Source organism: Paraburkholderia sp. BR13439 (assembly GCF_040948805.1).
GTDB lineage: Bacteria > Pseudomonadota > Gammaproteobacteria > Burkholderiales > Burkholderiaceae > Paraburkholderia > Paraburkholderia youngii.
The window spans coordinates 1-57671 of record NZ_JBFPKN010000005.1; the positions used below are offsets into that span (position 1 = coordinate 1).

A 57671-nucleotide genomic window follows, 5' to 3' on the forward strand; every position below is an offset into this window, starting at 1 on the left:
GCAGTGAGCAATCATTGAGACACACCCGTTATAGGGTCAAGCGAACAAGTGCATGTGGTGGATGCCTTGGCGATCACAGGCGATGAAGGACGCGGTAGCCTGCGAAAAGCTCCGGGGAGCTGGCAAACGAGCTTTGATCCGGAGATGTCCGAATGGGGAAACCCACTCCTAATGGAGTATCCATGACTGAATCCATAGGTCATGAGAAGCGAACGCGGTGAACTGAAACATCTAAGTAACCGCAGGAAAAGAAATCAACCGAGATTCCCAAAGTAGTGGCGAGCGAAATGGGATCAGCCTGTACTCTTTATTCTCATTGTTAGTCGAACGCTCTGGAAAGTGCGGCCATAGCAGGTGATAGCCCTGTAGACGAAAACAGCGGGAAAGAACTGGGTGTACGAGAAGTAGGGCGGGACACGTGAAATCCTGTCTGAAGATGGGGGGACCATCCTCCAAGGCTAAATACTCGTGATCGACCGATAGTGAACCAGTACCGTGAGGGAAAGGCGAAAAGAACCCCGGGAGGGGAGTGAAACAGATCCTGAAACCGCATGCATACAAACAGTCGGAGCCTCGTAAGGGGTGACGGCGTACCTTTTGTATAATGGGTCAGCGACTTACATTCAGTGGCGAGCTTAACCGATTAGGGCAGGCGTAGCGAAAGCGAGTCCGAACAGGGCGTCCAGTCGCTGGGTGTAGACCCGAAACCAGGTGATCTATCCATGGCCAGGTTGAAGGCACGGTAACACGTGCTGGAGGACCGAACCCACTAACGTTGAAAAGTTAGGGGATGAGCTGTGGATAGGGGTGAAAGGCTAAACAAACCTGGAAATAGCTGGTTCTCTCCGAAAACTATTTAGGTAGTGCCTCGTGTATCACCTTCGGGGGTAGAGCACTGTCATGGTTGTGGGGTCCATTGCGGATTACTACGCCATAGCAAACTCCGAATACCGAAGAGTGCAATCACGGGAGACAGACATCGGGTGCTAACGTCCGGTGTCAAGAGGGAAACAACCCAGACCGCCAGCTAAGGTCCCCAAATATGGCTAAGTGGGAAACGAAGTGGGAAGGCTAAAACAGTCAGGAGGTTGGCTTAGAAGCAGCCACCCTTTAAAGAAAGCGTAATAGCTCACTGATCGAGTCGTCCTGCGCGGAAGATGTAACGGGGCTAAGCCATATACCGAAGCTGCGGATGCACAGTAATGTGCATGGTAGGAGAGCGTTCCGTAAGCCTGCGAAGGTGCACTGGAAAGTGTGCTGGAGGTATCGGAAGTGCGAATGCTGACATGAGTAGCGATAAAGGGGGTGAAAGGCCCCCTCGCCGTAAGCCCAAGGTTTCCTACGCAACGTTCATCGGCGTAGGGTGAGTCGGCCCCTAAGGCGAGGCAGAAATGCGTAGCTGATGGGAAGCAGATTAATATTTCTGCACCATTGTGAAATGCGATGGGGGGACGGATCGCGGAAGGTTGTCCGGGTGTTGGAAGTCCCGGTCGCTGCATTGGAGAGGGTGCTTTGGCAAATCCGGGCACAGGACTCAAGGGTGTGGCGCGAGCTTCTTCGGAAGCGAAGCAACTGGAAGGGGTTCCAGGAAAAGCCTCTAAGCTTCAGTTTCACAGTGACCGTACCGCAAACCGACACAGGTGGGCGAGATGAGTATTCTAAGGCGCTTGAGAGAACTCGGGAGAAGGAACTCGGCAAATTGGTACCGTAACTTCGGGATAAGGTACGCCCTGGTAGCTTGACTGGCCTGCGCCAGGAGGGTGAAGGGGTTGCAATAAACTGGTGGCTGCGACTGTTTAATAAAAACACAGCACTCTGCAAACACGAAAGTGGACGTATAGGGTGTGACGCCTGCCCGGTGCCGGAAGATTAAATGATGGGGTGCAAGCTCCTGATTGAAGTCCCGGTAAACGGCGGCCGTAACTATAACGGTCCTAAGGTAGCGAAATTCCTTGTCGGGTAAGTTCCGACCTGCACGAATGGCGTAACGATGGCCACACTGTCTCCTCCCGAGACTCAGCGAAGTTGAAGTGTTTGTGATGATGCAATCTCCCCGCGGCTAGACGGAAAGACCCCATGAACCTTTACTGTAGCTTTGCATTGGACTTTGAACCGGTCTGTGTAGGATAGGTGGGAGGCTATGAAGCGTGGACGCCAGTCTGCGTGGAGCCGTCCTTGAAATACCACCCTGATCTGTTTGAGGTTCTAACCTTGGTCCGTGATCCGGATCGGGGACAGTGCATGGTAGGCAGTTTGACTGGGGCGGTCTCCTCCCAAAGTGTAACGGAGGAGTACGAAGGTACGCTAGGTACGGTCGGAAATCGTGCTGATAGTGCAATGGCATAAGCGTGCTTGACTGTGAGACTGACAAGTCGAACAGGTGCGAAAGCAGGTCATAGTGATCCGGTGGTTCTGTATGGAAGGGCCATCGCTCAACGGATAAAAGGTACTCTGGGGATAACAGGCTGATACCGCCCAAGAGTTCATATCGACGGCGGTGTTTGGCACCTCGATGTCGGCTCATCTCATCCTGGGGCTGTAGCCGGTCCCAAGGGTATGGCTGTTCGCCATTTAAAGAGGTACGTGAGCTGGGTTTAAAACGTCGTGAGACAGTTTGGTCCCTATCTGCCGTGGGCGCTGGATATTTGAAGGGGGCTGCTCCTAGTACGAGAGGACCGGAGTGGACGAACCTCTGGTGTACCGGTTGTCACGCCAGTGGCATCGCCGGGTAGCTATGTTCGGAAGAGATAACCGCTGAAAGCATCTAAGCGGGAAACTCGCCTTAAGATGAGATATCCCCGGGGCTTCGAGCCCCTTGAAGGGTCGTTCAAGACCAGGACGTTGATAGGTCAGATGTGCACGTACAGTAATGTACTGAGCTAACTGATACTAATTGCCCGTAAGGCTTGATCCTATAACAGGTGTGCCTTGCCCCCGCAAGGGGAGCGACTCGCACACGGTTGAGATCAGTGCTGTGCCAGACACAACACAACCCCAAAAACACGAATCCTTTACGCTTCTTCCCGATTGGCTGTGGCGCCGGGTTGACCCCAACCCGACCGCGACGCAGCAACCCGTCATGCCTGATGACCATAGCGAGTCGGTCCCACCCCTTCCCATCCCGAACAGGACCGTGAAACGACTCCACGCCGATGATAGTGCGGATTGCCCGTGTGAAAGTAGGTAATCGTCAGGCTCCCCCAAAGCCAGAAACCCCACCGCCCAGCGGTGGGGTTTTTGCGTTTACGCGGCCAATTCCGCGCGCTTCACTACTTTCCGATCCGCAGCGCATCCGCGTAACCCGTCAGTTCCAGATAGGCCCGCCCTACATCGGCATTCTGTTGGCTCACTCGCACCGCGCCTTCCCAATACACCGCGCCGGTCGACTGTCGTGAATCGAGTTCCTGATCGTCCATCAGCGGATCGAGTTGCCATGTCAGAGTTCCGGCTCTAACCGTCATCGATACCGGGTACAAAGTATTTGTGTGCGGCGACCGCCACATGCGATGCGGGGTGAACGAAACTTCGCCGGGGCCGAAGTTCCTTACCTGTCCATCGGGTCTGCGAAGCGTCGCGTGGGCCCATGTTGCATGTCCATCGCGGCTACGGATCTTGAATGCCATGAGCGCCGAGCCGTCCGTCAAATTGGCGCCGAGCCAGTCCCATCCGACCGCATTGGCGTCGAGCAACGTGCTCGACCATTCGTGATCGAGCCATGCGGTACCCGTCACGGCAGCATTGCGCGTCGAGTCGTTTGCACCCGCGGCCGGGCGCACCACAGTGCCCGTCACGCGGAGTTGCGGTTCGCTGTAGTAATAGCTTGCCTGTTCGGGACGCGGTCCTTTGCGCGAGTAACCGCGCTCGCCCTGAATCAGCGGTGGCTGCGTTGGCGTGAGTTGGAGGTGTAGCGAGAATCCGCTTGCGTCGGCGGTGACGTCGTAGTGACCGTCCGCGGCGCGCATCATTTTCCATGCGTCGAGTTTGACGTTGGTGTTGTCGGGCTTCGCGTCGGCAAGCCCGAGACCTTGCCGGGCGATGCGTTGATCGTGAACGAGATGGCCGATGGCCGGATCGCTCAGCGCAGCGTGCGCAATGATCAGTTGCGAGGGGGCGAAGGCGCTGGGGTCGGCGGCATCGTGACCAGTCGCCGAACGGAAGAACGTGATCTGGAATCCGAGCGGTTGGTGGTCGGGTGTCGTGAGCCAGCCCGTCGCGTACCACCATTCGGTGCGGAATTCCGGATGGGCACCGGTGTCCCGCGGAAACGAGATCAGATGTTCTGGCGTGACTACCGCGAAGGCGGCCGGCGTGGATGCAGAGGAGTCGCTGCTAGCGGCAAAAGAGGGCGACGCAGCGGCTATGCCAACGCAAAGTAGGCTCCGAAAAATTCGATGAGGGGATGGGAGTGAAGATTTGCTGGTACTCCAAAGCAATCGCATCCCCCACGCACGCCGCACAACTCGCATCACCAGTCCTCCTTCACCGCGCGCACGGCATCCACCGACACCGCACCCCGTCCCGCTACCACCGCCGTCGTGCACGACAGCACTAGCATCACCAACGCGACCGTGCCCAGCACGAACCACGGCACATGCAGCGACATGCTCCAGTGAAACGACTGCGGATTGACGACGAACACGAGAATCAGGCTGATCGCGAAACCAAGCGCGAAACCCAGCGCAATGCCGGATGCGGTGAGCAGGCCGCCCTCCGATGCGAGGATCGCAAAAATCTGCGCGCGCGTCACGCCGACGTGGCGCAACATCCCGAACTCGCGGGCGCGCGCGAGCGTCTGCGCGGAAAACGTCGCGGCGACACCGAACAAGCCGATCACGATGGCCACCGCCTCGAGCAGATACGTGACCGCGAAACTGCGATCGAAGATGACCAGCGTGCGCGCACGGATCTCCCCCGGTTGCGACAAATCGAGCGAAGCGCCGAACGGCAACACCTTCAAACTTGCGACGACGCGTTCGACACTCACGCCCGGCTCGACAGTCACCGCGACATCGGTTGCGGTGGAGTCGCCGGTGAGCCGCCGATAATCGCCAAGCCGTATCTGAATCGCGCCGCTCTGCCGCGCGTAGTCGCGCCAGACACCGGCGACGACGAACGTCTGGCCCTGCTCGCCGAGCGGCAACCGCACGCGTTGACCTGACTGATACCCATACAGGTCGACCATTGCTTCGGAAACCCAAATAGGCATGTCTCCGGTGCGAAGCGCGGACGGGGACAGCACCGCGCCGGTCATCTGCAGGGTCGCACCCGGATCGGCCGCATCGATCTCGCGGGCGAGCAGCGCGACGTCCGGGCGGGCGGGATCGAGCGTCAGATGCGTGATGCGCGAAAACGCAGCGTGGCGGATGCCGGGGACCGTCGCGATGCGCGTCTGTTGGTCGGGCCGCAAGCCGCCACTGTCACCGCTATTGCCGCCGGAGGTTAGGCGCACATAGAGATCCGCGGACAGCAGATGCGTGATCCAGTCGTCGACGGATACGCGGAAACTGGCCACCATGATCGCCATCGCGACGATCAGCGCGAAGCTAGACAGCACGCCGCCCATCGCGATCGAGGCCTGCCCCGGCGCATTCGCGAGACGCGCAATCGCGAGCGTACTCGTCGCGCCCGCGCGGCGTCGCGCGCCGCGCACACGGCTCGCCGCACCAAAAATCAGCGCGGTCACGCGCGGCATCAGTGCGATGCCGCCGACGAGCAGCAACGCGACCGCCAGATAACCAGCAATCGGCGCATCGAACCACGGCGGCACGCGCGTCAGCGCGGCGGCCGCCAGCAAACAGCCGAACGCCGGCCACGGCGTCGCGAGCCGCGCCAGCGCGGTTTCCTCGGCGCCGGCCTTGAGTGCCGCGGCAGGCCGTGCGCGTGCCGCGTCGATGGCGGGCGCGACGCTGCCCAACACCGACACCGCGACCCCGAGCGCGAGAAACACCGCGCTCGCGAGCGGCTCGAAACCGACTCGCGGTTGCACACCCGGAAAATAGCCGCCGCCAAGATCGCTGCCGAAAAAGCGCAGCGCACCGCTTGCCATCGTGTAGCCGAGCGCAAGTCCAAACAACGAACCGAGTAGCCCCAGCAGCGCGCCTTCGAGCAGGATCTGCCGCAATAGCTGAACTCGCGTGAGGCCGAGCACGCGTAGCATTGCGAACTGCGAGCGGCGTCGCACGACACCGAGCGCCTGCGTCGAAAACACGAGGAACGCGCCTGTGAACAGCGCGACCAGCGCGAGCACGTTCATGTTGATCCGGTAAGCACGCGACAGACGATCGGTGCGGCTCTCAGTGTCGCGCGTCTCGGCGACTACCCACGCGCCGCCGAGCCGCTGTTGCAGATCGCGTCTGAAGCGTTGGCGATCGACGCCGCGCTCGAGTTGCACGTCGACGCGCGACAGCTTGCCCACCTTGCCGAACCGCCATTGCGCGGCGGCGATGTCCATCACCGCGAGCCGTTGACCCGGCCGCGTGCGCACGAGCCCGCCCGCGACGCGCAACTGCAGATCCGAGGTGCCGACGCGCAGCGTCACGTCGTCGCCGGTCTTGACGTTCAGCCATTGCTGCGCGGCCGTCGACAGAAATATCGCATCGGAAGCGAGCGTGTCGAACGGGCGCTCAGGCGAGGGTACGCCGATCAGATCGGGCGTGATCCGGCTCGCCTTGAATACGTCGATGCCGAGAACGGGCAGTGCACCGTTGCGGCCGGGCACCGCGACGTCGAGCGCGAGCACGGGACTCGCTAGCGCCACGCCCGGCTCGTTGGCCAGCTGCGGATAAAGGGACTCGTCGACGAAAGGCTGCGCGCCGCGCACTTGCAGATCCGCTTCCCCAGACAGACTGCGCGCGGCCGCGGAGAATTCATTGAAGGCCGCGCTGTTGATCAATTGCACCGCGTAGCCGAGCGCGACGCCGAGCGCGATCGTCGCGATTGCGACGAGTGCGCGTCCGCGATGGCTGCGCCATTCCGCGGCCAGTAGCCAGCGCGCGAGAACGCGATAGCCGGGCGCGCGCGGCAGTGGCTGAAGGTCAGCGGCCATCGTCGGTCGAGCGGGCCGCGGCATGCGCCACCTTCGCGGCTTTATCGCGCGCGGCATGCAAGCCGCCGTCGCTCAGGATCAACACCCGGTCGGCCACGGCTGCCGCGGCTTCCGAATGCGTGACCATGATCGTCGCCGCGCCCGTCGCCTTGCTTTGCGCGCGGAACAGGCCGAGTACGTCGTGCGCGGTCGCGGGATCGAGGTTGCCGGTCGGTTCGTCGGCGAGAAGCAGCGTTGGACGATGCACGAGTGCGCGTGCAATGGCTACGCGCTGCAATTCGCCACCGGAGAGATCGCGCGGAAAGTCGTCGCCGCGTCCGCCGAGCCCGACCGCCGCGAGCATGTCGAGTGCGGCGGCCGTCGGTAGATCGTTGAGCAGCAGTGGCAGCGCGACGTTTTGCGCGAGCGTCAGATGCGGCAGCACATGAAACGCCTGGAATACGAAGCCGAGCTTCTGGCGGCGCAGACGCGTCGCGGCGTTATCGTCGAGTTGCTCGACCGGGCGTCCGTCGATCAGCACACTGCCGCTATCGGCGCGGTCCAGTCCGGCGATCAGGTTGAGCAACGTGGACTTGCCAACGCCCGAGTCGCCCATGATCGCGACGAACTCTCCCGCAGCGAGCGTGAAGTCGAGCTGGGCGAGCACGATGCGGCCGGTGCCGTACCGCTTGCTGAGGCCGCGGCATTCGAGTGCGGGTACGACGTCGTCGTCACGAAGCGCCATGCGAGGAGGTCCGGAAAAGGGGCCGGGCAAGGGGAGCCGGCCAGGCGAAATGAGTGTGCCTCGCCGCGCGAATTTCCGCAGCAGCTACCAGGCGAAACGCTGTTTTTCGTAAGGCAAATGGAAGATTGGCGCGCCTCGGTGGCACAGTTTTAGCGCATCTTGATCCGAGGCGCTCGGCATCGTTGCCCCTGTTCTCGGTCGATTCCGACCGCCCGGACAAAAAAATTTTTTTCGTCGACAAGGCAAATTCTTGTTCAAATGCGGGTCCTCGCCGCCGGCCGAAAAGCACTGTGCAGCACGATCCGTTCCAGCCGAACCGTCCCCACAAACAGGCAATGCCTAAAAGCGGCCAACCTTCAGGTAATTGCCAGCTTTTGCTGCCAAATTATCAAGACCGTGCGGGGCCTTTGTAACAAAGTGAAAACGCACATTTTGATGCGTTTTGCAAGCGTCCATGTCGCAACAATCTAATCCGAAGGGATTTATTGGCTGCTGCGATGCAAAATTATTCTTATCTTGGTAATCTCCCACCCTCGGTCGGGCGGCTGCGGGTAAACGTGTAGCGGGAAACCCCCTCCGCGCGTCGATTTCAGCGCACTCCAACTTACATTTCAATTTCAATGCCTGCTGTTTTGGCGGCATTGACGCAGCGTTTTGTACTTCAAGTTTTGACAGAGCACATGCCATTGCCTCTCCTAAGTCTTCTCATCTGGATCCCCATCGTCGCCGGCTTCGTGGTTCTGCGTGCCGGGTCCGACACGGCGCGTAATCGCACGCGCTGGCTCGCGCTGATCGGCGCGGTGGCGGGTTTCTTGCCGGTGATTCCGGTCGTGGCGAATTTCCGCAACGACGTGACCTCGATGCAGTTCGTCGAGAACGTCCGCTGGTCGCCGACGTTCGATATCGCATGGCATGTGGGAATCGACGGGATTTCGCTGTGGCTCGTCGCGCTGACCGCGCTGACGACGATCATCATCGTGATCGCGTCGTGGGAGTCGATCACCCAGCGTACCGCGCAGTACTACGGCGCGTTCCTGATGCTGTCGGGTTTCATGCAGGGCGTGTTCACGTCGCTCGACGGCATGATGTTCTTCATTGCATTCGAGGCGACGCTGATCCCGCTGTATCTGCTGATCGGCACGTACGGTCACAAGAACCGCACGTATGCAGCGGTGAAGTTCTTCTTCGTGTCGTTCCTCGGCTCGCTGATGATGCTGATGTCGCTGCTCTATCTGTATAGCCAGACGCACAGCTTCGATCTCGCCGTGTGGCGCGAAGCGCATCTCGACATGGTGCCGCAGACGCTGATCTTCCTCGGCTTCCTCGCCGCGTTCGGCGTGAAGGTGCCGATGTGGCCGCTGCACACGTGGCTGCCCGACGTGCACCTCGACGGTCCCACCGGCGCCGCGGTGATGATCGGCATGCTGAAGATCGGCGGCTACGGTCTGCTGCGTTTCGCGCTGCCGATCGCGCCGCAAGCGAGCCACTTCTTTGCGCCGATGATGATCACGCTGTCGCTCGTCGCGGTGATCTATTCGAGCCTGCTCGCGCTCGTGCAAACCGACATGCGCCGCCTGCTCGCGTATTCGACGGTCGCGCATATGGGCCTCGTCACGCTCGGTCTGTTCGTCTTCAACCGCTTCGGCCAGGCCGGCGCAATCGTGCAGATGATCTCGTACGGCGTGGTGTCCGGCGCGATGCTGTTGTGCACCGGCATGCTCTACGACCGCACGAAAAGCGCATCGATCGCCGAATACGGTGGCGTCGCCAACACGATGCCGCGCTTTGCCGGCTTCGTGATGCTGTTCTCGATGGCCAACATCGGTCTGCCGGGCACGTCGGGTTTCGTCGGCGAATTCATGGTGCTGATGGGCGCGATCCGCTTCAACTTCTGGATCGGCGCGATCGCCGCGACCACGCTGATCTTGAGCGCGGCCTACACGCTGTGGATGTATAAGCGCGTGATCTTCGGCGCGATCGCCAATGCGCGCGTCGCGAATCTGAAGGACCTCGGCAAGCGCGAGTTCGCGCTGCTCGGTGCGTTGGCGCTGCTGGTGCTCGCGATCGGTCTCAATCCGAAGCCGTTTACCGATGCGATCGATCCGTCGGTCGGCACGCTGCTCGCGCAATCCGAACGCTCGGCGCTTCCTTCTGACAACGTGCCGGCCGAAGCTAGCGAGCATCTGCAGGCGGCGGCGCCCGGACCGGCACCCGTCGCCACGCACAATCCGGGTTAAAAGAACAGAGCGCAAGAACCGTTGTCGCATCCGCGCGTCAGGATGCGGCGACGTTTTTGCGCTTTTGCGCGTCGCTACGAATCCCTTTGTGAATGCATGCTCGACGAAGTACTGCGAAACCGCTGCGCGTCCGGCGGTTTTCCAGTGCTTATTTGAAGGGGACCTTGCGATGCGTCAACTTTTCGATGCTTCGTTTTGAAGCGTCGCAAACGACGCTGGTGAATAGGGTGTGCGGGGAAATGCGGCAACGTGTCGCACTGCGGCGCGATGCAATAGATCGTTGCAAATTCGAGTGTTTATTAGCATTCGATGCCCCCCTATTATGCGAGCGCTTATTACTGGAGAGCCGTCGAATGACGTTCGTTGAAGTCAAAAAAACGAGGCAGTGGATATGAAAGGACGGGCGCTGGGAAGGCCGGCAAGTTTCATTTCCGCCAGCCTCATGTTGCTGCTTTCGGGTTGCAGCAACCTCGATATTCTGAATCCGAAGGGGAGTGTGGGACTCGCGGAGCGTGATCTGATCGCGACTTCGGTGTGGGCCATGCTGATTGTCGTGGTGCCGGTCATTCTGATGACACTGTTTTTCGCGTGGCGTTATCGCGCGTCGAACAGAAACGCTGAATACAAACCGGGGTGGACGCATTCCACCGCGATCGAAGTCGTCGTCTGGACGATTCCGGCGCTGATCATTTTGTTCCTCGCCGTGTTGACGTGGAAGAGCACGCATGAGCTCGACCCGTATCGTCCGCTCGAGTCGCAGGTCAAGCCGATCAACGTCGAAGTCGTCGCGCTCGACTGGAAGTGGCTGTTCATCTATCCGGACCTCGGTATCGCATCGGTGAACCAGCTCGCGATCCCGGTCGGCACGCCGGTGAACTTCCGGATTACGTCGGACACGGTGATGAACTCATTCTTCATCCCGCAGTTGGGCGGCCAGATCTACGCGATGGCAGGCATGCAGACTCGCCTGCACCTGATCGCCGATCACAGCGGCGACTACGCGGGCCTCGCGGCGAACTTCAGCGGGAAGGGCTTCTCGGACATGAAGTTCCGTACGCTCGCCTCGTCGCCTGAAGAATTCAACGCCTGGGTTGAGAAGGTGCGCGCTTCGTCGGACCGCCTCGACATGGACCGCTATCACGCGGTGTCGGAGCCAAGCGAAAAGGACCCTGTGCGGTACTTCTCGACCGTCGATCCGAAGCTCTTCAACAACATCATTGCCAAATACAACAACGGCAACGTCATCGACAACATGAAAGACGCCAACTGTGCGCCTAAGGGGTAACTCATGTTCGGAAAACTAACTCTCGATGCGATTCCGTATCACGAGCCCATCATCGTCACGGCGGGCGCCGGCATGGCACTCGCCGCACTGGCGGTGCTCGGCGGAATCACGTATTTCGGCAAATGGCGCTACCTGTGGAGCGAATGGCTGACGTCCGTCGACCATAAGAAGATCGGTGTCATGTACATCGTCGTTGCGTTCATCATGCTGTTGCGCGGCTTTGCCGACGCAATCATGATGCGTATGCAACTGGCGCTGTCGTACCTGAGCCCAGGCTATCTGCCGCCGCATCACTACGACCAGATCTTCACCGCGCACGGCGTCATCATGATCTTCTTCATGGCGATGACGTTCATGATCGGTTTGATGAACATCATCGTGCCGCTGCAGATCGGCGCGCGCGACGTCGCTTTCCCGTTCATCAACTCGCTGAGCTTCTGGCTGACGGCAGTCAGCGCGATCCTGATCAACATTTCGCTGGTGGTTGGTGAATTTGCACAGACGGGCTGGCTCGCTTATCCGCCGTTGTCGGAATTGCAGTTCAGTCCAGGTGTCGGCGTCGATTACTACCTGTGGAGTCTGCAGATCTCCGGTGTCGGCACGTTGCTGACTGGTGTGAACTTCTTCGTGACGATCGTGAAGATGCGCGCTCCGGGCATGTCGTGGATGAAGATGCCGGTGTTCACGTGGACCTCGTTGTGCGCGAACGTGCTGATCATGGCGTCGTTCCCGATCCTGACCGTCACGCTCGCGCTGCTCGGTCTCGACCGTTACCTCGGCATGCACTTTTTCACGAACGAAGCCGGCGGCAACGCGATGCTGTACCTGAACCTGATCTGGGCATGGGGTCACCCCGAGGTGTACATCCTGGTCCTGCCGGCGTTCGGTATTTTCTCGGAAGTCGTCGCGACCTTCGCGAAGAAGCCGCTGTTCGGCTACAAGACGATGGTCTGGGCGACCTGCGCGATCATGGTGCTGTCGTTCCTCGTGTGGCTGCATCACTTCTTCACGATGGGTTCGGGCGCGGACGTGAACGCGTTCTTCGGCATCGCGACGATGGTGATCTCGATTCCGACCGGCGTTAAGGTGTTCAACTGGCTGTTCACGATCTACAAGGGCCGTCTGCAATTCACGACGCCGGTACTGTGGACGATCGGCTTCATCATCACGTTCACGATCGGCGGTATGACCGGTGTGATGCTGGCGATCCCGGGCGCGGACTTCATGCTGCACAACAGCCTGTTCCTGATCGCTCACTTCCACAACGTGATTATCGGTGGCGTGCTGTTCGGCTATCTAGCCGGCTTCAACTACTGGTTCCCGAAGGCGTTCGGCTTCAAGCTGAACGAGAAGCTCGGCAAGGCCGCGTTCTGGTTCTGGCAGATTGGTTTTTGGGTCGCATTCACGCCGCTGTACGTGCTCGGCTTCATGGGCGCGACTCGTCGTCTGAACCACTACGACAACCCGGACTGGCATCCGTGGATGATCATCGCCGCGTTCGGCGCGGTGCTGATCGCAATCGGTATCGCTTGCCAGCTGCTGCAACTGGTCGTCAGCATCCGCGATCGCAACAAGATGGAAAACCGCGACCTCACGGGCGATCCGTGGGACGGTCATACGCTGGAATGGGCGACGAGCTCGCCGCCGCCGGTTTATAACTTCGCGCACATCCCGGACGTCCGCTCGCTCGACGCGTTCAGCGAAATGAAGTCGCGCAAGGGCGGCGTCAAAGTGCCGGCGTATCGCGACATTCACATGCCGTCGAATACGTCCGCGGGTCTGCTAGTGGGGCTGTTCTCGCTGGTGCTCGGATTTGCAGCCGTGTGGCACATCTGGTGGCTTGCGATCGTTGGCGTGGTTGGCACGATGCTCACCGTGATCGTCTACAGCTTCATGGATAACGACGGCTATTACATTCCGGCGGACACTGTCGCGCTGATTGAAGAGAAACGCAACGGCGGTGCTGGCGCCGTGGCCGGTGTCGGCGCAAGCGTCGGCAAGCAGGTCGCGTTGGAGGTGGACTGATGTTACAGAAGACTATTGCGGTTGAGCCGCATCTCGCGCCGGACCACGTGCCGTCGCACTCGGTGTTCGGCTTTTGGGTGTACCTGATGACCGACTGCATCATCTTCGCGGCACTGTTCGCAGTGTTCGCGGTGATGAGCCAGCAGTTCGCGGGCGGTCCGAGCGGTAAGGACCTGTTCGAGATCCCCGGCGTCGCGCTCGAAACGACGATGCTGCTGCTCTCGAGTATCACCTACGGCTTCGCGATGCTCGGCGCGCACAAGAACCGCAAGGGCGCGCTGCTCGGCTGGCTCGGCGTGACGTTCCTGCTGGGCCTCGCGTTCCTCGCGCTGGAAATGCGTGAGTTTGCGCACATGATTGCCGAAGGCGCGGGTCCGAGCCGCAGCGCGTTCCTGTCGTCGTTCTTCACGCTGGTCGGCACGCACGGTCTGCATGTGACGTTCGGCCTGATCTGGATGGTGGTGCTGGCGCTGCAGGTGATGCGTCATCGCGACCTGACCGAACGCGACATGATCCGTCTGACGTGTCTGAGCCTTTTCTGGCACTTCCTCGACGTCGTGTGGATCGGCGTTTTCACCTTTGTCTATCTTGCGAGCGTGATCTAAATGGACCATAGCCATAGCGCCCATGGCGCACACTCGGAAGGCGGTCACGGCAGCTTCGGCAGCTATATGGCGGGCTTCGTGCTCTCCGTCATTCTGACCGTCGCGGCATTCGCGATCGTGATGACCGGTACGTTGACCGGCCATAGTGCGTTGTTCGCGATCGCGGGCCTCGCGCTTGTGCAGATCCTCGTGCACTTGGTGTTCTTCCTGCATATGAACACGTCGTCGTCGCAGCGCTGGAACGTGACGGCGTTTGTGTTCACCGCGCTGACCGCGGTTATCGTGGTCGGCGGCACGTTGTGGGTGATGCATAACGTCAGTATGAACATGATGTCGCGCTAAGCGGATAACGCTTTAGCGTTAGCCTCGATAAAAAAGCCCCGCAAGATCGAAATCTTGCGGGGCTTTTGCTTTGTCTGGACGGTTTGTTTTTTACTGTGCTCGTGGCGCGCGGAATGCGAAAACGTCATCGATATGCAGGAGCGTTGCGAATCGCCAAAGGCCGTCGTAATAGAAGAAGCCTACTGCTTCGACGAAAAGCTACATGCGTATCTGCAACACTGTCAGGGCACTGCTTTTTCCGTCGTTCGTCGAAGGTTGCGGGATGCCGCTCGCCGAAGCGCTCGAGTTCAAAGTACCGATACTCGAGAGTGAGTGCGATTTCGATCCGTCGCGTCGATGCCGGGGCGCCGGCGGACTGAGCCCCTGTCAGGTTCAAGCACAGCGTCTACGCGCGTAGAGCGCATCGGAACGTTGCGTATCTGTTTGCAGTAGAAGGTATTAGGAACTTCCGGTCAAACCATGGTACCCCTGGAGGCATGACAAGAGAGAACCCAAAGACCTTATACGACCGACGTATCAGACGAGGAATGGAGCTTCGTGGCAGCTCATCTGACGTTAGTGGAGTAGAGTGCGCCACAGCGTGATATGAGTTGTGCGAGATGTTCAAGGGTCGCGTTGGACAGCTAGTGCTGCGGCTGCGTGGCCGATGATGCCGACCAACCTTCCGCTGCGGCGACTAACACCGTCTGGCCGCCTTCGGCAATCGCGTCCCACGTTCGCCGTACTTGCCCCGAGACGCATACTTGGAGCAGCCCCCTGAATCTCCGGACACCGCCTCACGCTTGAGTTGATGAATCGGTCGTGCGCTTGAGCTCGCGTGGCGAGCGGTACTTCCGCACGCTACGAGGATGATGTTCGTTGTAGTGCTGAAACGCGAGCGAGCACGACCGGACCCGGACGGCGTCTCACGCCACATGCCAACCCCGCTGCCACGTCCCCGCAGATCGTATCGTTTGCGCAGATCCCGCAATCTTGACTCTGAATCCCTCCTGCGCCTCCTCCGGTAACCGAACAGCAAAGCCACAACGCTCGGACGCATAGCCGGCAGCAGCCACATCCGGCCGCGGGTTGCCAGTCAGCGTCGTCGCAACCAGCTTTTCCCGTACCCATATTTCAATCGGTACGAATTTGTCCGGTACGCTCAGATTCACCGCCCAGCCGTGCACCATGTCGTCATTCACTGCGTCCACGAAACCATCGAACAGGTCGCCGCATTCGCGGCGACGCGATTGCGCCAGCTCGATATATGCATCGATCGGAGAGAGATCAGTCGAAGTAGCGACCTCGCGCACCATACGGAGATGATTTTCGTCGAACCCGAACATGTTCGACTTGCCGGTATAGATATAGGGATTGTCGAGAGCATCGATCCGCCGCTGAATCTGGCGAACAGCTTCTATGGCCCGGGTATAGATAGCGCCGTACGACTCCCTTTCCCGTGCGATCTCATCGCACACATACCGGTACAACTCGTAGTCCAGGTGATTGTCTTCGACAAATTTTTCACGGGCTCGCTCGGATAGCGGCGAGCGCTCTTTGGGCACGCCTTCCGTCACATTCGTACGGATGAAGAACGGTAAACGCATTCCGGTTCTACCGCAAAGACGAAGCAGAAAATCGCTCATGTCTTCGCAGAGACCGACTGTCGGGATATGTTGCCGGACGTTCTCAATCGCGATTTCGAGGCTTTCACGGTTCACGCGGCCATGACCGCTCAGCATATGCACGAACAGATTCTTGCCGCTGCACGATTCGCCCACCCAATCGTCCAGAGACAATTCACCGCCTTGCGCCAGCGCTTCAGCCTCGGAAACCGAAACTCCGCGCGCGACGCCCCCGTTTTTTCCATTACGCGCGAACCAGTAATGCGAGGTCTGCCGACTGAGCGGCTCGCGCAAAATACTGCAATCTTCCAACGGCATTTTGAGGTCTCGATGAATGCCGATAGGATCATGACCGCCACCGATTCCGCTTGCCAAAAATCGCTCTCGCGTTTTTTCCTGAGATACGCCACCCCATACGAAATTGATGAACTTATCGCGATCGAGATTAAGGTCAAAAAAGGAAATAACAGTGGAACCGCCACATTTCGGCGGATGTATGAAGAACAGAGGTTTGCTCACGTAGGTTATTGCTATGTGTTGGGTAGCCTCGATTCTAAATCCAACGGCGGGCCCGAGGTGTAACAACCAGTTGTGATATAAAGCCGCGCAGCCCCCGAAAAGGCTCGATGTACTGGTGAACAACAAGCCCGCATACGCGCTGTACCGGCGTCTCGGCTTCGTCGAATGGGTGGGGCAAGAACAACGGGCGCCGTAACAAAGACGGCCTGCAAGATGCGACGCAATCACGAGGCAGATGCCCGATGCAGTCGATTCATAAGACACAAACGAGGACCTGAAAACATGCACATCCATCCCGTAGTTCTTTGCGGCGGCAGCGGCACGCGACTGTGGCCGATGTCGCGCGGCGGCTATCCGAAGCAGTACCTCGCACTGACAGGCGAACACACGCTGGTCCAGCAAACCGCGTTGCGCTTGCGCGGCATCGATGGTGTCACCGCGCCGATCGTTGTCACGAACAACGAGCAGCGTTTTCTTGTCGCAGAACAACTGCGCCAGGTCGACGTGGGGTCCGCAAACATCGTGCTGGAACCGGCAAGCCGCAACACCGCGCCGGCCATCGCCGTGGCCGCGTTGCTCGCACTGCGCGACACGTCGGACGCTTTGCTGCTCGTACTGCCGTCCGATCATGTGATCGCGGGCGAGGCCGCATTCGTCAAGGCGGTCGAAGCGGCCGCGCAGATCGCGAAGGATGGACGTCTGGTCACGTTCGGCATCACGCCGACCGAGCCGCATACCGGCTACGGCTACATTCGCGCGGGTGCGCCGCTGATCGACGGCACGCAGACGTTCGCGGTCGACTCGTTCGTCGAGAAGCCCGATGCCGCGACCGCCCAGCGCTTCATCGATGAGGGCCGCTACTACTGGAATAGCGGTATGTTCATGCTAAAAGCGTCGACGTATATGGACGAGTTGCGCCGCTACGAGCCGGAGATCGCGCGTCAGGCCGAGTTGTCGCTGCAGAACGCGCAGCAGGATTACGATTTCGTGCGTCTCGATGCCGAGTCGTTTGCCGCCTGCCCGAACATTTCCGTCGACAACGCGGTGATGGAGAAGACCCAGCGCGCGGCCGTCGTCGCGGTCGTCGACCTCGGCTGGAACGACATCGGTTCGTGGACTGCGCTCGCCGACATCGCCGAGCGCGATGCGCAGAACAACGCATTGATCGGCGACGTGCTGACCGACGCGGTCAGCAACTCGTATATTCGCGCCGAGCATCGGCTCGTGGCCGCCATTGGGCTCGAGAACGTCGTGATCGTCGAGACCGCGGACGCGGTGCTGGTCGCGAATCGGGACCAGGCGCAGAACGTGAAGAAGATCGTCGCGCAGCTCAATGCGATGGGGCGGCACGAGTCGGTCACGCATCGTCGCGTGGTGCGGCCTTGGGGTTCGTATGAGGGCATCGATAGCGGCGAGCGCTTCCAGGTCAAGCGCATCGTCGTCAATCCGGGCGCGCAGCTGAGTCTGCAGATGCATCATCATCGCGCCGAGCACTGGATCGTCGTGAAGGGCACCGCGCTCGTGACGAACGGCGACAAGGAAATCATGCTGACTGAGAACCAGTCGACCTATATTCCGCTCGGCGTTACTCACCGGCTGCTGAACCCCGGCAGGATTCCGCTCGAGTTGATCGAGGTGCAGTCGGGCGCGTATCTCGGTGAGGACGATATCGTGCGGTTCGAGGATACGTACGGGCGCGTGGCGAAGGTTTAAAACCTCGGGGTTTAGCCCCGGCGTCGCGCCTCAAAGGCCATCGGTCGAAAGACCGGTGGCCTTTTTCTATTCATGCGAGCGGATCTGGACACTGACGGCGCGTGCGAAGGGTGAACGTCGAGCAGATGGTCGACGGGCCGTCGATATAAAGCCTGTGCGGACGTCGGACTTATCTGTCGTTGAACAGCGCTCATCATCAGAATCGTAAATAGTTGTCAAAAAGGGCTTATCCCGAATTAATGCGGTTGACCGTGGTCTGTTTCGATGGTTAATTCGCGAGGTATCGCCTGAAAGTGTAATGGAGCAACTTAAACAGCAAAGCAGTGGAACGAATTGGACAGTCGAGGAAGAATGCGACCTTTGCCGTATTACCTATTCGATCTACTCAAACTTCCCGCCGATGCCGCACGCTCAGGCCCTAAACGCCGAAACCGGCGTCAGCGACGGATAACAGAGGCGCGGGTTTTTGCGGAGGGAATATATGATGCAACCCACCAGGTCTTTGGCCACATTGACTGCCGCGTGTACTATCGCTGCGTTTGCTTTTAGTTCGATGGTACACGGTAGAACCATTTATTCTGAGTCGTTTGACTATAAGAAATTCCCTGCGCTGTCGATCTACTTTGAAGGAAAATCACTGAAGGAAATCGACCAGTTCTGTAAATCCGGTCAAAATGCTTCCGCTGATGATGCGGCCGCGTGCGGGCAATGGGATTTCGAACATTTGAATTCGACGCTAAACGCCACTTATGCCAAGGTTCTGAATTCAATAAAAAAGTCGGACAAGGAATTGGCGGAGTATCACGCTCCTTTAGCCGCTCCCGATTTTGTCGGAGCGCAAGAAAGTTGGTTCAAATATCGCGATCGTTACTGCTACTCCTATGTCTACGCGCTCGGTGAAGCATCCGGACGCTACATATATTTCTGGGATTGCATGAAGGAAATCACTGAGGACCGCATCAAGCAGCGGGAAAGATTTTCGCAATGAATATGTCCCGCTTTGAGGGGCTTTCGGGCCCGATAGGCATCTCTGATCGAGACGTGTCACAAAGTCAAGCGGCACACTTCGCCTGATCATAGGTCGTCAAGTTCAGTAAGTCAGGAATTGTCCACTTGCTCCCAACCTCGCTCCGGTGGCGGTCAGCGTGACGAACAACTGCGGCTATTGCGTCGCGAGCCACACGGCGGCGGCGCGTCGCGCCGGCACGACCGACGAGATGTTCGGTGAACTGCAGGCGATCGTCGGAATGGCTAACGAAACGAACCGGCTTGCGGTCGGCTATCGCGTGCCAATCGATCCTGCTTTCGAGTAAAGCGCACGAAACGCACGCTGCGGCCCGGTCATACCGACCTGGGCCGCAACACATACAGGCTTGCGCCGTCGTACGCAACGGCGCGAGGCCTCGTGCTTATAGCGGCACAATCTTGCCCGGTTCCGGATGGCAGATCGGGGTGTAGACCGGTCCACACCCAAAGTGCACCGGCGGGCATGGGTTGTAGTGCGGCGGTTCGTAGTGAGGCGGGCTGCACACCGGCGGCTTGTAACACGAAGGCGGGTACTCGCGCGAGTACCCGCCGCGCACGGACTGAGCAACTGCGTGGTCGAGGTCGTCGCAGCGCGACAGATCGGCAAGGGTCAAGTTGGACATGATGAATCTCCGGCAACGTTGGATGGGTATCGAGCGCGCAAATGCCTTGCGCTCGGGCGTTCCAGTTGCACGCAACATGCCATGCGGCGGGATTCAACGTCGGTACTGGCGCAAGCGCTGATCGACCGCACCTGCGCAGCCGAAAACTGATCGTGGTTGGCCAACTCGCGTCAGGCCGGTGTCGTTCAACTGCCAACACGTCGGCCGAATCAGCGCGTACTCCATCCCGCGAGTAACGCCGGTAGCTCGGCCATTTCCCTGAACACGTGCACCGCGCCCGCGCCATGCAACGCGGTCGCGCTGCTATGGCCGAGGTGCGTCGGGCAATAGCCGAATACCGTCGCACCCGCCGCAACGCCCGCGGTCGCTCCCGTCACCGTATCCTCGATCACCGCGCAGCGTGCCGGCTCGACGCCGAGTGCCGCGGCCGCGGCGAGGTAGACGTCGGGAAACGGCTTGCTTCGTGGCATTTCGTGGCCGCTGAAGATGCGCCCGTCGAAGCAGTCGAGGAGGCCGGCCTTCACGAGCTGCAATTCGATCTTGATGCGATCCGCGCCCGACGCCACCGCAATGCGTCCGTTCAACGTTTGGTGCAGCGCGCGTACCGCGAAAGAGGCGCCGTCGATCGCGCGCAACTCCTTGTCGAGCGCCACGTTGCGACGCGCGCGGAACTGCGCCAGCCACTCGGCCGTGATGGCAAAGCCAGTGTGCGCCTCGATCAGTTCCGCTTCGTCCTTGACCATCTTGCCGACGAAAATGCGCATCGTCTCTTCGACGCTCATATGCCAGCCGAGCTCGCCGAGCATCTCGGTGAGCACGCGGTTCGTGATGGGTTCGGAATCGACGAGCACGCCGTCGCAGTCGAAGAGCACGGCATCGAAAGGAAAATCGGCCATCGGGGGAGGGTACGGATAAGGTTCGCTAAAGCGGCAAGGATACCCCACCGGTTCGCGGGCCGCAGCGCGATGGCCACCCGACAGTGAAACGCTTCCTTCCCGCCGCACTTTTTTTTGCAAACAGAGCGACGGATTTCGCCCCGCTGACCCGTTGAAGCAGAAACGGAGCCACTCTGGCTCCGGCTCTTTTCGGTCCTATGGGAGAAAACGACATGATCTCGAACCGCATGAGTCGCCTGCTCGGTTCCACGCTCGGCGCCGCGCTGTGCTGCGCGGCCACGCTGACGGCCGCACCCGCCTTCGCACAAGTGGTGATCGCGCCGATGGCGCCGCCGCCGCCGCGCGTCGAACTCGTGCCCGCGCCTCGGGACGGCTATGTGTGGGATCAGGGCCGCTGGCGCTGGGAGCACGGCCGCTATGTGTGGGCGCCGGGCCACTGGCAGCCGGTGCGGGTCGGCTATCACTGGGTGCCCGGGCATTGGGCGCAACGTGGGCCGCACTGGCGCTGGGTCGAAGGACATTGGGCTTGAGCGAGGCTTGCGATGAAAACACTCGTGATGATTCTGCTGGCGGCCTTGCTCGCCGGCTGTGTGGTCTATCCGGCACGTCCGGCCTATTACCGGCCGGCGGTCGTCGTATATTGACCGCATACGTGATACCCGGCCGGCTAGCGCCGTAGCGCACGAAAACCATAACAACACGATAGTCGAAGGAGCAGCGGCAAGTGAACGACGTTGATCCCGTGATGCGGCCCGCACGCGAACGCGCGCGCGTGATGTCGCGACGGAGCCGCACGCCTTGAGCGACGCGCCGCCCGATCCGGACGCCGAGCTGATCGCGCGGGTGGGCCGCGAGGAGCCCGGCGCGGTCCGCTCGCTGGTCGCGCGCAAACTGCCGCGGCTGCTCGCGCTTGCCACACGCATGCTCGGCGATCGCATGGAAGCGGAGGACGTCGCGCAGGAGGTCTTCGTGCGGATCTGGAAACAGGCGGCTCGCTGGCGTGAAGGCGAAGCGAAGTTCGACACGTGGATGCATCGGGTCGCGCTCAATCTTTGCTATGACCGTTTGCGCGGCCAGCGCGAAGACCCGAGCGACGAACTGCCCGACGCGGCCGATCCCGCCGCGCCACCCGACGCGTGGCTCGAAGCACGGGCGGACCACGCGCGCGTGCGCGCGGCGCTCGCCGCGCTGCCGGCGCGACAGCGCGAAGCGCTCGTGCTGAGCTATTACCAGGAGATGTCGAACGTCGACGCTGCCGCCTTGATGGGAATCAGCGTCGACGCGCTGGAAAGTCTGCTGAGCCGCGCGCGCCGCGGTTTGCGCGCCCAACTGGCCGGCAGCGGCCTTAGCAAGGACAAGTCATGACGCCCGAAAGATTCCATCAGATCGTCGCAGCGTACGGCGCCGACGCGCGTCGCTGGCCGGAGCGCGAACGCGAGGCCGCGCAGGAGTGGGCGCGCGCGCATCGCGACGAAGCCGACGCGGTGTTGAGCGATGCGGCCGGCCTCGATGCATGGCTCGCCGCGGACCGGATCGAGCCGCCGAGTCTCGAACTGCAACGGCGCATCATCGATGGCGCGCCGTCGCGACGCCCGGCCGCGCGCTGGCGTTTGTGGTGGTCGGGCGCGGCGGTGGCAGGCGTCGGGCTGCTCGGTGGCCTGGCTGGCGCGCTCGCGGTGTCGTTCTTCGTGCTGACCGAGAACGCGCCGGTCTTGCATGAATCCTCGTATCTGACTTCGAGCTTCGGCGGCAGCTCCGCCGATTGGAGCGGCGAATGAACGGGCGCTCGTGGAAATTTGCGCTGCTGGGCTCCACGGTGCTCAACGTGTTCCTGCTCGGCGCGATCGCCGGCGGCGCGTATCAGTGGTTCGCCGCGCACGGTGCGAATCAGCCGGTGACGCAGGACCAGCGCGCGTTGCGGTTCGCCGCCGAGCCGCTGTCGGCGCAGCAGCGGCAGGCGTTTAACGACGGCCTGAAAAACGCGCGGCGCGACGGGCGCCAGTATGCGCGTGACGCTCGCGAAGGGCGTCGTGAGGTATTGCGTTTGCTGGCCGCGCCGCAGTTCGATCGCGCCGCGCTCGATGCCGCGCTCGCGCGCACCCGCGCGGCCGACAGCAGCCTTCGCGCGATGGTCGAAGCGAGCGTCGCCGATTTCGCGGCGACGCTGACGCCCGAGGAGCGTGTCAAATTCGCCGAGAGCCTGAAGCTGCGCGGGCAATGGCGCGAAGCGCAGCCGGCGCCGAACGCAAGGAAACCGGCGGCGAATGCTGCATCGGGCGAATAAAAAAATGCGTGCGGTGGCGACGGATTCCGGCGCGTCGGCCGTTTAACGAACATGCAGGCGTCTTACCTGCCGACGAGGATCGCATGGCCCACTCACCGAACCTGAATGCCGCGGCGGTCGCACTGAACCGCTTCGGCCTCGGCGCACGCGCCGACGATACGCCGCCAGCCGATCCGAAGGGATGGCTGCTCGCCCAGTTCGAGCAGTACCAGCCGAGGCCGGACGCGTGGGCGAATCAGCCCGATTCGATCGCGTTGTCGACGCAGCTCGCGCAGCAGCGCATGCAGATCGAGCAGCAGGCGAAACAGAAGGCGGGCGAGGAATCCAACTCGAACCGGAACGCGAACAACATCGCAACCAACATCGCCAGCAACGCGGCAGCAGCCAGCCAGACCGACGCGCAAGCTGCGAAGCTATCCGAACGAAAGGCGTTTCGCGTCGAAATCCTCGACCTGTACCGCTCGTCGGTCAATGCGCGCGTCGCAAGCGCGCTGAGTACGCAGACGCCATTTGTCGAACGCCTCGTGCATTTCTGGGCGAACCACTTTGCGGTGTCGGCCGAAAAACCCGGCGTCGCGGCGCTTGCCGGGTCGTTCGAAGCGGAAGCGATTCGCCCACACGTGCTCGGCCGTTTCGAGGACATGCTGGTGGCCGTCGAGCGTCATCCGGCCATGCAGCTGTTCCTCGACCAGACCCGCTCGGTCGGTCCCGACAGCATGGCGGCGCTGCGCGCCGCGCAGCGCAATCCGGACAACAGACGCGGACTCAACGAGAACCTCGCGCGCGAGATCATGGAACTGCACACGCTCGGCGTGCGCAGCGGCTATAGCCAGGACGACGTGACCGAGTTCGCGCGTGCGCTGACCGGCTGGAGTCTCGTCGGCAATCCGGGGAACGTCGGCGCCAATGCAAACCGGCGCACGATGGAGCCAAGCGGCGAACCCGGCAGCTTCGTGTTTCGCCAGGCGCTGCACGAACCGGGCTCGCGCACGATCATGGGACGCCGCTACGCCGAAGCCGGCGAACAGCAGGCGCTCGCGATCCTGCACGACCTCGCGCACGCGCCGGCCACCGCGCAGCATATCGGCGCGAAGCTCGCGCGCCATTTCGTCGCCGACAATCCGCCGGCTGGCGTGAGCGTTCGTCTGGCCGATGCGTTCACCCGCAGCGACGGCGATCTGCCGACCGTCTATCGCGCGTTGATCGATATGCCGCAAGCGTGGTCGCCGGGCGCGGTGAAGTTCAAGACGCCGTGGGAGTGGACCATTTCGTCGATGCGCGGACTCGGCTGGCACGACCTCGGTAATCTGCAGAGCGCGCCGATCCTGACGCAGCTGGGCCAGCCGGTGTGGCGACCCGGTTCGCCCGCCGGCTACGACGATATCGCCGCGAGCTGGGCCGCACCGGATGCGCTCGTGCGCCGCGTCGAAGTCGCGCAACGCTTCGCTTCGCGCGTGGGCGACCGGCTCGATGCGCGCTCGCTCGGGCAGACCTTGCTGGCTGGCTCGCTCAGCGAGCCGACGGCCACGGCGGTGTCGCGCGCGGAAAGCGCGGCGACGGCGATCGCGCTGCTGCTCGTATCGCCCGATTTTCAACGGAGGTGAACGCCATGCTGTCACGCCGCCAGTTTCTGAGCGTCGCCGCCGCCGGTGCCGGCGCACTGCTCGTGTCGCCGCGAATTGCGTTCGCGCATGTCGCGACCGACCGCCGCTTCGTGTTCGTGATCCAGCGCGGCGCGGCCGATGGCCTGAACATCGTCGTGCCTTACGCGGACCCCGCGTATGCGAGTTTGCGCGGACCACTCGCGATCGATGCGTCGAACGCGCCGCATCTGGACGGCACGTTCGCGCTGCATCCGGCGCTCGCGCAAATGGCGAAGCTGTACGCGCAGCGCGAGGCGCTATTCGTGCACGCGGTCGCTTCGCCGTACCGCGACCGCTCGCATTTCGACGGACAGAACGTGCTGGAAACGGGTGGCACATCGCCGTATCGGACGAAGGATGGTTGGCTCAACCGGCTCGCCGCGCAATTGCCCGCGACCCGCGAAAACGCGATCGCGTTCGCGCCGACCGTGCCGATGGCGCTGCGCGGTCCCGTTTCCGTGACGTCGTATGCGCCGTCGGGGTTGCCGCAGGCGTCCGACGATCTGCTCGCGCGCGTGTCGCAACTCTACGAGCAGGACGCGCAGTTGCGTCCGCTGTGGGAATCGGCGATGGCGGCGCGCAGCGTCGCCGGCGATGCCGGCGCACGTCAGGACCCGGCGAGCCTCGGCAAGCTCGCGGCGAGTTTTCTGGCGCGCGACGACGGTCCGCGCATCGCGATGATCGAGACCGGCGGGTGGGACACGCACAGCGCGCAGAACGCGCGGCTCGCGAATCAGCTGAAGGCGCTCGATACAATGCTCGCGGCGTTGCGCGACGGCATGGGACCATCGTGGAACAAGACCACGGTGCTGGTCGCGACGGAGTTCGGCCGCACCGCGGCCGCGAATGGCACGGGCGGCACCGATCACGGCACCGGCTCGGTCGCGATGGTGCTGGGCGGCTCGGTGCAGGGCGGTCGTGTGATAGCGGATTGGCCGGGGCTCGCGCCGTATCAGCTGTATCAGTCGCGTGACCTGAAGCCGACCACCTCGCTCGATGCGTTGATCGCAGGCGCCGCGAGTGAAAGTCTCGGGCTCGACCCGGAACGGACGGCAGCAGCGCTGTTTGGCCGGACCGTGGTGGGCGGACCGATGACGGGCGTCGTACGGGCGTGACGCGTCGATGGTCGGCGCGGCGAGCGAAAGTATTGCGCTCGATCCGGTCCGCGCCGCAAACGCTATTCGGCCGGACGATCGCGGCGGTCCGCCGATCTCAACGAGCCGTGCGAACTCAACCGGCGCAGGCGGACGCTTCGCATTGATTCGCCGCGAGCTGATGCGTCGCGTACACCGAGCGCTCGCCGACGCGATGATAGCGGCGTCCGTAGTAGATCAGCGCATCGCCCGCGCCCCGCGTGCGCGTGGCCTTCACCGCGCAGAAGAACACCGTGTGCGTGCCGACTTCAGTCACCGACCCGATCTCGCAATCGAGCGACGCGAGCGCGTCCTGCAACACCGGCGCGCCGGTCTCGAGCTTGTCCCATTGCGCGGCCGCGAAGCGCTCTTCGATCGCGAGCGCGCTCGTGGCGAAGTGCGCGGCAAGCGCCTGCTGCTCGGCGCTCAGCACGTTCACGCAGAGCTTGCCGTTGCTGCGAAACGCGGCGTTATTGCGGCTGCCGCGATTGATGCAGACGAGCAGCGTCGGCGGCTCGTCGGTGACGCCGCAGACCGCCGACGCGGTGCAGCCCGCAAGGCCGGCTTCGCCGTCGCTGGTGATGATGTTGACGGCCGCGCCAAGACCGGCCATCGCGTCGCGGAACGTGCTCTTGTCAAGCATGAAGGCCTCTGCTGGAAGTCGGGGTTCGCTAAGACGACGGTGATCGCGTCAGCCGCGAGCCTCGTGGGCCGGTGCCGACGCGCAAGCCGGCGATCGGAAGCGCGCCGCGGTGTGAGTCTCGGGCAGCCGCGCATGGCCGAACAGTTTTTCGCGCAGCGTGCCGTCGCGGTACGCGCGCTTGTACGCGCCACGTTCCTGCAGCAGCGGCACGACCAGTTCGATGAAATCGTCGAAGCACTCGGGCACGACGGTGCGCGACAGATTGAAGCCATCGACGCCGGATTCCTCGGTCCATGCGATCAGCTCGCTGGCGATTTTCTCGGCCGAACCGACGAGCGGCTGCTGGCGGCTGCCGAGCACCATCTGTTCGAGCAGCTTGCGCCTCGTCCATTGCGGACCGGCCGCGCGAGTCATCGCTTCGACGTTCGACACGATCGCCTGGCTATTGCCGGTTTCGATCGGCTCGTCGAGGTTGTAACGCGCGAAGTCGATGCCGAGCGATGCGGCCGCGTGCACCAGCGCCGCCTCCGAGCTCACATAGCGGCGGTACTCGTCGAATTTCTCCTGCGCTTCCTGATCGGTGCGACCCGTGATTACGGTCTGGCCGAGCAGCACCTTGATGTCGTCGGCGCGGCGGCCGCCGGCGACCGCGTGCGCGCGAATGTCTTCGACGATCGACTTGACCGCCCGCTTCGCCTGGCCGTTGACGAACACGCACTCCGCGTGTGCTGCCGCGAACTGTTTGCCGCGCGCGGACGAGCCGGCCTGATACAGCACGGGGGTGCGCTGCGGCGACGGCTCGGCGAGATGCATCGCATCGACGCGGTATTGCTTGCCGTGGTGGTGGATCACGTGGACCTTCGACGGGTCTGCGTAGACGCCGTGCGCCTTGTCGCGCAGCATCGCGTCGTCCTCCCAGCTGCATTCCCACAGCTTGTAGACGAGCTCCATGTACTCGTCGGCGAGATCGTAGCGGTCGTCGTGCGCCATCTGACCGGTCAAGCCAATCGCGCGCGACGCGCTGTCCAGATAGCCGGTCACGATATTCCAGCCGACCCGGCCGCGCGTCAGATGATCGAGCGTGGACATGCGGCGCGCGAACAGAAACGGCTGCTCGACCGACAGATTCGACGTGACGCCGAACGACAGATGCCGCGTGACCGCGGCCATCGCTGGAATCAGCAGCGTCGGATCGTTGACCGGCACTTGCACGGCGCCGCGGATCGCGGCATCGGGGTTGCCGCCGTAGACATCGTAGACGCCGACCACGTCCGCGAAAAAGATGCCGTCGAACAGGCCCGCTTCGAGCTTCTGCGCATAGTCGGTCCAGTACTGCAGGTCCGTGTAGCGCGTGGACTGATCGCGCGGATGGGTCCACAGCCCTTGCTGGATGTGGCCTATGCAGTTCATGTCGAACGCGTTGAGAACGATTTGCTTCGGCATCGTGTGTTCCGGCTGGTGAGCAGTTCGGACGAGGGCGTTTCGTTTAATATAGTGGACGAAAAATCACTATGCAAGACATTGTTCGGCGGCTCGGGAGGGTGCGCGTTGAACGCCGTTTGTACGCCCGCGGCGGCATCGCATCGATATAATTTCGCGGTACTCACCTCCGCACCGACGCCCCCGCCATGTCCGAAACTTCCGCGATCGATCTGACCCAGGCGATCTCCGCGCGCGTAAAGACCGAGCGCGAGGCGCGCAACTGGTCGCTCGCCGAACTGGCCGAGCGCTCGGGTGTGTCGAAGGCGATGATCAGCAAGATCGAGCGTGGCGAGGCGAGTCCGACCGCGACGGTGCTCGGGCGACTGTCGGGCGCGTTCGGGCTCACGCTGTCGACGTTGCTCGCGCTCGCCGAGCAGACCGGCGAGCGGCTCGTGCGTCATGCGGACCAGTCGCTGTGGGAAGACCCCGAAACCGGCTATACGCGGCGGCGTATTTCACCGCCCACCGGCGGCGTGCTGGAGCTGCTCGAAATCGAATTGCCGATCGGGGTGAGGGTGCCTTATCCGTCGGATGCGTTCGTGTTTCAGCATCAGCAGATCTGGGTCACGCAAGGGGTGCTGACGTTTCGCGAGGGCTCGCTGACGTACCGGCTCGAAGCGGGGGACTGCCTGCAACTCGGTGCGCCGGTCGAATGCGAGTTCTTCAATGCTGGCACTCAGGTGTGCAGATATGTGGTGGGCTTGGTGCGGCGCTGAGCTGTGCCGGATGGTGCCCAGAAGTCCAGATAGCAGGACGACGACCGGGGATTAGCGGGAGACACCGCATGCATCGCAGGTTCGCGGCGCTCCCGTTTGCGAGTCGAATGCCGACGCTCAGCTTCAACCACCTCCGCGGGACGGGAAATTCAGCGTGAGCTTGTTGGTCACCGAGGTCACGCCTGGCACGCCTTTCGCCACGTCGGCAGCCTGCTGGATCATGCCGCTCTCAGGCACCGAGCCGGTCAACGTCACTGCGCCGCCGCGCGCCCGCACGAACACATTCGACACGTTGAAGCCCTGCGCTCTCGAGAGCGCGCGCCGCACGTCGCGGCCGAGCTTGCGATCCGCCGCACGCGTCGATTGGGTGGTCGTGGCCGGCGCGGCTGCCGTGGCGGCAGGCGCCTGCGCGTCGCTTGCCTGCGCGTAGGCGCTGGATGCCGTTGCCACGCACAATGCAATTCCGAGCACCTTCAAAAGATTGAGTGTTTTCACGGTTTCACCATCCTCGATAAGTTGATGTCGCTTCGTTGCATGTTAGAAACGTCGCGCTTTTGTCGAGCTGGTCTGGGCTCTGGGAAGTGCCTGTCTTGTACAGGAGTGGTGGTTTCGGCGCTTCCGGCGCGGTTAAACGATACTCCTGGCGGGGCGGTCTTGCCAAAAGACCGCATCACGAATGAATGTCTGATCGCCCAATGCCGGAGATCACTGTGATGGATCGGGTAGCAGAGCGGTTCGTGACGAAGCGACGAACGCGCCCGCCGATCGTTACAGCGCGCATCCCGCCATTTGCCTGTAAGCTTCCCTGACGGGTTCGCGTCCGGGCTGCGCGACCCGCTGTGGTGCTTCACGATTTGCAGACGCACTCGTACGTTATTACCAATCAACCAAGGGATCTCGGTTATGAAGAGCTTCGCCATCAAACGAATCATGCTTGGGGTTTCGGCCGTCGCACTGATGGCCGGCACCATTCCGCTCGCGCTCGCTCAGGGCTCGACGGATGCCGCGGCCCAGGAAGGCGCGACGACAACCACCCCGAAGCCAACGAAGGCCGAGCGCAAGGCAGCGCGCAAAGAGGCTCGCGCGAAAAAGAACGCCGAGCTGAAGAAACTCGAAGACGCGGGCTACCAGCCGGCGCAGAACGATCCGAACTATCCGGACAAGCTGCAGGCGGCGCAGAAAAAGGCCGGCGTCGGTGCGCCGGCCAGCCAGTAACGGACAAGTCCACGCCCGGCGCGGTATTCAGCGCCGACGAGACGCCGGGCGGCTTCGGTCAGGCTTTGCCGTCAGCAACGCGATCCGCGGGGAACGTGATCATGGCAACGAAGCATGAAGTGAAACGCTACAAGGCGAACCTCTCCGACGAACTGCACAGCGCCGCCCTGTATGAGACGCTCGCGCGCGTCGAGAAAGACGAGACCCGCAAGCAGATCTATCAGGAGCTCGCGCAATCCGAACACAGTCACGCGCAAGTGTGGGCCGACAAGCTCCGAGCCAACGGCATCGAACCGAAAGGCCGCGGTCATGCGATCAAAACGCGTTTGATGAAGGGGCTCGTGCACGTGTGCGGCGCGGACTTCGTGCTGCCTACTCTTGCCGCCGCCGAATACGCGGACCGCAACAAATATCGAGGCCAACGCGACGCAGGCCACATGTCGGCCGATGAGCATCACCACGCGGCGGTCGTGCAGACGCTCGCCAGCACCAGCAACCCCGACCTGTCGCCCGGCGCGCGCATCGCCGCGGCCGAGTCGTGGCACAAGGGCGCCGCGTCGGGCAACGATCTGCGCGCGGCCGTGCTCGGCGCGAACGATGGCCTCGTGTCGAACTTCTGCCTGATCATGGGCGTCGCCGGCGCGGGCACCGGCAACCAGGCGATCCTGTTGACCGGCCTCGCCGGGCTGATCGCCGGTGCCTGTTCGATGGCGCTCGGCGAATGGCTGTCGGTCACCAATGCGCGCGAACTCGCGAGCACGCAGATCGCCAAGGAAGCCGAGGAGATCGAAGAGCAACCCGACGCGGAGGAGCACGAGCTCGCGCTGATCTACCGCGCGAAAGGGCTCGACGCGAACGAGGCGAAACGCGTGGCCGCGCAGATGATGCGCGACAAGGACAAGGCGCTCGACACCCTCACGCGCGAGGAACTCGGTCTCGATCCGGCGGAACTGGGCGGCAACCCGTGGTCGGCGGCGGGCGTGTCGTTCTGTCTGTTCTCGCTGGGCGCGATTTTTCCGGTGATGCCTTTTCTGTGGTCGCACGGCGTCAGCGCGATCGTGCAGTGTGTCGTGCTGAGCATGCTGGCGCTCGCGTCGATCGGCGTGTTCACGTCGCTGTTCAACGGCCGCAGCGCGGGATTTTCCGCGTTGCGCCAGATCATCATCGGACTGATCGCGGCGGGATTTACGTTCGGCGTCGGACGTTTGCTGGGCGTGTCGATCTCCTGAGCGGTTCACCCCGCGGGCACCGTGTCGCGCTTGCTGCCGTCCGGGAGCACCGCTTGCTCTGTCGCGACATCCTCCGCGCGCGGGCCAACCGGCGCCAATCCCTTCTGCCACAAGGCTTTCGTCGCCGCGTCGAGCGCTTGCGGCGCGGCCGGGTGTCGCATTTCCGCATGTGCTTGTCGGAAATAGTCGGCTGGCCGCACTTTTTTCTAGCAACTATGTAGGCACAGCGCGGGCGACGTCCGCAAGCGAGGAGAGCATTCGATGAATTCCCCCAAGGTCGTGGTCGAAGGGCTGTGCAAGGTGTTCGGCACCAACCCGAAACAGGCGCTCGCAATGCTGGCCAGCGGCGCCACCAAAGAGGAGGTGTTTGCCCGCACTGGTCAGATCGTCGGCGTGCACAACGCGTCGTTCGAGGTTCGCGAGGGCGAAATCTTCGTGCTGATGGGCCTGTCAGGCTCCGGCAAGTCGACGCTGATTCGCCTGATCAATCGGCTCGTCGGCCCCAGCGCCGGCAAGGTGCTGATCGACGGCCGCGATGTCGCGAGCGTGCCGCGCGCCGAGCTGACGGCGCTGCGCCGCAAGGACATGAGCATGGTGTTCCAGTCCTTCGCGCTGATGCCGCAGCGCACCGTGCTGGCCAACGCGGCGTTCGGCCTCGAGGTCGCGGGCGTCGGCCGCAAGCAGCGCGAGGCGCGGGCGCTGGCGGTGCTCGAACAGGTCGGCCTCGCGCCGTTCGCGCAGAAGCTGCCCGCCGAGCTGTCGGGCGGCATGCAGCAGCGCGTCGGGCTCGCGCGGGCGCTCACGGTCAACCCGTCGCTGATGATCATGGACGAGGCGTTCTCCGCGCTCGATCCGCTCAAGCGCAAGGAAATGCAGAACGTGCTGCTCGATCTGCAGCGCGAGCAGCAGCGCACGATCCTGTTCGTATCGCACGATCTGGAGGAGGCGATGCGCATCGGCACGCGCATCGCGATCATGGAGGGCGGGCGCGTCGTGCAGATCGGCACGCCGCAGGAAATCATCAAGAACCCGGCCGACGACTACGTGCGCGCATTCTTCGAAGGCATCGACACGAGCCGCTATCTGACGGCCGGCGATCTGATGCAAACCGACGACGTGCCGCTGATGCACGCGCCGCAGATCGACGCGTCGAGCGTCGCCGCGACGCTGAACGGCAGCGCCGACTACGCGTTCGTGCTCGACAGCGAGCGCAGGATACGCGGCTTCGTATGCCGCGACGCGACGGGCAGCGTGTCGCCGCAGCTCAACCAGATCGAATGCATCCATCGCAGCACGCCGCTCAACGACGTGGTCGAGCGCGTGGTGGCGAGCCGCGCGCCGCTGCCGGTCGTCGAAGCGGACGGCTCCTACTGCGGCTCGGTCAACAAGACGAACGTGCTGAGCGTTCTCACGCATCATCGAGGTTCCCATGTCTGAAATCATTCCGCTTGGCGCCTGGGTCGATCACGGCGTTCACTACCTGCTCGATCATGATGCGAAGACCTTCGACACGATCGGCAAGGTCATCGAGAGTTTCGCCGCGGCCGTCGAGCACGGTTTGCAGGCCGTGCCGATGTGGGCGCTGATGGCGTTCTTCGTCGGCATCGGCTTGTGGCGCGTCGGCTGGCGCTTCGCGTTGTTCACGCTGGCCGCGCTGCTGTTGATCTACGGCACCGGCTTCTGGGATCAGATGGTGATCACGCTCGGCCTCACGCTGTCGTCGACGGTGATCAGTCTCGTGCTCGGCGTACCGCTCGGCATCTGGATGGCGAAGAGCCGCACCGTCGAAATGATCGTGCGCCCCGTCCTCGATCTGATGCAGACGATGCCCGCGTTCGTCTACCTGATTCCGGCTGCGATGCTGTTCGGCCTCGGCCGCGTGCCCGGCATCCTGTCGACGGTGATCTTCGCGATGCCGCCCGCGGTGCGTCTGACCGCGCTCGGCATCAAGCACGTCAATCATGAAATCGTCGAAGCGGGGCAGGCGTTCGGCTGCACGCCGTGGCAGTTGCTCTACAAGGTGCAATTTCCGAACGCGTTGCCGTCGATCATGACCGGCGTGAACCAGACCATCATGATGGCGCTGTCGATGGTGATCATCGCGTCGATGGTCGGCGCGGGCGGTCTCGGCAACGACGTGCTCGCGAGCATCCAGCGGCTCGATATCGGGCTCGGCTTCGAAAGCGGCATGTCGGTCGTGATGCTGGCGATCATTCTGGACCGCATCACCGAGAGCTTCGGCCGGGCGCCGGGCAAGGCACGCGCACCGCTGTTCGCCGGATTGCGCCAGGCGATGAAAGTGCGCCGCGAGCCGGCGGCGCAACACGGCTGATGGCCTGATCCGATACGTCCATGAAGCGCGACGCAATCGCCACCGCCGAACAAGCCGATGCGCGGCTGTCAGCCGTCGCGCACGTCGGCTTCCTGACGCTGCCGAACTTCTCGATGATCGCGTTCACCAGCGCGGTCGAGGTGCTGCGCATGGCGAACTACGTGGGCCGCGCGCAGCACTACCGGTGGTCGGTAGTCACACCGGATGGCGAGCCGGCGCGCGCGAGCAACGGCATCACGGTGAAGCCGACCACCACGCTCGCCGAGGCCGGCATGCCGGACCTGCTGTTCGTATGCGCGGGCTGGCACGTGCGCGAGTATGTGAACGACGCGGTGATCACGCAACTGCGCGAGGCCGCCGCGCACCGCGTGCCGCTCGGCGGCATCTGCACGGGCCCGTATGCGCTGCTCGCGGCGGGGCTGCTCGACGGCTATCGGGCGACCGTGCATTGGGAGGACATGTCGCCGTTGCACCAGCGCTATCCGCACGTGCATTTCGACGACGAGCTGTTCGTGATCGACCGCGACCGGCTCACCTGCACCGGCGGCACCGCGCCGCTCGATCTGATGCTGCATCTGGTGGGCATGCGGCTCGGGCCCGCGGTGGCCGCGCAGGTGTCCGAGCAGTTCATCGTCGAGCGGATTCGCGGTTCGACCGATTACCAGCACATTCCGGTCGATGCGCGGGTCGGCCTGTCGCGCGCCGAACTGATCGAAGTGGTGCGGCTGATGGAAGCGAACATCGAGGAGCCGCTATCGCTCGATGAACTCGCGCGGCTCGTGAACCTGTCGCAGCGCCATTTGCAGCGGATGTTCAAGCTGTTCCTGAACGTATCGCCGACGCATTACTACCTGAGCCTGCGGCTGCGCCGCGCGCGCGATCTGCTGCGCAATACCGATGCATCGATCGCGCGCGTGACCGCGGTGTGCGGTTTTCATTCGCCGTGTCATTTCAGCAAGGCGTACCGCGCGCAGTTCGGGCATGCGCCGAGCGTAGAGCGGCGCATGCCGGAGTAGCGCACGCCGCGTCAATTCAGATCGCCTGCGCGCGGCCCGGAAAGGTTTCGTCGTAGCACGAGCCGTCGTCGACCTGTTCAGCCGTGCCGCGCTGCTCGCGATACATCATCGGCGGCACGCCGAACTGTTTGCGAAATTCCCGTCCCAGGTGCGACGCGTCCGAGAAGCCGCAGCTCGACGCGATATCGGCGACGGTCTTGTCCGAACTCGTCAGCAGCCACGCGGCGGTGCGCAGACGCACCTGCTTCGCGTAGGCCTGCGGCGCCTTGCCTGTCTGCGCCTTGAATAGCCGTTCCAATTGACGCGGCGACAGATCGAGCTTGCCCGCCAGTTCGTCGAGCGACAGCGCGCGGCCCACGTGCTGCTCCATCAGCAGGATCGCGCGCTTGACCTTCGGATGCGAGGCCGGCGCAAGTCCGGGCGGATGCGGCTGCGGCGCGTTGCCTTTCTGCAGGTCGTCGACGAGCAGGATGCGCAGCGCCTTCTGCACCGTCGCGGTTTCGAAGTGCCGCAGCAGGATCGCGGCGGCGACGTCGATCGACGCGCGCCCGCCCGAACACGTGATGCGCCGCCGGTCGATCACGAACAGCCGGTCGGCGACCAGCATCTGTTCGTCGACCGACGGAAAGCGCTCGATGAAATCCCAGTAGTGAAACCAGCTCACGCAGATCCGGTGGCCGTCGAGCACGCCCGCTCGCATCAGCGAGAACACGCCGGTGCACATGCCGACCAGCGTCGCGTCGCGCGCGGCGGCGCGGCGGATGAACGCGAGCGTCGCCTCGCTCGCGGCGGGCCCCGAGTGCAGCAGTCCGCCGACCACCACCACATAGTCGAACTTTTCGGCCGTTTCGAAGGTTTCCCACGGCGTGATCTGGATGCCGCAACTCGCGCGCACCGGAGCAAGGGTTTCCCCGATCACGCTCCACGAGCAGCGCACCGGCTTGCTGAAGTCGCCTTCGTCGGCGGACAGGCGCAGCAGATCGACGAAACCCGAGAACGCGGTCAGCGTGAAGTTCGGCAGCAGGATGATGCCGAAGCGGATGCGCTGCTTCGCGGCGGTGTCGAGTGAGGAAGGGGCAAGCGTTTCAGCGGAATTCATGCGCGCGGCGGGTCGGTGATAAGAGCGGCGAAAGTGGAACGAACGTTGACCGAAAAGGCTGTAGGCAAGCATAGCACCACGGACCTTCAGCATTGCCTGCCGGCGTCGGGCCGCCTTTCGCGAATGCGTCGCAAGTCATCGCAAATCCGCCGGGAGGCCCGCGTGGCGGGTCATTTGACGACGCCATCCCATTGCGATGCCGTTTTTATTCTATCGATCGGGCCTGCCGTGCGGTGCAATAGACGCACTTTCCATCCGGGCGCATCAGTCGAGTCGAAGCGCTTCAGGCCATCGCAACTCGCAAGACTCAACGCACAAGGCAAGCCATGAACGTCAGCGTCTTCGATCTGTTCAAGATCGGCATCGGTCCATCGAGCTCACACACGGTCGGGCCGATGATCGCCGCATGCCGCTTCGCATCGCATGTCGAGGACGCGAATCTGCTCGGCTTCGTGCGGCGCGTCAGAGCCGAGCTGTTCGGCTCGCTCGGCGCGACCGGCAAGGGCCACGGCACCGATAAGGCCGTGCTGCTCGGCCTCGAAGGCAATCTGCCCGACCAGATCGACCCCGACCTGATCGAGCCGAGGCTGCGGACGATCCGCGAGACCAAGCAGCTCGTGCTGCTCGGCAAGCATCCAGTCGCGTTCGACGAGCGCGAGCATGTCGGCTTCTACCGCAAGCTGATGCCGGGCGCACCGGGCTCGGGCGTCGTGCATCCGAATGGCATGCGCTTTCAGGCCTTCGACGAGAACGGTCAGTTGCTGGTCGAGAAAGAGTATTTCTCGATCGGCGGCGGCTTCGTCGTCAATCGCGACGGCGATCGCGTGAATGGACGCCGCGCGACCGCCGAGGTGCCGTATCCGTTTCGCACCGGCGACGATCTGATGCGCGTGTGCCGCGAAAGCGGCTTGTCGATCGCCGAAGTGACGTTGCGCAACGAATGCGCGACCCGGCCCGAACACGAAGTGCGCGAGGGCCTGCTGGCAATCTGGCGCACGATGGCCGCGTGTGTCGAACGCGGCTGCAAGGTGCGCGGCGAACTGCCCGGCCCGATGCACGTGAAGCGCCGCGCGGCCGAACTGTGCGAGCGCTTGCGCGCACGCTCGGAGGAATCGCTGCGCGATCCGCTGTCGATGCTCGACTGGGTCAACCTGTACGCGATGGCCGTCAACGAGGAAAACGCCGCGGGCGGCCGGGTCGTCACCGCGCCAACCAATGGCGCGGCCGGCGTGATCCCGGCGGTGCTGCACTACTACGTGAAGTTCATGCATGCGGCGAACGACGCAGGCATCGTCGACTTCCTGCTGACCGCCGCGGCGATCGGCATCATCTACAAGGAAACCGCGTCGATCTCCGGCGCCGAAGTGGGCTGCCAGGGCGAAGTGGGCGTGGCCTGCTCGATGGCTGCCGCGGCGCTCGCGGCAGTGATGGGCGGCACGCCCGCGCAGGTCGAGAACGCCGCCGAAATCGGCATGGAACACAACCTCGGCATGACGTGCGACCCGGTCGGCGGGCTCGTGCAGATTCCGTGCATCGAGCGCAACGCGATGGGCGCGATCAAGGCGATCAACGCGGCGCGCCTCGCGATGAAGGGCGACGGCAAGCACGTGGTGTCGCTCGATAGCGTGATCCGCACGATGCGCGAAACCGGCGCCGACATGAAGACGAAATACAAGGAGACGTCGCGCGGCGGGCTGGCCGTGAACGTCATCGAGTGTTGAACCCGCTACACCGTATCTGCAAAACCGCAAAGGACCCACGATGAGCCGCTATTCGATATTCAGCCTGCTGCGCAACGGGATGTCGTATCACGAGAACTGGGAGCGGCAATGGCGCAGCCCCGAGCCTAAACGTGAGTACGACGTCGTGATCGTCGGCGGTGGCGGGCATGGTCTCGCGACCGCGTACTACCTCGCGAAGGAACACGGCGTGCGCAACGTCGCGGTGCTCGAGAAGGGCTGGATCGGCGGCGGCAATACCGCGCGCAATACGACGATCGTGCGCTCGAACTATCTGTGGGACGAATCCGCCGGGCTCTACGAGAAGGCGATGAAACTGTGGGAAGGGCTCTCGCAGGACCTGAACTACAACGTGATGTTCAGCCAGCGCGGCGTGATGAACCTCGCGCATACGCTGCAGGACGTGCGCGACACGGAACGCCGCGTCAACGCGAACCGGCTGAATGGTGTGGATGCCGAATTTCTCACGCCCGCGCAGATCAAGGAACTCGAACCGACCATCAATCTGAATAGCCGCTATCCGGTGCTCGGCGCATCGATCCAGCGGCGCGGCGGCGTGGCCCGGCACGATGCGGTGGCCTGGGGCTTCGCGCGCGGCGCGGATCAGGCCGGCGTCGATATCGTGCAGAACTGCCAGGTGGTCGGCATTCGCCGTAACGGCAGCCAGGTGACGGGCGTCGATACGACCAAGGGCTTCATCAAGGCGAAGAAGGTCGCGGTGGTCACGGCCGGCAACACGTCGACGCTCGCCGACATGGCCGGCGTGCGCTTGCCGCTCGAAAGCCATCCGTTGCAGGCGCTGGTGTCGGAGCCGATCAAACCGGTGGTCAACACGGTCGTGATGTCGAACGCGGTCCACGCGTACATCAGCCAGTCCGACAAGGGCGATCTGGTGATCGGCGCGGGCGTCGATCAGTACACCGGGTTTGGGCAGCGCGGCAGCTTCCACATCATCGAGGGCACGCTCGAGGCGATCGTCGAAATGTTCCCGGTGTTTTCTCGCGTGCGGATGAACCGGCAGTGGGGCGGCATCGTCGATGTGTCGCCGGACGCGTGCCCGATCATCAGCAAGACCGATGTGAAGGGGCTGTACTTCAACTGCGGCTGGGGGACGGGCGGCTTCAAGGCGACGCCCGGTTCGGGATGGGTCTTTGCGCACACGATCGCAAAGGACGAACCGCATCCGTTGAACGCGCCGTTTTCGCTGGACCGGTTCTATACCGGTCATCTGATCGATGAGCACGGCGCTGCCGCCGTGGCCCACTAGTCGACGAGGAGACACAGATGTTGCTGATCGAATGCCCGTGGTGCGGTCCCCGCGCCGAAACCGAATTCTCCTGCGGCGGCGAGGCGGACATCGCCCGCCCGCTCGACACCGAATCGCTGACCGACAAGGAATGGGGCGATTACCTGTTCATGCGCAAGAACCCGCGCGGCGTGCATCGCGAGCAATGGTTCCACACGCAGGGCTGCCGCCGCTGGTTCAAGGCGCAGCGCGACACCGTCAGCTATGCGTTCCAGGGTTATCAGACGTTCGAGCGTCCGTTGCTGGCGTTAGACAGTAGCGATCCACAGGCAGCCAACGCACAGGCAAAGGCACAAGAGGGCAAAGCATCATGAGCCAGAAAGACCGACTCCCAACCGGCGGCCGCATCAACCGCGCGATCGCGCTGAGCTTCACGTTCAACGGCGTCGAATACCAGGGCTATCAGGGCGATACGCTCGCGTCCGCATTGCTCGCGAACGGCCTGCACTTCGTCGCGCGCAGCTGGAAATATCATCGGCCGCGCGGCATCGTGACCGCGGGCGTCGAGGAGCCGAACGCGGTCGTGCAACTGGAGACCGGCGCCTACACGGTGCCCAATGCGCGGGCCACCGAGGTCGAGCTGTACCAGGGGCTCGTCGCGAGCAGCGTGAACGCGAAGCCGAGCATCGAGAAGGACCGCATGGCGATCAACCAGAAGATCGCGCGCTTCATTCCGGCGGGCTTCTACTACAAGACCTTCATGTGGCCGCGCAAACTCTGGCCGAAGTACGAGGAAGCGATCCGCGACGCGGCCGGCCTCGGCACCGCGCCGAAACAGCGCGACGCGGACCGCTACGACAAGTGCTTCGCGCATTGCGACGTGCTGGTGGTCGGCGGCGGCCCGACCGGGCTCGCGGCCGCGCACGCGGCGGCTTTGTCCGGCGCGCGCGTGACGCTCGTCGACGATCAGCCGGAACTCGGCGGCACGCTGCTGTCCTGTGGCGCGGAGATCGACGGCAAGCCCGCGCTGCAGTGGGTGCAGAAAATCGAAGACGAATTGCGGCAGTTGCCCGACGTGAAGATCCTGAGCCGCAGCACAGCGTTCGGCTATCAGGACCACAATCTCGTCACGGTCACGCAGCGCCTGACCGATCATCTGCCCGTGTCGCAACGCAAGGGCACCCGCGAACTGCTGTGGAAGATCCGCGCGAAGCGCGTGATTCTCGCGACCGGCGCGCATGAACGGCCGATCGTGTTCGGCAATAACGATCTGCCTGGCGTGATGCTCGCGTCGGCGGTATCGACCTATCTGCATCGCTATGCGGTGCTGCCGGGTCGCAACGCGGTCGTGTTCACCAACAACGACGACGGCTATCAATGCGCGCTCGACCTGAAAGCGGCCGGCGCGCAGGTGAGCGTGATCGATCCGCGCGCCGGTGAATCGAAGGGCACGCTGCCCGCGCTCGCGCGCCGCCACGGCATCAAGGTGCTGAACGGCACGGTCGTCACGGCCGCGCATGGCAAGCTGCGCGTCGCGTCGGTGTCGCTCGCGTCGTATGCGAAAGGGCAGATCACGGCGCAACAGGGCGAACTGCCGTGCGATCTGCTCGCGATGTCGGGCGGCTGGAGCCCGGTGCTGCATCTGTTCGCGCAGTCGGGCGGCAAGGCCCATTGGCATGACGACAAGGCCTGCTTCGTGCCGGGCAAGGCGGTCCAGCCGGAGACCAGCGTCGGCGCCTGCGCGGGCGACTTCACGCTCGGCCAGGGCATCCGTTTCGCGGTCGATGCCGGCGTCGAAGCGGCGCGCGCGGCCGGGCACATCGTCGCGCGGCCCAAGCCGGTGCAGGTCGCCGAACTGAGCGAAACGAAGCTGGAGCCGCTGTGGCTCGTCGGCGGACGCGAGCTGGCCACGCGCGGGCCCAAGCAGTTCGTCGATTTCCAGAACGACGTCTCGGCCGCCGACATCTTCCTCGCCGCGCGCGAAGGCTTCGAATCGGTCGAACACGTGAAGCGCTACACCGCGATGGGCTTCGGCACGGACCAAGGCAAGCTCGGCAACATCAACGGCATGGCGATTCTCGCGCAGGCGCTCGGCAAGACCATTCCCGAGACCGGCACCACGACGTTCCGGCCGAACTACACGCCGGTCACGTTCGGCACGTTTGCCGGCCGCGAGCTGGGTGAATTGCTCGACCCGGTGCGCAAGACCGCGATCCACGAATGGCACGTCGAACATGGCGCGGCGTTCGAGGACGTCGGCAACTGGAAGCGGCCGTGGTTCTACCCGAAGAAAGGCGAGGACCTGCACGCGGCGGTTGCGCGGGAATCGCTCGCGGTGCGCACGAGCGTCGGCATTCTGGATGCGTCGACGCTCGGCAAGATCGACATTCAGGGCCCGGACTCCGCGAAGCTGCTGAACTGGGTGTACACGAACCCGTGGACCAAGCTCGAAGTCGGCAAATGCCGCTACGGCCTGATGCTCGATGAAAACGGCATGATCTTCGACGACGGCGTGACCGTGCGCCTCGCCGATCAGCACTACATGATGACGACCACCACCGGCGGCGCGGCGCGTGTGCTCACGTGGCTCGAACGCTGGCTGCAAACCGAATGGCCCGACCTGCGCGTGCGGCTCGCGTCGGTCACCGATCACTGGGCGACGTTCGCGGTGGTCGGACCGCAGAGCCGCAAGGTGCTGCAAAAGGTTTGCGACGACATCGACTTCGCGAACGCGGCGTTCCCGTTCATGACGTATCGCGAAGGCACGGTCGCGGGTGCGGCGGCGCGCGTGATGCGCATCAGCTTCTCGGGCGAACTCGCTTATGAAGTCAACGTGCCGGCCAACGTCGGACGCGCGGTGTGGGAAGCGTTGATGGCCGCGGGCGAGGAGTTCGACATCACGCCGTACGGCACTGAGACGATGCACGTGCTGCGCGCGGAGAAGGGTTACATCATCGTCGGCCAGGACACGGACGGTTCGATGACGCCGCATGACCTCGGCATGGGCGGGCTCGTTGCGAAGTCGAAAGACTTTCTCGGCAAGCGCTCGCTCTCCCGCTCGGACACCGCGAAGGCGGGGCGCAAGCAACTGGTCGGGCTGCTATCGGAAGACGCATCGTTCGTGATCCCCGAGGGCTCGCAGATCGTCGCTGGTCCGTTCCAGGGCGATACCGCGCCGATGCTGGGGCATGTCACGTCGAGCTATTACAGCCCGATTCTGCAGCGCTCGATCGCGATGGCGGTCGTCAAGGGCGGCCTCGACAAGATCGGCACGACGGTCACGATTCCGCTCGCGAGCGGCAAACAGATCGCGGCGAAAATCGCGAGTCCGGTGTTCTACGACAGCGAAGGAGCACGTCAACATGTGGAATGAAACAGGCGGAACGGTATCGATCGTGGACCGTAAGGTCGGGCGGCAGAACGGCGTGTGGCAGGAGTCGCCGCTGGTCGGCGTGGATGGCCTGCTGAAACAGCATCAGGCCAACGCGACTGCCGCGTTCCGGCTCGGCGAGCGGCCGTTTCTCGAACTCGTCAACGTGCGTGGCGATATGCGCGACGCGGCGTTCATCCGTGCGGTGGAACAGGTGATTGGCTGCAAGCCGCCGGAGAAGGCAAACACCGTCGCGCGCAGCAACGGCTACGACATGCTGTGGCTCGGCCCGGACGAATGGCTCGTGCGTTCGGAGGCCGCGCATGATGCGACGCGCACGGCGCCGTTGCTGGCGTTGCTCGGGGCGGCGTTCGCGGGCGTGTTCGCCTCGGCGGTCGATGTCGGCAGCGGCTATACGGTGCTCGAAATCAAGGGCACCCGGACGCGCGACGTGCTCGCGCGCGGCTGCCCGCTCGATCTGCATCCGAAACTATTCGGCGTGGGGCAGTGCGCGCAGAGCCATTATTTCAAGGCATCGATCACGTTGCTGCCCACGGGCGCCGACAGTTTCGACATCGTCGTGCGCCGCAGCTTCGCGGACTACTTCGTCAGGATCATGCTCGACGCCGCCGAGCCGTTGATGTCCTGAGCGGGACACGATGGGCTTTGCCAATCGATGGCGGCCGGTGTGTGCGCGCCCCGGCCGCCGTTTTTTCCGTCTCTTCTTCCCCGTCTTCCGCCATGACGTCGACCCGGGTCGCCACCGCGCGTCTCACCGCGCGCGCGTGCGATGAGCACGATGCCAGTGCCGCGCTCGCGCTGCTCGATCAAAGCATCGCGCTGCGCCACCGCCGCATCGCGCTGATCCGTTATCTGCTCGCACGGCAACTCGGTGCGCCGCTCGAAGCGCGGCATCACGCGTACGTCGAAAAAGTCGCGGCCTGTCTGAGCGCAGAGGCGCTTGCGCGGATCGCCAGCGCCGCGCACGCGCGGCTGCGCACGTAGCGCCGAAACCTGGCGGCATGGCGGACGCGTCACGACGCCTCTGTTCCATCCCGACGACGCATTTCTTCTATGTGGCCGATTTATGTCGGCATCTACTGAGGACACAGTTTGCCCCATCCACGCGGAAGTCACCGCGTCAACCGCCGTATCCACGAGGGGATCACATGTCCACTGCTTTCCCGCTTCGCGCCAGCGCAGCCGCCCGGCTCGAACGCTTGCCGTTCTCCCGCTATCACCGAACCCTCTTCATCATCGTCGCGATCGCGTTCTTCTTCGATTCGGTCGACCTCGCCACGATGACCTTCGTGCTCGGTTCGATCAAGAACGAGTTCCATCTGTCGACCGCGACGACGGGGCTCGTCGCCAGTGCGAGTTTCTTCGGCATGGTGCTCGGCGCGGCCGTGGCGGGTCTGCTGGCGGATCGCTTCGGACGCCGGCCCGTGTTTCAATGGAGCATGGTGCTGTGGGGGCTGGCATCGTATCTGTGTTCGACCGCGCAGAGCGTCGATGTGCTGATCCTGTATCGCGTGCTGCTCGGCGTCGGCATGGGGATGGAGTTTCCGATCGCGCAGACCTTGCTGTCGGAGTTCGTGCCCGCCGCATCGCGCGGCCGCCTGATTGCGCTGATGGATGGTTTCTGGCCGCTCGGCTTCATCACGTCGGGCGTGGTGTCGTATTTCGTGCTGCCGAACTTCGGCTGGCGCAGCGAGTTCGCGCTGCTCGCGATTCCGGCGGTGTTCGTGCTGATCGTCCGCCGTGTGGTGCCCGAGTCGCCGCGTTGGCTCGAACATCGTGGCCGTCATGAGGAAGCCGATCGTATTCTCGCCGGTATCGAGGCCAAGGTGACGCGCTCGGCGAACGTGAGCCAGTTGCCAGCACCGGTGATGCTGGCGGAACCCGCGGCGGCGAAGGGCACTGGCGCGTTACGCGAAATCTGGAGCCTGGCGTACCGGCGTCGCACGATCATGGTCTGGACGCTGTGGTTCTTCGCATTGCTCGGCTTTTATGGGCTGACGTCGTGGCTCGGCGCGTTGATGCAGCAGGCTGGCTTCGCGGTGACGAAGTCCGTGCTGTACACGGTGCTGATTTCCCTGGGCGGCGTGCCCGGCTTCATCTGCGCGGCGTGGCTCGTCGAGCGCTGGGGCCGCAAGCCGACCTGTATCGCGTCGCTCGCGGGCAGCGCGGTGATGGCCTACGTCTACGGGCAAACGGCGCTCCATGTGCAGACGCCGGGGCTGCTGATCTGTGCCGGACTCGCAATGCAGTTCTTCATGTTCTCGATGTGGGCGGTGCTGTACACGTACACCCCCGAGCTTTACGGCACCGGCGCGCGGGCGACCGGATCGGGCTTCGCGTCCGCGGTCGGCCGGGTCGGCTCGCTCATCGGTCCTTATGTCGTGGGCGTCGTGCTGCCGGTCTTCGGACAGGGCGGAGTGTTCTCGCTGGGCGCGATGTGCTTCGTGGTCGCCGCGGCGGCGGTGTGGATACTCGGGATCGAAACGCGTGGCATGGCGCTGGAAACACTCATGTCCGAAGCGGTCGAAGCCGATGCGCGCAGCGCGTTGACCGCTGTGCGGGAATGAAAGTCACGGGACGGAGCGCGCCGCACGCGACCGTACCCCGTCCCGTCGTACTCAAACCATCAATGCTCGCCGCCATCCAGCGCCGTGAGGATCTGATGCGCGGCGCTCACGCGCGCCTCGTTCGGGAAACTGCGGTTGGCGAGCAGCACGATGCCGATGCGCTTTTGCGGCACGAAGGCGACATACGCGCCGAAGCCATTGGTCGAACCGGTCTTGTTGATCCAGACATTCTGCTGCGGCTGCAGCGGTGGTTTGATTTCGGTCGCCGGCTTGCCGTCGCGGACCATTTCCGCCGAATTGCCGGCCAGCAAGGTCGGCAGCGCGACTGGATACGGGTACTGCTCCCAGATCAGATCCTGGGTCAACACGCCCGCCTGGAAATAGCCGGTATGCGTGTCCGTGATCGCACGCTGGAGCTGGCTGTCGAGCGGAAGCAGGTTCATGTTCGCCTGCACGTAACGCAGCATATCGGCGGCGGTCGACTTCACCCCGTACGCTTCGGCGGAAAGTACACCGCCCGTCAGCCGGACGGGCGCACCGTCTTTCGCATAGCCCTGCGCGTAGTCCGGCATTTTCGCCGCTGGGACGTCGATGTAGGTGCTCTTCATGCCGAGCGCCGGAAACACGCGTTGCTGCATTAGCACTGTGAAGTCCTGCCCCATGCTTTTCGCGGTGATCAGGCCCAGGGTGCCGATGCTGGGATTGGAGTAGGTGCGGAATGTGCCGGGCGCATGAGCGGGCTGCCAGTCGTGGAAATACTGCAGCAATTCGGCGTTGTTGTGGATGTCGTCCGGAACCTGGAGCGGCAGACCGCCGGGCGTGTGCGTGCCGAGGTTCAGCAGGCTCACTTTGCCGAACGGCCGGCCGCGCAGCGTCGGCAGATAGCGCTCCGTGCCGTCCGCCAACGACAGCTTGCCGTCGAGCTGCGCATACGACGCGAGCGTCGCTGTGAAGGTCTTGCTGACCGAGCCGAGTTCGAACAGCGTGTCGCGTGTGACCGGCTTGCCGGTTTGCGTCGATGCGACGCCGTAGTTGTACACGTAGGGCTTGCCGTCGTCGATCACGCCGACCGCCATGCCGGCGATATGGTACTTCGCCATCAGCGGCCGGATCGCCGCATCGACGGTGGCTTGGCGTTGCGCGGCGGCGGCCTCGGCCGCGCGACCGGCGGGTGAGATCGCGGACAGCGTGAACAGCGCGAACGTCGCGGTTGTTATCAGTTTGAGCGCTCGGGTCTTCATTGCAAACGGGTCCTCGGTCGGGGAGTGTGAGTCGGCGGATCGGCGATTCGGCTGAGGCAGCACTATCGGGCTTTTGCGAAACGCTGGCAAACGAGGATATGTTGCGCGGGGGTAAAGAAAAAGTTGTGGGCCGCAGCGCGAGCGATGCCGGCGTTGTCGGTTGTGGCCAAACGCATGTCGGGTTCGGCACAGGTGCCGCTGCGAGCGGCCGCTACGCTGGTGGAACGGCGCGCCATGCAGCGTGCGGGCGCGCCGCTCACGAACATGGAGACGAGACAATGAGCAGCAATCGCGGCGTCGTGTATCTGGGGCAGGGCAAGGTCGAAGTGCAGTCGATCGACTATCCGAAGATGGTCGATCCACGTGGCCGTTCGATCGGCCATGGCGTAATCCTGAAGGTGGTGAGCACGAATATCTGCGGCTCCGATCAGCACATGGTGCGTGGCCGCACGACCGCCGAGGTCGGCCTCGTGCTCGGCCACGAGATTACCGGCGAAGTGATCGAGGTAGGGCGCGACGTCGAAACGCTGAGCGTCGGCGATCTGGTGTCGGTGCCGTTCAACGTGGCCTGCGGACGCTGCCCGACCTGCAAGGCACAGCATACCGGCGTGTGCCTGAACGTCAATCCGTCGCGCGCGGGCGGCGCGTATGGCTATGTCGACATGGGCGGATGGATTGGCGGCCAGGCCGAATACGTACTCGTGCCGTATGCGGACTTCAATCTGCTGAAATTCCCGGACCCGGCGCAGGCGATGGCGAAGATCCGCGACCTGACCTGCCTGTCCGACATTCTGCCGACCGGCTATCACGGCGCGGTGATGGCCGGCGTGAAGCCCGGCGCGACAGCCTATATCGCGGGCGCGGGACCGGTCGGCATGGCGGCGGCCGCGTCGGCGCGCCTGCTGGGGGCGGCCTGCACGATCGTCGGCGACATGAACGAGGCGCGCCTCGCGCACGCGCGCAAGATGGGCTTCCAGACCATCGATCTGTCGAAGGACGCGATGCTCGGCGAACAGATCGAGCAGATCCTCGGCAAGCCCGAAGTCGATTGCGCGGTGGACTGCGTCGGCTTCGAAGCGCACGGTCACGGCAGCAGCGGCTCACACGAGGAAGCCCCGGCCACGGTGCTCAATTCGCTGATGGAAATCACCCGCGCGGCCGGCGCGATCGGCATTCCCGGCCTCTACGTGACCGACGATCCCGGCTCGGCCGACGCCGCCGCACGCAAGGGCAGCCTCAGTTTGCGTTTCGGCCTGGGCTGGGCCAAGTCGCATTCGTTCCACACCGGGCAGACGCCGGTCATGAAGTACAACCGCAATCTGATGCAGGCGATCCTGTGGGATCGTTTGCCGATCGCCGATATCGTCAACGTGACGGTGGTATCGCTCGACGATGCGCCCGAGGGCTATCGGCAATTCGACGGCGGCGCGCCGAAGAAGTTTGTGATCGACCCGCATGGGCTTCTGAAGGCGGCTTGAGGTTCGCCAGCCGCCAGAGTGCCACCGAAGCGCTGGGTGGGCTGCCGGTCCACGCAGCGCGTTGTCTTACGCACGCGTTGACCGGGTACGCCGTTCAGCGCGTCTCTTCATTGATCAAGCCGCCAGCACTGGCGCATTGGACAGCGAAGGCGCCTGGCTGCGGCGCTCGCGCGTCGGCGCGGTGCCGAACGCATCGCGATAGCTCTTCGAGAAGTGGCAGGCCGACTGGAAGCCGCACGCCATCGTGATGTGCATGATCGACATGTCGGTCTGCAATAGCAGTTCGCGTGCGCGCCGCAGGCGCAGCGTCAGGTAGTAATGCGTCGGCGTCATGCCCAGGTGCTCGCGGAACAGCCGTTGCAACTGCCGTTGCGACATGCCGGCGAGCCGCGCCAGTTCCTCGCGCGACAGCGGCTCCTCGATGTTGTTCTCCATCAGCGAGATCACTTCGAACAGCGACTTGTTGGCCGAGCCGAGCCGCGCGACCAGCGGCATCTTCTGCTGCGCGCTGGTGTCGCGCACGTGTTCGACGATGAACTGCTCGGCGATCTGCGTGACGCGCGCGGTACCGACGCGTGGCGAAATCAGGTTCAGCATCATGTCGAGCGGCGCGACGCCGCCGGTGCAGGTCACCCGATCCCGATCGATCACGAACAGCTCTTTCAGAAAGCGCGTGTCGGGAAACTCCTCCTTCAGCGCCGACATGTTTTCCCAATGAATCGCGCACGCATAACCGGCCAGCAGACCGGCGCGCGCGAGCGCATAAGTGCCCGTGCACAGACTGCCCAGCATGCAGCCCATGCGCGCGAAACGGCGCAGCGCGGACAGATGCTCGGCGGTAGTCGAGCGCTGCACGTCGATGCCGCCGACCACGAACACGATATCGGGTTGGCCGACGCATTCGACCGGACCCGTATCGACGGAAAGCCCGTTGCTCGCCATGACCGGCCCGCCGGCGGGACTCACGATCGACCAGCGGTAAAGCGTCTGGCCCGTCAGGTAGTTCGCCATGCGTAGCACTTCGATCGCGTTGGTGAACGCGATCATCGTGAAGTTGGGAACCGGCATGAATGCGAAATGCGACAACGATGCCGTGCGATCGGTGGACATGGGAACGGGCAATCCTGATTTGAATGTCGCGTCGCCGTGGGGAAGGCGACTATCTCAATTCTGAATATCAGGGCAACTACCGTGCCATCAGGCTAAACCCTTGGATGCTGCGCACAAAGCATGGAATGGCTAAGCAATCGACTGATGAAATCGCTTCCTCCCGGCACCAGAACGGCGCCGCGACGGCGGTACGGCGCACCCGAACGGCGCAGTAAGACTGCTTGTAGTGCAGCCCCACGCAGGCGGACTGCGCCGACTTGTCGAAAAAGGACGCGCATGGCGGAAAAGGCAAAGAACGCGTCTGAATTCGTAAATCGACGCGCGGGCCGACCGTCAAGAATAGATCCACGGCAAAGCGGCGGCGCGATCCGCCGGCAACCCGCAACAGCCTCCCGTCAACGTTCTTACGGACCTTCCATGTCGAACCCGAATCCCTTCTTCGAAGACTCGCTGCCGGCGCGCGATCCGGCGGTGCGCGGCGCCATTCTGAAAGAGCTCGAGCGTCAGCAGTCGCAAGTCGAGCTGATCGCGTCGGAAAACATCGTGTCGCGCGCCGTACTCGACGCTCAGGGCTCGGTGCTGACCAACAAATACGCGGAAGGGTATCCGGGCAAGCGCTACTACGGCGGTTGCGAATACGTCGACGAGATCGAGACGCTCGCGCTCGATCGTATCAAGCGACTGTTCGACGCGAAGTTCGCCAACGTGCAGCCGCATTCCGGCGCGCAGGCAAACGGCGCGGTGATGCTCGCACTGACGAAGCCGGGCGATACGGTGCTCGGCATGTCGCTCGACGCAGGCGGGCATCTGACGCACGGCGCGAGGCCCGCGTTGTCGGGCAAGTGGTTCAACGCGGTGCAGTACGGCGTGCGGCGCGACACGATGCTGATCGACTACGAGCAGATCGAGGAACTGGCGCAACAGCACAAACCGACACTGCTGATCGCGGGCTTCTCCGCCTATCCGCGCGCGCTCGACTTCGCACGGCTGCGCGCAATCGCCGACGGCGTCGATGCGAAGCTGATGGTGGACATGGCGCATATCGCCGGTGTGATCGCGGCCGGCCGTCACGACAATCCGGTCCCGCATGCGCACGTGGTCACGTCGACCACCCACAAGACCTTGCGCGGTCCGCGCGGCGGCTTCGTGCTGACCAACGACGAAGAGATCGCAAAGAAGATCAACTCCGCCGTGTTCCCAGGCTTGCAGGGCGGCCCGCTGATGCACGTGATCGCCGGCAAGGCGGTCGCGTTCGGCGAGGCGCTGCAGCCGGGCTTCAAAACCTATATCGACAGCGTGCTCGCGAACGCGCGGGCGCTCGGCGACGTGCTGAAAGCGGGCGGCGTCGATCTGGTGACGGGCGGCACCGACAACCATCTGCTGCTGGTCGATTTGCGGCCGAAGGGGCTCAAGGGCAATCAGGTCGAACAGGCGCTGGAGCGCGCGGGCATCACCTGCAACAAGAACGGCATTCCGTTCGATACGGAGAAGCCGACGGTCACGTCCGGCATTCGTCTCGGCACGCCGGCGGGCACCACGCGCGGCTTCGGCGTCAGCGAGTTTCGCGAGGTCGGGCGTCTGATCGTCGAGGTGCTCGATGCGCTGCGCGCGTCCCCCGAAGGCGACGCCGCAACTGAACAACGTGTGCGCCGCGAGATTTTCGCGCTGTGCGACCGCTTTCCCATCTACTGAATACGCGTGGAGCAAACGATGAGTCAACTGCACGAGAACAGCATCATCATCGACGGGCTGAACATTTCGAAGTTCGAGCGCTCGGTGTTCGAGGACATGCGCAAGGGCGGCGTGACCGCCGTGAACTGCACGGTGTCGGTCTGGGAAAGCTTCCAGAAGACCGTCGACAACATCGCCGAAATGAAGCAGCAGATCCGCGAATACAGCGAGATTCTCACGCTGGTGCGCACCACCGACGACATCTTGCGTGCGAAGAAAGAGAACAAGACCGGCATCATCTTCGGCTTTCAGAACGCGCATGCGTTCGAGGACAACCTCGGCTATATCGAAGCGTTCAAAGATCTCGGCGTCAACGTGGTGCAGCTTTGCTACAACACGCAGAACCTCGTCGGCACCGGCTGCTATGAGCGCGACGGCGGCCTGTCGGGTTACGGGCGCGAAGTGATTCAGGAGATGAACCGCGTCGGCATCATGGTCGATCTGTCGCATGTGGGCGGCAAGACCTCGTCGGAGGCGATCGCGGCGTCGAAGAAACCGGTCTGCTATTCGCATTGCTGCCCGTCGGGCCTCAAGGAGCATCCGCGCAACAAGACCGACGAGCAGCTGAAGGAGATCGCCGATGCGGGCGGCTTCGTCGGCGTGACGATGTTCGCGCCTTTCCTGAAGCGCGGTCCCGATGCGACCGTCGAAGATTACCTCGAGGCGATCGAGTATGTGGTGAACGTGATCGGCGAGGACCAGGTGGGAATCGGCACCGATTTCACACAGGGCTACAGCACCGAGTTCTTCGACTGGATCACGCACGACAAGGGCCGTTATCGCCAGTTGACGAACTTCGGCAAGGTCGTGAATCCCGAAGGCATTCGCACGATCGGCGAGTTTCCGAACCTGACCGCCGCGATGGAACGCGCCGGCTGGAGCGAGACGCGCATCCGCAAGATCATGGGCGAAAACTGGGTACGGGTGTTCGGCGAAGTCTGGAAGGTGTGAGCCTTTTTATAGCGGATAGAAACGGAGTTCCCCACATGCAACCTCAACTGCCCATCGATGTGAATCCGGACACCGGCGTCTGGACCACGGACGCGCTGCCGATGCTCTACGTGCCGCGTCATTTCTTCACCAACAACCACGTGGCCGTCGAGGAAGCGCTCGGCCGCGACACGTACGCCGAGATTCTCTACAAGGCCGGCTACAAGTCCGCCTATTTCTGGTGCGAGAAGGAAGCGAAACAGCATGGCCTCACCGGCATGGCGGTATTCGAGCACTACCTGAACCGTCTGTCGCAGCGCGGCTGGGGCCTGTTCAGGATCATCGAGGCCGATCCGGCGAGCTCGCATGCGCGGATCGAACTACGGCACTCGTCGTTCGTGCTCGCGCAACCGGGCAAGACCGGCAAGCTTTGCTACATGTTCGCCGGCTGGTTCGCGGGCGCGATGGACTGGGTCAACGACACCGCGCCCGAGGGCGCGCGCAAGGGCCCGCCGTCGCAATCGAAAGAAGCAAGCTGCGCGGCGGAGGGACACGAGTACTGCGTATTCGAAGTGTCGCCGCTGGCGTCAATCTAATCCGAGCATTCCGAGGTCGATCGCGATGCGTTACCCGAACCTTTTCAAGCCGCTCACGTTGAACAAGCTGACGCTGCGCAACCGCATCGTCAGTACCGCGCACGCGGAGGTGTACGCGGAACCGGGCGGCCTGCCCGGCGACCGTTATATCCGCTACTACGAGGAAAAGGCCAAGGGCGGCGTCGGACTCGCCGTGTGCGGCGGGTCGAGCCCGGTGTCGATCGACAGCCCGCAAGGCTGGTGGAAGTCGGTGAATCTCGCCACCGACAAGATCGTTGATCCGCTCGCGCGGCTCGCCGAAGCGATGCACGCGCATGGCGCGAAGATCATGATTCAGGCCACTCACATGGGACGCCGCTCGGCGTTTCACGGCGAGCACTGGCCGCATCTGATGTCGCCGTCGGGAGTGCGCGAACCGGTGCATCGCGGCAACGCGAAGATCATCGAGGTCGAGGAGATTCGCCGCATCATCGGCGACTTCGCGGCGGCCGCGAAGCGCGTGAAGGATGCGGGCATGGACGGCATCGAAATTTCGGCCGCCCACCAGCATCTGATCGACCAGTTCTGGAGCCCGCGTACCAACTTCCGTACCGACGAATGGGGCGGCTCGCTCGAAAACCGCCTGCGTTTCGGCGTCGAAGTATTGCAGGCGGTGCGCGCGGCGGTCGGCGCCGACTTTTGCGTCGGCCTGCGCATGTGCGGCGACGAATTTCATGAAGACGGGCTCGATCACGAACAACTGAAGGAAATCGCCCAGGCGATGAGCGAGAGCGGGCTGATCGACTATCTCGGCGTGATCGGTTCCGGCGCGGACACCCACAACACGCTCGCCAACTGCATGCCGCCGATGGCGCTGCCGCCCGAGCCGTTCGTGCATCTGGCGGCCGGTATCAAGCAGGTCGTCAAGGTGCCGGTGATGCACGCGCAAAGCATTCGCGACGCGGGCCAGGCCGAGCGGCTGCTCGCGAGCGGCATGGTCGATCTGGTCGGCATGACGCGCGCACAGATCGCCGATCCGCATATGGTCATCAAAATCCGCGATGGCCGCGAGGACGAAATCAAGCAGTGCGTCGGCGCGAACTACTGCATCGACCGTCAGTACAACGGGCTCGACGTGCTGTGCGTGCAGAACGCCGCGACCTCACGCGAAGCGACGATGCCGCACGTGATCGCGAAGTCGCGCGGACCGAAGCGCAAAGTCGTCGTGGTCGGCGCGGGGCCGGCGGGGCTCGAAGCGGCGCGCGTCGCGAAGTCGCGCGGTCACGACGTGGTGCTGTTCGAGAAGAACGATCACGTCGGCGGCCAGATCATGCTGGCGGCGAAAGCGCCGCAGCGCGAGCAGATGGCGGGCATCGTGCGCTGGTTCGACATGGAGACGAAGCGCCTCGGCGTGGACCGCCGCCTCGGTGTCGCCGCCGACGAGCGGGCCATCATGGCCGAGAAGCCCGACATCGTCGTGCTCGCCACCGGCGGTTCGGCGTTCACTTCGCAGGTCGCGGCGTGGGGTGTCGACGCGGGGCTCGCGGTCAGTTCGTGGGACGTGCTGGCCGGCAAGGTCGAGCCGGGCAAAAACGTGCTCGTGTACGACGGCGTCAGCACGCATGCGGGCGCGGGCGTCGCGGATTTCATCGCGAGCCGTGGCGGCAACGTGGAGATCGTCACGCCCGACGTGAAGGTTGCCGACGACGTCGGCGGCACCACATTCCCGATCTTCTATCGCCGTCTGTACGCGCAAGGCGTGATCCATACGCCGAACTACTGGCTCGACAAGGTGTACGAAGAGGACGGCAAGAAGATCGCCGTGATCCGCAACGAGTACACCGAGGAGCAGGAAGAACGCGCGGTCGATCAGGTGGTGATCGAAAACGGCAGTACGCCGAACGATCAGCTTTACTGGAAGCTGAAGACTGAATCGGTCAATCGCGGCCAGTTGGACGTGCACAAGCTGTTCGCGTCCGAACCGCAGCCGTGTCTGGACGAGCAACTCGGCAATGGCCGCTTCCTGCTGTTCCGGGTCGGCGACTGCATCTCGATGCACAACATTCACGGCGCGATCTACGACGCGCTGCGCCTTTGCAAGGATTTTTGACGATGAGCCCCGTGTTTGTCATCACCGTCCTGCTGTGGGTGTCGGTGGCCGGTCTCGCGTTCGCGCTGGCACGCCGCGCCGCCTACTGGCGCGAGGGCCGCGCGACCGTCGCGGGCGCCTACGGCTGGGCCAATCTGCTCGCGATCCCGAAACGCTACTTCGTCGACCTGCATCATGTGGTTGCGCGCGATCCGTACATCGCACGCACGCACGTTGCGACGGCGGGCGGAGCGATCCTCGCGATGGCGCTCGTGTTCGTCAACTACGGCTTCGCGATCTACTCGCCCTGGCTCGACAAGCTGATCTTCGTCGCCGCGCTGGCGATGCTGATCGGGACGGTATTCGTCTGGCGCCGCCGGCATGGCGCGAAGACGGTGCCGGCGCGGCTCTCGCGTGGGCCGTGGGATCAGTTGCCGCTGCTGCTGGGTTCGTTCGCGCTCGGTCTTGCATTGTTCATCGCGTTGCCCGCGACGGCGATGTCCGGTGCGCTCGCGGTGGTCGTCGCGCTGCTGATCGCGGCGGGCGCGTTCACGATGACGTTCGGCGCGGCGCGCGGTGGTCCGATGAAGCATGCATTGGCGGGTCTGCTGCACCTCGCGTTTCATCCGCGTCAGGAGCGCTTTGCCGATGCCGCCGCGGCGCGTAACGCGCCCGACGCAGTGCCGCCCACGGCATTGAAATTGCCGCTGCTCGACGCGAAGGAATACGGCGTCGGCAAGCCTGTCGAATTCCGCTGGAACCAGTTGTTGAGCTTCGATGCCTGCGTGCAATGCGGCAAATGCGAAGCGGCGTGCCCCGCATTCGCGGCGGGACAGCCGTTGAACCCGAAGAAGCTGATTCAGGATCTGGTGACGGGCATGGTCGGCGGCACCGACGCGCAATACGCGGGCAGCCCGACGCCCGGCATTCCGGTCGGCAAGCATGCGGGCGCGCCGGGCAAGCCGCTCATTTCGACGCTGATCGAAGCGGACACGCTGTGGTCGTGCACGACCTGCCGCGCCTGCGTGCAGGAGTGCCCGATGCTGATCGAGCACGTCGACGCGATCGTGGACATGCGCCGCAATCAGACGCTCGTCGAGGGCAGCGTGCCGGGCAAGGGGCCGGCGACACTCGCGAATCTGCGCGAGACCGGCAGCAGCAACGGCTACGACATCGGCGCGCGTTACGACTGGGCCGTCGATCTGCAGGTGCAGGTGGCGCAACCCGGTCGTCACGTAGACGTGCTGCTGATCGCCGGCGAAGGCGCGTTCGATATGCGCTATCAGCGCACGCTGCGCGCGCTGGTCAAGGTGCTGAACCGCGCGGGTGTCGATTACGCGGTGCTGGGCGGCGTCGAAACCGATACCGGCGACACCGCGCGGCGTCTCGGCGACGAAGCCACGTTCCAGCAACTGGCTCGTACGCTGATCGGCACGCTCGCGCAGTACTCGTTCGCACGCATCGTCACGGCCGATCCGCATGTGCTGCATAGCCTGCGCAACGAGTATCGCGCGCTCGGCGGCTTCTATCAGGTGCAGCATCACACGGCGCTGATCGACGAACTGATCGCGAGCGGCAAGCTGTCGCCGCGCGTGGCCGCCGCCGTGGCGGAACGCAACATCACGTATCACGACCCGTGCTATCTGGGCCGTTACAACGGTGAGACGGAAGCGCCGCGCCGTGTGCTGAAGAGCATCGGCATCAAGGTGGTCGAGATGGAGCGACACGGGATGCGCGGGCGCTGCTGCGGCGGTGGCGGCGGCGCACCGTTGACCGATATCCCCGGCAAACGGCGGATTCCCGATATCCGTATCGATGACGCGCGCGCGAGCGGCGCGGAGATCGTCGCGGTCGGCTGCCCGAATTGCACGGCGATGCTCGAAGGGGTAGTGGGGCCGCGCCCGGAAGTACTCGACGTGGCCGAACTGGTCGCCGCGGCGCTGGAGTAACGCGATGATGAATACGCTCAAACGAATCGATCCGCGCCGGCCGTTCACGGTGACGGCGCAGGGACTCCGGCGGATCACGCTCGGCGCCGTTGGCGTGGCGGATGCCGGCGGCAGTGCGTCGCTAGCTGAAGCGCGTCACGCCGCGCATCACGAACAGCCGAAGCCGCGCCGCACGACGGCCACGCCGCACCATGTGCTGCTGGTTGCGGCGCACGCGGATCGGGGCGCGCTCGATGAACATGCGCGCCAAACGCTTGCCGCCGCCGCGCTCATCGCGGACTTGCAAACCGAAGTCGTGCTGCTCGTGTTCGGCGAATTCACCGGCGATGCCGCCGCGCTCGGCGCCGACAAGCTGATCGAATTGCCGATGTTCGATCGCCGCACCTACGCGCCGGACGATGAGCTGAATGCGCTGGCGGCCTGCGTCGCAGCCTACGCGCCCGCCCACGTCTTTCTGCCCGACAACGCGACTGGCGACGGCGACCTGGGCCGCCGTTATGCGTCGGTGGCCGATGCAAGCGTCGCGACGCACGTCGTCGAGATCGACGCAGCGCACGTGTCCACCTATATCCGCGCGAATACGGCGCTCGCCAGCCGCGCGCTGCCCGAAGTCGTGCTACTCGCACCGAATGCGGTCGATCCGAAGCTGCCGTTCGTCGGCGCGGGCGAACGGGTCGCGTGGCGCTTCGAGCGGGAGGCGGATAGCCCGGTCGCGCAACGCGCAATCCGCGATCTCGGCATCGACGATATCGATGCGGCGCAAGTCGCGCTGGAAGAGGCGGACTTCATCGTATCGGCGGGCAACGGCGTGAGCGACGTACCCGCGTTCGAGCGGCTCGCGACGACCCTCGGCGCGGCGATCGGCGCGAGCCGGGTCGCCGTCGACGACGGCAAGTTCACACGCGACAAGCAGATCGGCGCGACCGGTAAGACCGTCGAGGCGAGCGTGTATATCGCGTTCGGCATCTCCGGCGCCGTTCAGCATCTGCAGGGCATCAAGGATTGCCGCCATGTGATCGCGGTCAATCTCGACGCGAGCGCACCGATCGCGAAGCGCGCGAATCTGACCGTGATCGCGGACGCGCAGGAAACCATCGCGGCGCTCAACGAAGCCGCGGCCGCGGCGCGCGGCGCGCGCGCCACCTCGGCCGCACTGCTGCAGCCGGGCAAGCTTGCCGAAGGAGTGCTCGCATGAAGATCGCCGTGCTGGTTTCAATCGGACGTCATCCGGTCAGCGGCGTCGCGCGCTACAGCCGCAATGACGCGGCGGCGTTGACGCTGGCGCTGTCGCTCGCGAGAGCGCATGGCGCGACGCTCGACGTGCTGCATGCGGGCGATCCGTCGAACGCCGCATTGAACGAGTATCTGGCGCTCGGCGCGCATTCGGTCGAAGTGCTCGACATGCCACCGGACGCCGATCCGGCACCGCGACTCGCCGCGCGTTTGCGTGGCTACCAGCTGGTGCTGACCGGCACGCGCGCCGAAGGCGGCTTCGATAGCGGCATGTTGCCGTATCGCGTCGCGCATGCGCTGGCGGTACCGCTCGTCGGCGCCGCCGTCGATCTGGCGGTGCGCGACGGTTGCGCGCAGGTCCGGCAGTTCATGCCGAAGGGCCTGCGACGGCGCGTCGAAGTGCGGCTGCCCGCGTTGATCGCCGTGCATCCGCTCGCGAACGCCGCGACGTCGTACGCATATGCGCGGCTGCGCGAAGGCAAGATCGAGCGCACCGCCGCGCCGGGCGCCCCCGCGCCGCACGGCACCACTCCTGAACAGTCCGCATGGACCATCGGCCCCGCCACCGCGAAACCAGTGCGGCTCGCCGCCGCCGAAAAGCGCTCGGGCCACGCCCGCATGCTGTCGGCGACGACGACCGAGAGCCGCGGCGGCAGCGTCGTAATTGAAGGGAGTTGCGTCGAAAAAGCACAAGTGATCCTCGCGTATTTGCGCGAGCATCAACTGGTGGATTACTGAATTCCGGCTCGGGCCAGCATGCGACCAGGAGGGCCTGGCGCGGCGCCAGACGTGACACGCAACGGAGCACACAATGAAAGTTTCCGCAGACGTTCGCGCAATGATCGAACGCCGCAAGCAGAATTACACGCTGGAAGCGCCGTTCTATACGAGCGAGGAAATATTCGCGCTCGATATCGACGCGATTTTCCGCCAGCACTGGATTCAGGTCGCGGTCG

The 57671-nt window shown here is 63.6% G+C and carries 47 protein-coding genes, 2 rRNA genes and 3 pseudogenes (1 of these 52 running past the window's edge); 39 read left to right on the plus strand and 13 right to left on the minus strand.

The features are described 5' to 3' along the window. Nucleotides 1-34: 34 nt before the first annotated feature. Together AB3X96_RS11520 and rrf are read left to right on the plus strand one after the other, a co-directional pair. Nucleotides 35-2914: ribosomal RNA gene (locus AB3X96_RS11520) — 23S ribosomal RNA — on the plus strand. A gap of 168 nt (nt 2915-3082) precedes the next feature. Continuing rightward, nucleotides 3083-3196: ribosomal RNA gene (rrf, locus tag AB3X96_RS11525) — 5S ribosomal RNA — on the plus strand. A 73-nt stretch (nt 3197-3269) separates the two neighbouring features. On the opposite strand, the gene AB3X96_RS11530 is transcribed toward rrf, so the two are convergent. The 3 genes from AB3X96_RS11530 to AB3X96_RS11540 are packed head-to-tail and all read right to left on the minus strand — an operon-like array spanning nt 3270 to nt 7769. Continuing rightward, a complete protein-coding gene (locus AB3X96_RS11530; protein ID WP_368589823.1) occupies nt 3270-4466 on the minus strand; it encodes a lipocalin-like domain-containing protein in 1197 nt (398 codons plus the stop codon). Next, complete coding sequence (locus AB3X96_RS11535; RefSeq protein WP_368589824.1) at nt 4466-7045, minus strand: FtsX-like permease family protein; 2580 nt, start codon at nt 7043-7045, stop codon at nt 4466-4468. The genes AB3X96_RS11530 and AB3X96_RS11535 overlap by 1 nt, the downstream gene beginning before the upstream one ends. Further along, entirely contained in the window at nt 7035-7769 is a 735-nt protein-coding gene (locus AB3X96_RS11540; protein ID WP_368589825.1) for an ABC transporter ATP-binding protein, read from the minus strand. The genes AB3X96_RS11535 and AB3X96_RS11540 overlap by 11 nt, the downstream gene beginning before the upstream one ends. Before the next feature lie 680 nt (nt 7770-8449). Here AB3X96_RS11540 and AB3X96_RS11545 point away from each other — a divergent pair. From AB3X96_RS11545 to AB3X96_RS11570, 6 genes and pseudogenes are all read left to right on the plus strand, one after another. Beyond that, a complete protein-coding gene (locus AB3X96_RS11545) occupies nt 8450-10006 on the plus strand; it encodes an NADH-quinone oxidoreductase subunit M (RefSeq protein ID WP_368589826.1) in 1557 nt (518 codons plus the stop codon). Nucleotides 10007-10397: 391 nt separating this feature from the next. Continuing rightward, on the plus strand, nt 10398-11291 hold the full coding sequence (gene cyoA / locus AB3X96_RS11550) for a ubiquinol oxidase subunit II (protein ID WP_368589827.1): 894 nt from the start codon (nt 10398-10400) through the stop codon (nt 11289-11291). Between the two features lie 3 nt (nt 11292-11294). Continuing rightward, a complete protein-coding gene (gene cyoB / locus AB3X96_RS11555; RefSeq protein WP_368589828.1) occupies nt 11295-13316 on the plus strand; it encodes a cytochrome o ubiquinol oxidase subunit I in 2022 nt (673 codons plus the stop codon). After that, the gene (cyoC, locus tag AB3X96_RS11560; protein ID WP_368589829.1) at nt 13316-13921 is read left to right on the plus strand and encodes a cytochrome o ubiquinol oxidase subunit III; all 606 of its coding nucleotides are present in this window, start codon (nt 13316-13318) and stop codon (nt 13919-13921) included. Before cyoB ends, cyoC begins: the two co-directional genes overlap by 1 nt. Then, nucleotides 13922-14263, plus strand: a complete 342-nt coding sequence (cyoD, locus tag AB3X96_RS11565) for a cytochrome o ubiquinol oxidase subunit IV (RefSeq protein WP_368589830.1) — start codon at nt 13922-13924, stop codon at nt 14261-14263. 111 nt (nt 14264-14374) lie between these two features. Next, nucleotides 14375-14582, plus strand: a pseudogene (locus tag AB3X96_RS11570) (glycosyltransferase family 1 protein); the annotation flags it as partial. Between the two features lie 586 nt (nt 14583-15168). On the opposite strand, the gene AB3X96_RS11575 reads toward AB3X96_RS11570, so the two are convergent. Then, nucleotides 15169-16386: a chondroitin 4-O-sulfotransferase gene (locus AB3X96_RS11575; protein ID WP_368589831.1), complete on the minus strand. Its 1218-nt coding sequence runs from the start codon at nt 16384-16386 to the stop codon at nt 15169-15171. A 282-nt stretch (nt 16387-16668) separates the two neighbouring features. Between AB3X96_RS11575 and AB3X96_RS11580 the strand changes: the two genes are divergently transcribed. The 3 genes and pseudogenes from AB3X96_RS11580 to AB3X96_RS11590 form a co-directional block, all read left to right on the plus strand. Further along, nucleotides 16669-18099, plus strand: coding sequence for a mannose-1-phosphate guanylyltransferase/mannose-6-phosphate isomerase (locus AB3X96_RS11580; protein ID WP_368589832.1), 1431 nt, complete (start codon nt 16669-16671; stop codon nt 18097-18099). Between the two features lie 481 nt (nt 18100-18580). Continuing rightward, nucleotides 18581-19087 carry a lysozyme inhibitor LprI family protein gene (locus tag AB3X96_RS11585; protein ID WP_368589833.1) on the plus strand — a complete coding sequence of 169 codons (507 nt, stop codon included), beginning with the start codon at nt 18581-18583 and terminating at the stop codon, nt 19085-19087. Nucleotides 19088-19232: 145 nt separating this feature from the next. Beyond that, nucleotides 19233-19412, plus strand: a pseudogene (locus AB3X96_RS11590) (carboxymuconolactone decarboxylase family protein); the annotation flags it as partial. A 96-nt stretch (nt 19413-19508) separates the two neighbouring features. Here the strand turns inward: AB3X96_RS11590 and AB3X96_RS11595 are convergent. Together AB3X96_RS11595 and AB3X96_RS11600 are read right to left on the minus strand one after the other, a co-directional pair. Continuing rightward, entirely contained in the window at nt 19509-19748 is a 240-nt protein-coding gene (locus AB3X96_RS11595; protein ID WP_176125311.1) for a hypothetical protein, read from the minus strand. Between the two features lie 209 nt (nt 19749-19957). Beyond that, complete coding sequence (locus tag AB3X96_RS11600) at nt 19958-20644, minus strand: HAD family hydrolase (protein ID WP_368589834.1); 687 nt, start codon at nt 20642-20644, stop codon at nt 19958-19960. A 212-nt stretch (nt 20645-20856) separates the two neighbouring features. Here AB3X96_RS11600 and AB3X96_RS11605 point away from each other — a divergent pair, with 212 nt between their 5' ends. The 6 genes and pseudogenes from AB3X96_RS11605 to AB3X96_RS11630 all read left to right on the plus strand — a co-directional run bounded on the left by AB3X96_RS11605 (nt 20857) and on the right by AB3X96_RS11630 (nt 25686). Then, the gene (locus AB3X96_RS11605; protein ID WP_368589835.1) at nt 20857-21174 is read left to right on the plus strand and encodes a YXWGXW repeat-containing protein; all 318 of its coding nucleotides are present in this window, start codon (nt 20857-20859) and stop codon (nt 21172-21174) included. A 238-nt stretch (nt 21175-21412) separates the two neighbouring features. Continuing rightward, nucleotides 21413-22009, plus strand: a pseudogene (locus AB3X96_RS11610) (RNA polymerase sigma factor); the annotation flags it as partial. Next, nucleotides 22006-22422: a hypothetical protein gene (locus AB3X96_RS11615; RefSeq protein WP_176105872.1), complete on the plus strand. Its 417-nt coding sequence runs from the start codon at nt 22006-22008 to the stop codon at nt 22420-22422. The pseudogene AB3X96_RS11610 and the gene AB3X96_RS11615, both read left to right, overlap by 4 nt. Then, entirely contained in the window at nt 22419-22928 is a 510-nt protein-coding gene (locus AB3X96_RS11620) for a periplasmic heavy metal sensor (RefSeq protein ID WP_368589836.1), read from the plus strand. Before AB3X96_RS11615 ends, AB3X96_RS11620 begins: the two co-directional genes overlap by 4 nt. 83 nt (nt 22929-23011) lie before the next feature. After that, nucleotides 23012-24532: a DUF1800 family protein gene (locus AB3X96_RS11625; protein ID WP_368589837.1), complete on the plus strand. Its 1521-nt coding sequence runs from the start codon at nt 23012-23014 to the stop codon at nt 24530-24532. Between the two features lie 5 nt (nt 24533-24537). Continuing rightward, nucleotides 24538-25686: a DUF1501 domain-containing protein gene (locus AB3X96_RS11630; RefSeq protein ID WP_368589838.1), complete on the plus strand. Its 1149-nt coding sequence runs from the start codon at nt 24538-24540 to the stop codon at nt 25684-25686. Nucleotides 25687-25801: 115 nt separating this feature from the next. On the opposite strand, the gene AB3X96_RS11635 is transcribed toward AB3X96_RS11630, so the two are convergent. Together AB3X96_RS11635 and AB3X96_RS11640 are read right to left on the minus strand one after the other, a co-directional pair. Then, a complete protein-coding gene (locus tag AB3X96_RS11635; RefSeq protein ID WP_368589839.1) occupies nt 25802-26347 on the minus strand; it encodes a flavin reductase in 546 nt (181 codons plus the stop codon). A 48-nt stretch (nt 26348-26395) separates the two neighbouring features. Further along, on the minus strand, nt 26396-27790 hold the full coding sequence (locus AB3X96_RS11640) for an LLM class flavin-dependent oxidoreductase (RefSeq protein WP_368589840.1): 1395 nt from the start codon (nt 27788-27790) through the stop codon (nt 26396-26398). A gap of 185 nt (nt 27791-27975) precedes the next feature. On the opposite strand from AB3X96_RS11640, the gene AB3X96_RS11645 reads away from it, so the two are divergent. Beyond that, entirely contained in the window at nt 27976-28545 is a 570-nt protein-coding gene (locus tag AB3X96_RS11645) for a helix-turn-helix domain-containing protein (RefSeq protein ID WP_368589841.1), read from the plus strand. A gap of 123 nt (nt 28546-28668) precedes the next feature. On the opposite strand, the gene AB3X96_RS11650 is transcribed toward AB3X96_RS11645, so the two are convergent. Continuing rightward, nucleotides 28669-29040, minus strand: coding sequence for a BON domain-containing protein (locus AB3X96_RS11650; RefSeq protein WP_176105882.1), 372 nt, complete (start codon nt 29038-29040; stop codon nt 28669-28671). A gap of 408 nt (nt 29041-29448) precedes the next feature. Between AB3X96_RS11650 and AB3X96_RS11655 the strand changes: the two genes are divergently transcribed. Together AB3X96_RS11655 and AB3X96_RS11660 are read left to right on the plus strand one after the other, a co-directional pair. Beyond that, nucleotides 29449-29760, plus strand: coding sequence for a hypothetical protein (locus tag AB3X96_RS11655; RefSeq protein ID WP_368589842.1), 312 nt, complete (start codon nt 29449-29451; stop codon nt 29758-29760). Between the two features lie 101 nt (nt 29761-29861). After that, nucleotides 29862-30989, plus strand: coding sequence for a VIT1/CCC1 transporter family protein (locus AB3X96_RS11660; RefSeq protein ID WP_368589843.1), 1128 nt, complete (start codon nt 29862-29864; stop codon nt 30987-30989). A 5-nt stretch (nt 30990-30994) separates the two neighbouring features. Here AB3X96_RS11660 and AB3X96_RS11665 read toward each other — a convergent pair whose 3' ends face one another. Beyond that, complete coding sequence (locus tag AB3X96_RS11665) at nt 30995-31150, minus strand: hypothetical protein (RefSeq protein ID WP_368589844.1); 156 nt, start codon at nt 31148-31150, stop codon at nt 30995-30997. A gap of 100 nt (nt 31151-31250) precedes the next feature. Between AB3X96_RS11665 and AB3X96_RS11670 the strand changes: the two genes are divergently transcribed. From AB3X96_RS11670 to AB3X96_RS11680, 3 genes are read left to right on the plus strand one after another with little or no spacing between them, the layout of a single operon-like run. Then, nucleotides 31251-32426, plus strand: coding sequence for a glycine betaine/L-proline ABC transporter ATP-binding protein (locus AB3X96_RS11670; protein ID WP_368589845.1), 1176 nt, complete (start codon nt 31251-31253; stop codon nt 32424-32426). Beyond that, entirely contained in the window at nt 32419-33321 is a 903-nt protein-coding gene (gene choW / locus AB3X96_RS11675) for a choline ABC transporter permease subunit (RefSeq protein ID WP_176125327.1), read from the plus strand. Before AB3X96_RS11670 ends, choW begins: the two co-directional genes overlap by 8 nt. Nucleotides 33322-33341: 20 nt before the next feature. Beyond that, on the plus strand, nt 33342-34337 hold the full coding sequence (locus tag AB3X96_RS11680) for a GlxA family transcriptional regulator (RefSeq protein WP_368589846.1): 996 nt from the start codon (nt 33342-33344) through the stop codon (nt 34335-34337). Nucleotides 34338-34353: 16 nt separating this feature from the next. Here AB3X96_RS11680 and AB3X96_RS11685 read toward each other — a convergent pair whose 3' ends face one another. Then, nucleotides 34354-35436 (minus strand): GlxA family transcriptional regulator, encoded by a 1083-nt coding sequence (locus AB3X96_RS11685; protein ID WP_176105889.1) that lies wholly within the window; start codon nt 35434-35436, stop codon nt 34354-34356. Between the two features lie 326 nt (nt 35437-35762). Between AB3X96_RS11685 and AB3X96_RS11690 the strand changes: the two genes are divergently transcribed. The 7 genes from AB3X96_RS11690 (at nt 35763) to AB3X96_RS11720 (ending at nt 44379) form a co-directional block, all read left to right on the plus strand. Then, complete coding sequence (locus AB3X96_RS11690) at nt 35763-37157, plus strand: L-serine ammonia-lyase (protein ID WP_368589847.1); 1395 nt, start codon at nt 35763-35765, stop codon at nt 37155-37157. A 40-nt stretch (nt 37158-37197) separates the two neighbouring features. Then, on the plus strand, nt 37198-38442 hold the full coding sequence (locus tag AB3X96_RS11695; RefSeq protein ID WP_013091654.1) for a sarcosine oxidase subunit beta family protein: 1245 nt from the start codon (nt 37198-37200) through the stop codon (nt 38440-38442). A gap of 17 nt (nt 38443-38459) precedes the next feature. After that, nucleotides 38460-38795, plus strand: a complete 336-nt coding sequence (locus AB3X96_RS11700; RefSeq protein ID WP_013091655.1) for a sarcosine oxidase subunit delta — start codon at nt 38460-38462, stop codon at nt 38793-38795. Beyond that, nucleotides 38792-41794, plus strand: a complete 3003-nt coding sequence (locus AB3X96_RS11705) for a sarcosine oxidase subunit alpha family protein (protein WP_368589848.1) — start codon at nt 38792-38794, stop codon at nt 41792-41794. The genes AB3X96_RS11700 and AB3X96_RS11705 overlap by 4 nt, the downstream gene beginning before the upstream one ends. Continuing rightward, entirely contained in the window at nt 41784-42440 is a 657-nt protein-coding gene (locus AB3X96_RS11710) for a sarcosine oxidase subunit gamma (protein WP_368589849.1), read from the plus strand. The genes AB3X96_RS11705 and AB3X96_RS11710 overlap by 11 nt, the downstream gene beginning before the upstream one ends. 92 nt (nt 42441-42532) lie before the next feature. After that, nucleotides 42533-42796: a hypothetical protein gene (locus AB3X96_RS11715; protein ID WP_368589850.1), complete on the plus strand. Its 264-nt coding sequence runs from the start codon at nt 42533-42535 to the stop codon at nt 42794-42796. 164 nt (nt 42797-42960) lie between these two features. Next, a complete protein-coding gene (locus AB3X96_RS11720) occupies nt 42961-44379 on the plus strand; it encodes an MFS transporter (protein ID WP_368589851.1) in 1419 nt (472 codons plus the stop codon). A 59-nt stretch (nt 44380-44438) separates the two neighbouring features. Here AB3X96_RS11720 and ampC read toward each other — a convergent pair whose 3' ends face one another. Beyond that, the gene (ampC, locus tag AB3X96_RS11725) at nt 44439-45620 is read right to left on the minus strand and encodes a class C beta-lactamase (protein WP_368589852.1); all 1182 of its coding nucleotides are present in this window, start codon (nt 45618-45620) and stop codon (nt 44439-44441) included. 278 nt (nt 45621-45898) lie between these two features. On the opposite strand from ampC, the gene fdhA reads away from it, so the two are divergent. Further along, nucleotides 45899-47098, plus strand: coding sequence for a formaldehyde dehydrogenase, glutathione-independent (gene fdhA, locus AB3X96_RS11730; RefSeq protein ID WP_368589853.1), 1200 nt, complete (start codon nt 45899-45901; stop codon nt 47096-47098). 114 nt (nt 47099-47212) lie between these two features. Here the strand turns inward: fdhA and AB3X96_RS11735 are convergent, their stop codons facing one another. Then, nucleotides 47213-48208 carry a GlxA family transcriptional regulator gene (locus AB3X96_RS11735; RefSeq protein ID WP_176381426.1) on the minus strand — a complete coding sequence of 332 codons (996 nt, stop codon included), beginning with the start codon at nt 48206-48208 and terminating at the stop codon, nt 47213-47215. Between the two features lie 417 nt (nt 48209-48625). Here AB3X96_RS11735 and AB3X96_RS11740 point away from each other — a divergent pair, with 417 nt between their 5' ends. The 8 genes from AB3X96_RS11740 to AB3X96_RS11775 all read left to right on the plus strand — a co-directional run. After that, nucleotides 48626-49900: a serine hydroxymethyltransferase gene (locus AB3X96_RS11740; RefSeq protein WP_368589854.1), complete on the plus strand. Its 1275-nt coding sequence runs from the start codon at nt 48626-48628 to the stop codon at nt 49898-49900. 18 nt (nt 49901-49918) lie between these two features. Next, nucleotides 49919-50890 (plus strand): dipeptidase, encoded by a 972-nt coding sequence (locus AB3X96_RS11745; protein WP_368589855.1) that lies wholly within the window; start codon nt 49919-49921, stop codon nt 50888-50890. Nucleotides 50891-50925: 35 nt separating this feature from the next. Continuing rightward, on the plus strand, nt 50926-51465 hold the full coding sequence (locus AB3X96_RS11750; protein WP_368589856.1) for a DUF5943 domain-containing protein: 540 nt from the start codon (nt 50926-50928) through the stop codon (nt 51463-51465). Between the two features lie 25 nt (nt 51466-51490). Continuing rightward, nucleotides 51491-53554, plus strand: a complete 2064-nt coding sequence (locus tag AB3X96_RS11755; RefSeq protein ID WP_368589857.1) for an FAD-dependent oxidoreductase — start codon at nt 51491-51493, stop codon at nt 53552-53554. Between the two features lie 2 nt (nt 53555-53556). Continuing rightward, nucleotides 53557-55482, plus strand: coding sequence for a (Fe-S)-binding protein (locus tag AB3X96_RS11760; protein ID WP_368589858.1), 1926 nt, complete (start codon nt 53557-53559; stop codon nt 55480-55482). A gap of 7 nt (nt 55483-55489) precedes the next feature. Next, the gene (locus tag AB3X96_RS11765) at nt 55490-56677 is read left to right on the plus strand and encodes an electron transfer flavoprotein subunit alpha/FixB family protein (RefSeq protein WP_368590142.1); all 1188 of its coding nucleotides are present in this window, start codon (nt 55490-55492) and stop codon (nt 56675-56677) included. Continuing rightward, a complete protein-coding gene (locus tag AB3X96_RS11770; protein ID WP_368589859.1) occupies nt 56674-57453 on the plus strand; it encodes an electron transfer flavoprotein subunit beta/FixA family protein in 780 nt (259 codons plus the stop codon). Before AB3X96_RS11765 ends, AB3X96_RS11770 begins: the two co-directional genes overlap by 4 nt. 73 nt (nt 57454-57526) lie before the next feature. Continuing rightward, on the plus strand, nt 57527-57671 hold the 5' end (the start) of the coding sequence (locus AB3X96_RS11775; RefSeq protein ID WP_368589860.1) for an SRPBCC family protein. 1142 nt of this gene lie beyond the right edge of the window; the window shows 145 of its 1287 coding nt (coding positions 1-145); the start codon lies at nt 57527-57529; the stop codon falls past the right edge of the window.

Excerpts from the sequence above, each read along its gene's own strand:
- AB3X96_RS11530 (WP_368589823.1), bottom strand. The coding sequence starts at position 4,466 with ATGCGAGTTGTGCGGCGTGCGTGGGGGATGCGATTGCTTTGGAGTACC.
- AB3X96_RS11535 (WP_368589824.1), bottom strand. The coding sequence starts at position 7,045 with ATGGCCGCTGACCTTCAGCCACTGCCGCGCGCGCCCGGCTATCGCGTT.
- AB3X96_RS11540 (WP_368589825.1), bottom strand. The coding sequence starts at position 7,769 with ATGGCGCTTCGTGACGACGACGTCGTACCCGCACTCGAATGCCGCGGC.
- AB3X96_RS11545 (WP_368589826.1), top strand. The coding sequence starts at position 8,450 with ATGCCATTGCCTCTCCTAAGTCTTCTCATCTGGATCCCCATCGTCGCC.
- cyoA (WP_368589827.1), top strand. The coding sequence starts at position 10,398 with ATGAAAGGACGGGCGCTGGGAAGGCCGGCAAGTTTCATTTCCGCCAGC.
- cyoB (WP_368589828.1), top strand. The coding sequence starts at position 11,295 with ATGTTCGGAAAACTAACTCTCGATGCGATTCCGTATCACGAGCCCATC.
- cyoC (WP_368589829.1), top strand. The coding sequence starts at position 13,316 with ATGTTACAGAAGACTATTGCGGTTGAGCCGCATCTCGCGCCGGACCAC.
- cyoD (WP_368589830.1), top strand. The coding sequence starts at position 13,922 with ATGGACCATAGCCATAGCGCCCATGGCGCACACTCGGAAGGCGGTCAC.
- AB3X96_RS11580 (WP_368589832.1), top strand. The coding sequence starts at position 16,669 with ATGCACATCCATCCCGTAGTTCTTTGCGGCGGCAGCGGCACGCGACTG.
- AB3X96_RS11585 (WP_368589833.1), top strand. The coding sequence starts at position 18,581 with ATGATGCAACCCACCAGGTCTTTGGCCACATTGACTGCCGCGTGTACT.
- AB3X96_RS11595 (WP_176125311.1), bottom strand. The coding sequence starts at position 19,748 with ATGTCCAACTTGACCCTTGCCGATCTGTCGCGCTGCGACGACCTCGAC.
- AB3X96_RS11600 (WP_368589834.1), bottom strand. The coding sequence starts at position 20,644 with ATGGCCGATTTTCCTTTCGATGCCGTGCTCTTCGACTGCGACGGCGTG.
- AB3X96_RS11605 (WP_368589835.1), top strand. The coding sequence starts at position 20,857 with ATGATCTCGAACCGCATGAGTCGCCTGCTCGGTTCCACGCTCGGCGCC.
- AB3X96_RS11615 (WP_176105872.1), top strand. The coding sequence starts at position 22,006 with ATGACGCCCGAAAGATTCCATCAGATCGTCGCAGCGTACGGCGCCGAC.
- AB3X96_RS11620 (WP_368589836.1), top strand. The coding sequence starts at position 22,419 with ATGAACGGGCGCTCGTGGAAATTTGCGCTGCTGGGCTCCACGGTGCTC.
- AB3X96_RS11625 (WP_368589837.1), top strand. The coding sequence starts at position 23,012 with ATGGCCCACTCACCGAACCTGAATGCCGCGGCGGTCGCACTGAACCGC.
- AB3X96_RS11630 (WP_368589838.1), top strand. The coding sequence starts at position 24,538 with ATGCTGTCACGCCGCCAGTTTCTGAGCGTCGCCGCCGCCGGTGCCGGC.
- AB3X96_RS11635 (WP_368589839.1), bottom strand. The coding sequence starts at position 26,347 with ATGCTTGACAAGAGCACGTTCCGCGACGCGATGGCCGGTCTTGGCGCG.
- AB3X96_RS11640 (WP_368589840.1), bottom strand. The coding sequence starts at position 27,790 with ATGCCGAAGCAAATCGTTCTCAACGCGTTCGACATGAACTGCATAGGC.
- AB3X96_RS11645 (WP_368589841.1), top strand. The coding sequence starts at position 27,976 with ATGTCCGAAACTTCCGCGATCGATCTGACCCAGGCGATCTCCGCGCGC.
- AB3X96_RS11655 (WP_368589842.1), top strand. The coding sequence starts at position 29,449 with ATGAAGAGCTTCGCCATCAAACGAATCATGCTTGGGGTTTCGGCCGTC.
- AB3X96_RS11660 (WP_368589843.1), top strand. The coding sequence starts at position 29,862 with ATGGCAACGAAGCATGAAGTGAAACGCTACAAGGCGAACCTCTCCGAC.
- AB3X96_RS11665 (WP_368589844.1), bottom strand. The coding sequence starts at position 31,150 with ATGCGACACCCGGCCGCGCCGCAAGCGCTCGACGCGGCGACGAAAGCC.
- AB3X96_RS11670 (WP_368589845.1), top strand. The coding sequence starts at position 31,251 with ATGAATTCCCCCAAGGTCGTGGTCGAAGGGCTGTGCAAGGTGTTCGGC.
- choW (WP_176125327.1), top strand. The coding sequence starts at position 32,419 with ATGTCTGAAATCATTCCGCTTGGCGCCTGGGTCGATCACGGCGTTCAC.
- AB3X96_RS11680 (WP_368589846.1), top strand. The coding sequence starts at position 33,342 with ATGAAGCGCGACGCAATCGCCACCGCCGAACAAGCCGATGCGCGGCTG.
- AB3X96_RS11685 (WP_176105889.1), bottom strand. The coding sequence starts at position 35,436 with ATGAATTCCGCTGAAACGCTTGCCCCTTCCTCACTCGACACCGCCGCG.
- AB3X96_RS11690 (WP_368589847.1), top strand. The coding sequence starts at position 35,763 with ATGAACGTCAGCGTCTTCGATCTGTTCAAGATCGGCATCGGTCCATCG.
- AB3X96_RS11695 (WP_013091654.1), top strand. The coding sequence starts at position 37,198 with ATGAGCCGCTATTCGATATTCAGCCTGCTGCGCAACGGGATGTCGTAT.
- AB3X96_RS11700 (WP_013091655.1), top strand. The coding sequence starts at position 38,460 with ATGTTGCTGATCGAATGCCCGTGGTGCGGTCCCCGCGCCGAAACCGAA.
- AB3X96_RS11705 (WP_368589848.1), top strand. The coding sequence starts at position 38,792 with ATGAGCCAGAAAGACCGACTCCCAACCGGCGGCCGCATCAACCGCGCG.
- AB3X96_RS11710 (WP_368589849.1), top strand. The coding sequence starts at position 41,784 with ATGTGGAATGAAACAGGCGGAACGGTATCGATCGTGGACCGTAAGGTC.
- AB3X96_RS11715 (WP_368589850.1), top strand. The coding sequence starts at position 42,533 with ATGACGTCGACCCGGGTCGCCACCGCGCGTCTCACCGCGCGCGCGTGC.
- AB3X96_RS11720 (WP_368589851.1), top strand. The coding sequence starts at position 42,961 with ATGTCCACTGCTTTCCCGCTTCGCGCCAGCGCAGCCGCCCGGCTCGAA.
- ampC (WP_368589852.1), bottom strand. The coding sequence starts at position 45,620 with ATGAAGACCCGAGCGCTCAAACTGATAACAACCGCGACGTTCGCGCTG.
- fdhA (WP_368589853.1), top strand. The coding sequence starts at position 45,899 with ATGAGCAGCAATCGCGGCGTCGTGTATCTGGGGCAGGGCAAGGTCGAA.
- AB3X96_RS11735 (WP_176381426.1), bottom strand. The coding sequence starts at position 48,208 with ATGTCCACCGATCGCACGGCATCGTTGTCGCATTTCGCATTCATGCCG.
- AB3X96_RS11740 (WP_368589854.1), top strand. The coding sequence starts at position 48,626 with ATGTCGAACCCGAATCCCTTCTTCGAAGACTCGCTGCCGGCGCGCGAT.
- AB3X96_RS11745 (WP_368589855.1), top strand. The coding sequence starts at position 49,919 with ATGAGTCAACTGCACGAGAACAGCATCATCATCGACGGGCTGAACATT.
- AB3X96_RS11750 (WP_368589856.1), top strand. The coding sequence starts at position 50,926 with ATGCAACCTCAACTGCCCATCGATGTGAATCCGGACACCGGCGTCTGG.
- AB3X96_RS11755 (WP_368589857.1), top strand. The coding sequence starts at position 51,491 with ATGCGTTACCCGAACCTTTTCAAGCCGCTCACGTTGAACAAGCTGACG.
- AB3X96_RS11760 (WP_368589858.1), top strand. The coding sequence starts at position 53,557 with ATGAGCCCCGTGTTTGTCATCACCGTCCTGCTGTGGGTGTCGGTGGCC.
- AB3X96_RS11765 (WP_368590142.1), top strand. The coding sequence starts at position 55,490 with ATGAATACGCTCAAACGAATCGATCCGCGCCGGCCGTTCACGGTGACG.
- AB3X96_RS11770 (WP_368589859.1), top strand. The coding sequence starts at position 56,674 with ATGAAGATCGCCGTGCTGGTTTCAATCGGACGTCATCCGGTCAGCGGC.